Origin of the sequence: Pseudorhodobacter wandonensis, from assembly GCF_001202035.1 — a bacterium.
GTDB classification, from domain to species: domain Bacteria; phylum Pseudomonadota; class Alphaproteobacteria; order Rhodobacterales; family Rhodobacteraceae; genus Pseudorhodobacter; species Pseudorhodobacter wandonensis.
In genome coordinates, this window is record NZ_LGHT01000036.1 from 1 (window position 1) to 56968 (window position 56968).

The 56968-nt window shown below is 57.1% G+C and carries 54 protein-coding genes and 1 pseudogene (1 of these 55 cut by a window edge); 33 read left to right on the plus strand and 22 right to left on the minus strand.

Going from position 1 to position 56968, the window contains the following annotated elements:
• The 4 genes and pseudogenes from AKU79_RS10930 to AKU79_RS10940 all read left to right on the plus strand — a co-directional run.
• A partial coding sequence (locus tag AKU79_RS10930) for an ATP-binding protein (protein WP_050523169.1) occupies positions 1–477 on the plus strand: 477 nt, incomplete at its 5' end.
• 97 nt (positions 478–574) lie between these two features.
• Positions 575–895, plus strand: a pseudogene (locus AKU79_RS20015) (sulfatase-like hydrolase/transferase); the annotation flags it as partial.
• A 206-nt stretch (positions 896–1101) separates the two neighbouring features.
• Complete coding sequence (locus tag AKU79_RS19500) at positions 1102–2013, plus strand: sulfatase family protein (protein WP_231580153.1); 912 nt, start codon at positions 1102–1104, stop codon at positions 2011–2013.
• Between the two features lie 173 nt (positions 2014–2186).
• Positions 2187–3992, plus strand: a complete 1806-nt coding sequence (locus AKU79_RS10940; RefSeq protein ID WP_050523640.1) for a SulP family inorganic anion transporter — start codon at positions 2187–2189, stop codon at positions 3990–3992.
• Positions 3993–4595: 603 nt separating this feature from the next.
• On the opposite strand, the gene AKU79_RS10945 is transcribed toward AKU79_RS10940, so the two are convergent.
• Positions 4596–5945, minus strand: coding sequence for an SEL1-like repeat protein (locus AKU79_RS10945; protein WP_082224010.1), 1350 nt, complete (start codon positions 5943–5945; stop codon positions 4596–4598).
• A gap of 383 nt (positions 5946–6328) precedes the next feature.
• Between AKU79_RS10945 and AKU79_RS10950 the strand changes: the two genes are divergently transcribed.
• Positions 6329–7018 (plus strand): UTRA domain-containing protein, encoded by a 690-nt coding sequence (locus AKU79_RS10950; protein ID WP_050523642.1) that lies wholly within the window; start codon positions 6329–6331, stop codon positions 7016–7018.
• 33 nt (positions 7019–7051) lie between these two features.
• Here the strand turns inward: AKU79_RS10950 and hutU are convergent, their stop codons facing one another.
• The 3 genes from hutU to hutI are packed head-to-tail and all read right to left on the minus strand — an operon-like array spanning position 7052 to position 11482.
• Complete coding sequence (gene hutU / locus AKU79_RS10955) at positions 7052–8719, minus strand: urocanate hydratase (RefSeq protein WP_050523643.1); 1668 nt, start codon at positions 8717–8719, stop codon at positions 7052–7054.
• A gap of 16 nt (positions 8720–8735) precedes the next feature.
• Positions 8736–10274, minus strand: a complete 1539-nt coding sequence (gene hutH, locus AKU79_RS10960; RefSeq protein ID WP_050523644.1) for a histidine ammonia-lyase — start codon at positions 10272–10274, stop codon at positions 8736–8738.
• Complete coding sequence (gene hutI / locus AKU79_RS10965; protein WP_050523885.1) at positions 10271–11482, minus strand: imidazolonepropionase; 1212 nt, start codon at positions 11480–11482, stop codon at positions 10271–10273. The genes hutH and hutI overlap by 4 nt, the downstream gene beginning before the upstream one ends.
• Before the next feature lie 83 nt (positions 11483–11565).
• On the opposite strand from hutI, the gene AKU79_RS10970 reads away from it, so the two are divergent.
• Complete coding sequence (locus AKU79_RS10970; RefSeq protein WP_197087296.1) at positions 11566–12924, plus strand: formimidoylglutamate deiminase; 1359 nt, start codon at positions 11566–11568, stop codon at positions 12922–12924.
• 150 nt (positions 12925–13074) lie between these two features.
• Here AKU79_RS10970 and AKU79_RS10975 read toward each other — a convergent pair whose 3' ends face one another.
• The 6 genes from AKU79_RS10975 to AKU79_RS11000 form a co-directional block, all read right to left on the minus strand.
• The gene (locus tag AKU79_RS10975) at positions 13075–14007 is read right to left on the minus strand and encodes a LysR substrate-binding domain-containing protein (RefSeq protein ID WP_050523646.1); all 933 of its coding nucleotides are present in this window, start codon (positions 14005–14007) and stop codon (positions 13075–13077) included.
• A 38-nt stretch (positions 14008–14045) separates the two neighbouring features.
• Positions 14046–14720 (minus strand): DUF1028 domain-containing protein, encoded by a 675-nt coding sequence (locus AKU79_RS10980; protein WP_050523647.1) that lies wholly within the window; start codon positions 14718–14720, stop codon positions 14046–14048.
• Entirely contained in the window at positions 14717–15133 is a 417-nt protein-coding gene (locus AKU79_RS10985) for a RidA family protein (RefSeq protein WP_050523648.1), read from the minus strand. The genes AKU79_RS10980 and AKU79_RS10985 overlap by 4 nt, the downstream gene beginning before the upstream one ends.
• An 11-nt stretch (positions 15134–15144) precedes the next feature.
• On the minus strand, positions 15145–16272 hold the full coding sequence (locus AKU79_RS10990) for an aromatic ring-hydroxylating oxygenase subunit alpha (RefSeq protein ID WP_050523886.1): 1128 nt from the start codon (positions 16270–16272) through the stop codon (positions 15145–15147).
• Between the two features lie 304 nt (positions 16273–16576).
• Positions 16577–17236, minus strand: a complete 660-nt coding sequence (locus tag AKU79_RS10995) for a GntR family transcriptional regulator (RefSeq protein ID WP_050523649.1) — start codon at positions 17234–17236, stop codon at positions 16577–16579.
• Positions 17237–17257: 21 nt separating this feature from the next.
• Positions 17258–17644, minus strand: coding sequence for a YciI family protein (locus tag AKU79_RS11000; RefSeq protein ID WP_050523650.1), 387 nt, complete (start codon positions 17642–17644; stop codon positions 17258–17260).
• A 92-nt stretch (positions 17645–17736) separates the two neighbouring features.
• On the opposite strand from AKU79_RS11000, the gene AKU79_RS11005 reads away from it, so the two are divergent.
• The 13 genes from AKU79_RS11005 to AKU79_RS11060 all read left to right on the plus strand — a co-directional run bounded on the left by AKU79_RS11005 (position 17737) and on the right by AKU79_RS11060 (position 29504).
• On the plus strand, positions 17737–18618 hold the full coding sequence (locus tag AKU79_RS11005) for a fumarylacetoacetate hydrolase family protein (RefSeq protein WP_050523887.1): 882 nt from the start codon (positions 17737–17739) through the stop codon (positions 18616–18618).
• Positions 18618–19283: a malonic semialdehyde reductase gene (locus AKU79_RS11010; protein ID WP_082224011.1), complete on the plus strand. Its 666-nt coding sequence runs from the start codon at positions 18618–18620 to the stop codon at positions 19281–19283. Before AKU79_RS11005 ends, AKU79_RS11010 begins: the two co-directional genes overlap by 1 nt.
• Before the next feature lie 9 nt (positions 19284–19292).
• The gene (locus AKU79_RS11015) at positions 19293–19754 is read left to right on the plus strand and encodes an OsmC family protein (RefSeq protein WP_050523651.1); all 462 of its coding nucleotides are present in this window, start codon (positions 19293–19295) and stop codon (positions 19752–19754) included.
• Between the two features lie 45 nt (positions 19755–19799).
• Complete coding sequence (locus AKU79_RS11020; RefSeq protein WP_050523889.1) at positions 19800–20873, plus strand: C4-dicarboxylate TRAP transporter substrate-binding protein; 1074 nt, start codon at positions 19800–19802, stop codon at positions 20871–20873.
• Between the two features lie 29 nt (positions 20874–20902).
• Positions 20903–21454: a TRAP transporter small permease subunit gene (locus tag AKU79_RS11025; RefSeq protein WP_050523652.1), complete on the plus strand. Its 552-nt coding sequence runs from the start codon at positions 20903–20905 to the stop codon at positions 21452–21454.
• Positions 21451–22758: a TRAP transporter large permease gene (locus AKU79_RS11030; protein WP_050523653.1), complete on the plus strand. Its 1308-nt coding sequence runs from the start codon at positions 21451–21453 to the stop codon at positions 22756–22758. The genes AKU79_RS11025 and AKU79_RS11030 overlap by 4 nt, the downstream gene beginning before the upstream one ends.
• 11 nt (positions 22759–22769) lie before the next feature.
• Entirely contained in the window at positions 22770–23636 is an 867-nt protein-coding gene (locus tag AKU79_RS11035) for a dioxygenase family protein (protein ID WP_050523654.1), read from the plus strand.
• A 382-nt stretch (positions 23637–24018) separates the two neighbouring features.
• Complete coding sequence (locus tag AKU79_RS11040; protein WP_050523655.1) at positions 24019–25545, plus strand: acyl-CoA carboxylase subunit beta; 1527 nt, start codon at positions 24019–24021, stop codon at positions 25543–25545.
• Positions 25546–25690: 145 nt separating this feature from the next.
• On the plus strand, positions 25691–26026 hold the full coding sequence (locus tag AKU79_RS11045; protein WP_231580154.1) for a DUF6497 family protein: 336 nt from the start codon (positions 25691–25693) through the stop codon (positions 26024–26026).
• Between the two features lie 214 nt (positions 26027–26240).
• A complete protein-coding gene (locus tag AKU79_RS19505; protein WP_197087298.1) occupies positions 26241–26378 on the plus strand; it encodes a hypothetical protein in 138 nt (45 codons plus the stop codon).
• Between the two features lie 81 nt (positions 26379–26459).
• Entirely contained in the window at positions 26460–26861 is a 402-nt protein-coding gene (locus tag AKU79_RS11050) for a hypothetical protein (RefSeq protein WP_050523656.1), read from the plus strand.
• 271 nt (positions 26862–27132) lie between these two features.
• Positions 27133–27366, plus strand: coding sequence for a hypothetical protein (locus tag AKU79_RS11055; RefSeq protein WP_050523657.1), 234 nt, complete (start codon positions 27133–27135; stop codon positions 27364–27366).
• Positions 27367–27500: 134 nt separating this feature from the next.
• Positions 27501–29504: an acetyl-CoA carboxylase biotin carboxylase subunit gene (locus AKU79_RS11060; RefSeq protein WP_050523658.1), complete on the plus strand. Its 2004-nt coding sequence runs from the start codon at positions 27501–27503 to the stop codon at positions 29502–29504.
• 51 nt (positions 29505–29555) lie between these two features.
• On the opposite strand, the gene AKU79_RS11065 is transcribed toward AKU79_RS11060, so the two are convergent.
• Positions 29556–29993 (minus strand): DUF4174 domain-containing protein, encoded by a 438-nt coding sequence (locus tag AKU79_RS11065; protein WP_050523659.1) that lies wholly within the window; start codon positions 29991–29993, stop codon positions 29556–29558.
• Positions 29994–30088: 95 nt separating this feature from the next.
• Between AKU79_RS11065 and scpA the strand changes: the two genes are divergently transcribed.
• Complete coding sequence (scpA, locus tag AKU79_RS11070) at positions 30089–32218, plus strand: methylmalonyl-CoA mutase (protein ID WP_050523660.1); 2130 nt, start codon at positions 30089–30091, stop codon at positions 32216–32218.
• Between the two features lie 108 nt (positions 32219–32326).
• Here scpA and AKU79_RS11075 read toward each other — a convergent pair whose 3' ends face one another.
• The 9 genes from AKU79_RS11075 to AKU79_RS11115 all read right to left on the minus strand — a co-directional run bounded on the left by AKU79_RS11075 (position 32327) and on the right by AKU79_RS11115 (position 41306).
• Positions 32327–32713, minus strand: coding sequence for a hypothetical protein (locus tag AKU79_RS11075; RefSeq protein WP_050523661.1), 387 nt, complete (start codon positions 32711–32713; stop codon positions 32327–32329).
• A gap of 19 nt (positions 32714–32732) precedes the next feature.
• On the minus strand, positions 32733–33833 hold the full coding sequence (locus AKU79_RS11080) for an endonuclease/exonuclease/phosphatase family protein (protein WP_050523662.1): 1101 nt from the start codon (positions 33831–33833) through the stop codon (positions 32733–32735).
• The gene (locus AKU79_RS11085; RefSeq protein ID WP_050523663.1) at positions 33814–34512 is read right to left on the minus strand and encodes a molecular chaperone DjiA; all 699 of its coding nucleotides are present in this window, start codon (positions 34510–34512) and stop codon (positions 33814–33816) included. Before AKU79_RS11085 ends, AKU79_RS11080 begins: the two co-directional genes overlap by 20 nt.
• 44 nt (positions 34513–34556) lie before the next feature.
• On the minus strand, positions 34557–35048 hold the full coding sequence (locus AKU79_RS11090) for a GNAT family N-acetyltransferase (RefSeq protein ID WP_050523664.1): 492 nt from the start codon (positions 35046–35048) through the stop codon (positions 34557–34559).
• On the minus strand, positions 35045–35659 hold the full coding sequence (locus tag AKU79_RS11095; protein WP_050523665.1) for a VOC family protein: 615 nt from the start codon (positions 35657–35659) through the stop codon (positions 35045–35047). The genes AKU79_RS11090 and AKU79_RS11095 overlap by 4 nt, the downstream gene beginning before the upstream one ends.
• On the minus strand, positions 35646–37220 hold the full coding sequence (locus AKU79_RS11100; RefSeq protein WP_231580155.1) for a Ppx/GppA family phosphatase: 1575 nt from the start codon (positions 37218–37220) through the stop codon (positions 35646–35648). The genes AKU79_RS11095 and AKU79_RS11100 overlap by 14 nt, the downstream gene beginning before the upstream one ends.
• 87 nt (positions 37221–37307) lie before the next feature.
• Positions 37308–39494, minus strand: coding sequence for an RNA degradosome polyphosphate kinase (locus AKU79_RS11105; RefSeq protein ID WP_050523666.1), 2187 nt, complete (start codon positions 39492–39494; stop codon positions 37308–37310).
• 55 nt (positions 39495–39549) lie between these two features.
• Positions 39550–40221 carry a P-loop NTPase family protein gene (locus tag AKU79_RS11110; protein WP_050523667.1) on the minus strand — a complete coding sequence of 224 codons (672 nt, stop codon included), beginning with the start codon at positions 40219–40221 and terminating at the stop codon, positions 39550–39552.
• Entirely contained in the window at positions 40218–41306 is a 1089-nt protein-coding gene (locus AKU79_RS11115; protein ID WP_050523668.1) for an AI-2E family transporter, read from the minus strand. The genes AKU79_RS11110 and AKU79_RS11115 overlap by 4 nt, the downstream gene beginning before the upstream one ends.
• Before the next feature lie 189 nt (positions 41307–41495).
• Here AKU79_RS11115 and proS point away from each other — a divergent pair, with 189 nt between their 5' ends.
• The 5 genes from proS (at position 41496) to AKU79_RS11140 (ending at position 46382) form a co-directional block, all read left to right on the plus strand.
• Positions 41496–42833, plus strand: a complete 1338-nt coding sequence (gene proS / locus AKU79_RS11120; protein ID WP_050523892.1) for a proline--tRNA ligase — start codon at positions 41496–41498, stop codon at positions 42831–42833.
• Between the two features lie 147 nt (positions 42834–42980).
• On the plus strand, positions 42981–43595 hold the full coding sequence (locus AKU79_RS11125) for a DUF2937 family protein (protein ID WP_082224012.1): 615 nt from the start codon (positions 42981–42983) through the stop codon (positions 43593–43595).
• Between the two features lie 132 nt (positions 43596–43727).
• Entirely contained in the window at positions 43728–44975 is a 1248-nt protein-coding gene (locus tag AKU79_RS11130) for a lipoprotein-releasing ABC transporter permease subunit (RefSeq protein WP_050523893.1), read from the plus strand.
• The gene (locus tag AKU79_RS11135; protein ID WP_050523669.1) at positions 44968–45648 is read left to right on the plus strand and encodes an ABC transporter ATP-binding protein; all 681 of its coding nucleotides are present in this window, start codon (positions 44968–44970) and stop codon (positions 45646–45648) included. The genes AKU79_RS11130 and AKU79_RS11135 overlap by 8 nt, the downstream gene beginning before the upstream one ends.
• An 83-nt stretch (positions 45649–45731) precedes the next feature.
• Positions 45732–46382, plus strand: coding sequence for a DUF3047 domain-containing protein (locus AKU79_RS11140; RefSeq protein WP_050523670.1), 651 nt, complete (start codon positions 45732–45734; stop codon positions 46380–46382).
• Positions 46383–46535: 153 nt separating this feature from the next.
• Here the strand turns inward: AKU79_RS11140 and AKU79_RS19880 are convergent, their stop codons facing one another.
• Positions 46536–46667 carry a hypothetical protein gene (locus tag AKU79_RS19880; RefSeq protein WP_269430774.1) on the minus strand — a complete coding sequence of 44 codons (132 nt, stop codon included), beginning with the start codon at positions 46665–46667 and terminating at the stop codon, positions 46536–46538.
• Between the two features lie 393 nt (positions 46668–47060).
• Between AKU79_RS19880 and AKU79_RS11145 the strand changes: the two genes are divergently transcribed.
• The 5 genes from AKU79_RS11145 (at position 47061) to AKU79_RS11165 (ending at position 52731) form a co-directional block, all read left to right on the plus strand.
• Positions 47061–48434, plus strand: coding sequence for a phosphohexomutase domain-containing protein (locus AKU79_RS11145; RefSeq protein ID WP_050523894.1), 1374 nt, complete (start codon positions 47061–47063; stop codon positions 48432–48434).
• Between the two features lie 123 nt (positions 48435–48557).
• Complete coding sequence (locus AKU79_RS11150) at positions 48558–50594, plus strand: NADH:flavin oxidoreductase (protein ID WP_050523671.1); 2037 nt, start codon at positions 48558–48560, stop codon at positions 50592–50594.
• 64 nt (positions 50595–50658) lie between these two features.
• On the plus strand, positions 50659–51549 hold the full coding sequence (gene hemF / locus AKU79_RS11155; protein WP_050523672.1) for an oxygen-dependent coproporphyrinogen oxidase: 891 nt from the start codon (positions 50659–50661) through the stop codon (positions 51547–51549).
• Positions 51540–52055: an isopentenyl-diphosphate Delta-isomerase gene (gene idi, locus AKU79_RS11160; RefSeq protein WP_050523673.1), complete on the plus strand. Its 516-nt coding sequence runs from the start codon at positions 51540–51542 to the stop codon at positions 52053–52055. Before hemF ends, idi begins: the two co-directional genes overlap by 10 nt.
• 67 nt (positions 52056–52122) lie before the next feature.
• A complete protein-coding gene (locus AKU79_RS11165; protein WP_050523674.1) occupies positions 52123–52731 on the plus strand; it encodes a glutathione S-transferase family protein in 609 nt (202 codons plus the stop codon).
• 69 nt (positions 52732–52800) lie between these two features.
• Here AKU79_RS11165 and AKU79_RS11170 read toward each other — a convergent pair whose 3' ends face one another.
• Positions 52801–54183 (minus strand): NAD(P)/FAD-dependent oxidoreductase, encoded by a 1383-nt coding sequence (locus AKU79_RS11170; RefSeq protein ID WP_050523675.1) that lies wholly within the window; start codon positions 54181–54183, stop codon positions 52801–52803.
• Between the two features lie 184 nt (positions 54184–54367).
• Here AKU79_RS11170 and AKU79_RS11175 point away from each other — a divergent pair, with 184 nt between their 5' ends.
• From AKU79_RS11175 to AKU79_RS11190, 3 genes are all read left to right on the plus strand, one after another.
• A complete protein-coding gene (locus AKU79_RS11175) occupies positions 54368–55021 on the plus strand; it encodes a protein-L-isoaspartate O-methyltransferase family protein (protein ID WP_050523676.1) in 654 nt (217 codons plus the stop codon).
• Positions 55022–55085: 64 nt separating this feature from the next.
• Entirely contained in the window at positions 55086–56447 is a 1362-nt protein-coding gene (locus AKU79_RS11180) for a TolC family outer membrane protein (protein WP_082224013.1), read from the plus strand.
• Between the two features lie 272 nt (positions 56448–56719).
• Positions 56720–56968 carry the 5' portion of a hypothetical protein gene (locus AKU79_RS11190; protein WP_156209671.1) on the plus strand. 624 nt of this gene lie beyond the right edge of the window, so 249 of the gene's 873 nt are visible here — the first part of the coding sequence; it begins with the start codon at positions 56720–56722; the stop codon falls past the right edge of the window.

The following is a 56968-nucleotide window of genomic DNA, read 5'->3' on the forward strand; positions in this document are numbered from 1 at the left end:
GTGCTGATCGGAGGTCCGGGAACAGGGAAATCGCATGTTGCAACCGCCCTTGGCATTCAGGCCATCGAGCATCACCGTAAGCGCGTCCGCTTCTTCTCGACGGTTGAACTGGTCAACGCACTGGAGCAGGAAAAGGCCCAAGGCAAGGCCGGGAAGATCGCTGAGGCGCTGGTCAAAACCGACTTGGTGATCCTGGATGAGCTGGGATATCTGCCGTTCAGCGCCTCCGGCGGCGCGTTGCTCTTCCATCTTCTGAGCAAGCTGTATGAACGCACCAGCGTCATCATCACCACCAACCTGAGCTTCAGTGAATGGGCCAGCGTCTTTGGCGATGCCAAAATGACCACAGCACTGCTCGATCGTCTCACACATCGCTGCCACATCCTCGAGACCGGCAATGACAGCTACCGCTTCAAGGCCAGCTCCGAAACAGCGAAGAAAAAGCGAAAGGAGGCAACAGCATTGACGCCATCATAACCAGCAGATCATAACGGCTGGGTGGGTCAGATCTCGATGAAAATGCCGGGTCAGTTCTCAATGACAATCAACAACGTGCCGTTAAAGGAAAAATATAATGACCAATCAACCCAATATCGTCTTCATCCTGACCGATCAGCAGCGATACGACACAATAGCGGCACTTGGTTTTCCGCATGTTGATACGCCAAATCTGGACCGTCTGGTAAATGAGGGAACCAGTTTTGACCGGATGTACGTCACATCTCCGTCTTGCAGCCCCTCGCGCGCCTCGCTGTTCACGGGAACATATCCCCACACCAACGGAGTGTTCCGCAATGACGAGCGGTGGAACTACAGCTGGGTCAGCGATCTGAACCGCGCGGGGTATCGTTGCGTCAATGTTGGCAAAATGCATACTTGGCCCGTTGAAGGCGCGTTCGGCTTTCACGAACGCCATGTGACAGAAAACAAAGATCGCGCGCATCCCAACCTGCCGTTTTATCTGGATAATGGGATAAGGCGATCTGGACACGCGGCTTTGAAAAGCCCAGCCGCCAGACCTACCGGCATCGCGCGGATTATGCAGATTGCCTCGGGGCTTTCGCATGGGAACTGCCCGAAGATTTGCATCCCGATGTGTTCGTGCCGCAAACGGCCTGCATGTGGTTGGACCGCTATTCCGGCAAAGAGCCGTTCTTTTTGCAGATCGGGATTCCGGGGCCGCACCCGCCTTATGACCCGACGCAACGCTTTTTGGACAAATATGAGGGCCGCGAAATGCCTGCGCCGATCCTTGACTACGATCTGGACAGCCAGCCCGCGCCCTTCAGGGCCTTGCGTCGCAACCACCTTGAAGATGATCATGATGCTGTCGTGCATCTCAAAGACCCGACCGCCGAGCAGTTGCAGCGCCAGCGGCAGCATTACTTTGCCAATGTCACCATGATCGACGAACAGGTCGGGCGGGTGATCGAGGCGCTGAAGCGGCGCGGGGTGCTTGATAACACTATCATTATCTTTTCTTCCGATCACGGCGATTGCCTGAACGATCACGGCCATTCGCAAAAATGGAACATGTACGAACAAAGCGTCCATGTTCCCGCCATCGTCTGGGGGGCGGGTATTCCTGTCGGTCGGCGCGTCACCGACCATGTTTCGCTGATGGACTTGGGGCCGACAATTCTGGAGTTCTGTGGCGTGGAGCCGCCCGAATGGATGGAGGCGCAATCGCTGCGGCCCTACTTTGGCGACAGCAAGCCCCCACGCCGCAACTGCGTTTTTGCTGAACATGCCCGCGATGCCATTCTGACAGAAACGGCCTTTGTTTCCATGGTCATGCTGGATGATTGGAAGATGGTTCATTTTGTCGACACCGACGAGGGCCAGCTTTTCGACTTGGCGAGCGATCCGGGGGAACGGCGGAACCGATGGGATGATGCGGATTGCGCGGCCAAAAAGGCCGAGCTGATGGGGCTCTTGTTGAACTGGCGCATCCGCAGCGACCTGCGCACGCAAAAGTTCCGCAGCGTCCTTGCAAGCGCAACGCCGGTTTAAGCCCGTTTTGCCCTGCCGAAAACGGGGCAGGGCAAAGCATCAAACCTAAGGCGGTACATTTTTCGTGATTGGTTGGCGGGGTCTTCCGACCTCGCGGCCATCAGCGTTTTGCGCAGTCTTGCGCCCGTTTCAGATGGGTGCGCCATGAAGCAATTTCTGTCGGAAGTCAGACAATGCCAAACAAATTCCACTTGATTGAGAGCTTTACCCCACGGCGGCCATGGTTCGCACTGGTCAACCGCCAGACCCTGCGCGACGATACAATCGCCGGGTTAACCAATGCGGCTATTGTCTTGCCGCAGGGTGTAGCTTTTGCCGTGATCGCCGGATTGCCGCCAGAATATGGTCTGTATACTGCAATGATCACACCGGTTATCGCAGCCCTATGGGGCATGTCGATGATCATGGTATCGGGGCCGACGACAGCTATTTCGGCGGTGATGTTCGCGGCACTTTCCGAGCTGGCACCACCCGGCACGCCACTCTACATTCAGTTCGCGCTGACCCTGACAATCATCGCCGGATTGTTTCAGTTGCTGGCCGGAATATTCCGGCTGGGCGGCATGATTTCGTTCATCTCGCATTCGGTGATGGTCGGGTTTACAGCGGCGGCCGCCTTGTTGATTGGTGCGTCGCAACTGGGCGGGGCGATCGGCGTCAAGGTGGAAAGTGGTGGCGGCGTGATCGAGCGCGTTGCCCGTGTGTCCGAGCATATTGGCGACTTCCAGCCGCTCGCGCTGGTTCTTGCCCTGTCTTCACTTGCCACCATCGTGATTGCGCAAAGGCTAAGCCGCAAAATCCCTGCCTATCTATTGGCGCTGCTTGTCGGGGTTGGAATGGGGGCGCTTACCGGTGCCAGCAGCGCCGGCATCGAGATGTTCGACAAGCTGCCCTCATTGTTGCCAAGTTTTTCACCGCCCACGGTGGCACTTGCGGACTTGCCCGCGCTGCTGCCGGGCGCAGTTTCGGTCGGCTTTGTCGGCCTGCTAGAGGCGATCAGCATCGGGCGAGCCTTTGCCATGCGTCGCCGCGAGCGATACAACGCCAATCAGGAAATCATCGGCCAAGGCCTGTCGAATGTGGCCGCCGGTTTCTTTCAGGCCTATGGCGGCTCCGGTTCCTTTACCCGATCGGCGATGAACGCGGAAGCCGGTGCCAGGACGCCCTTATCCGCGATATTCGCGGCGGGCTGGCTGATTTTGCTGCTGTTCATCGTTGCCCCCTTTGTCGACCATATTCCGAAACCTGCAATGGCTGGGATCATTGTCTATGTTGCGTGGCGGTTGATAAATTTCGCTGAAATCCGCCACATCGTCCGCAGTAGCCAAAGCGAAACCCTGATCCTGACATTGACTTTTCTTGCGGGCATTACCACCGAGCTGGAGAATGCAATCTTTGTCGGTGTCATCGCTTCGCTGGCCGTGTTTTTGTACCGCAGCTCTCATCCGCATATCGCCGTGCTGGCCCCGATTTCCCGCCACGGGCGGCGGTTGCTGCGCGGTGTCTTGTTTCACGATCTGGAACCTTGCCCGCAAGTGAATATCCTGCGGTTGGACGGGCCGCTTTTCTTTGGCTCGGTCGATCATGTCGAAAGCGAGTTTCGCCGGTTTGAAGCGCAGTTTCCCGAGCAGAGGTTCAAAATTCTGGTTCTGAAAGGGCTGGGTAAGATTGATCTTGCGGGTGTTGACCTTCTCGTTGACGAAATTACCAAAGCCCGAAAGGCGGGCGGCGATTATCACCTCGTCGTGCCGTTCAAGGAAACGGTCGATGCGCTAGAGCGGATGAAGCTGTTTGAAACCTTGCCAAAATCCAACCTTCACCCCAACAAGAGCGAAGCTATACAAGCCGTAACGCGCCAGCTTGAAGATGGCATTTGCCGGACCTGCACAATCCGCGCCTTTGTCGAATGCGCCGCCAAGCCCGCCCCGGCAGGCATTGCAGCCCAAAAAGATGCACCTATCCGTGAGGGAGAGTGGTGAGGTTGGGCGCTACCTTTACAGCCGATCAAGTCTTAAACCGAACCGTGCTGCCGCTCGGACCAAGTGGCACGACCTTTCCGCAGCCTGAGAAATTGAAGTAGCTGGAGAGCTAGGGTCAGGACCCATCGATTTTGGCTTTGCAGCGTAATTCACGGTTCGAAAACTGGGCGCGCCGCCATGACCTATTGAAATTATTGGGTAATTTCAGCGGTTTTCTATTTTTCCACATAAAATGCCTTAAATGGCAAGCAGTTAATATGTTGATTTTAATTCATTTTGTTGCCTGGAATGGCTTTCGGTGTTCTTTTCCGAGGTGGCGGCGCAGGGGGGCAGTTCTCTTGGTCAAAGCCTTGCGATGCTACTGAGCGCATTCTGGCGTGACTGCTCCTACAGGTTTTTGCTATGGGGGCATCTAATGTCTTGGGCCGATGCGCCAAGACCGTACCACCCCTTTGGTTTGCACCCGGAAAAGCCGGGTTCAAGGGGAGGGCCGCGCTGATGTATGGCTGCAAAGCCTTGGGTCGCATAGCTTTCGCAGGCTGTTCTTATTAGCCAATAGAAAATGCGCAGAACGCCACCTCGAATTGTGCAGCTTTGACTGCTCTAATCGCAATCTTTGTAGTTGGACGCCATGCAGACGCGGGCGCGGCGTTGGGCCTCTACGATTGAGTCAGCTGTCATCATTTTGGCTGCGATGTCGCGATTTCCCGTGCCATTCTCATCGCCATTGGCGGCTGCAATATTGAACCACATATGTGCGGTTTGGTTATCCTGAAGGACACCTTGGCCCAATGCATACATGATCCCAAGATTGCCCTGTGCAATCGCATCGCCCTGATCAGCCGCCAATCGATACCATTTTACCGCCTCGGCATAATCTTGTTCAACGCTGTTGCCGTTGCTGTACATGAGCCCGAGGTTGAATTGGGCACGCGCATTGCCCTGATCAGCAGCCAAGCGATACCATTTCACCGCCTCGGCATAATCTTGCGGAACGCCTTTGCCGTTCTTGTACATGAGCCCGAGGTTCAACTGGGCACCCGCATCGCCCTGATCAGCAGCCAAGCGATACCATTTTACCGCCTCGACATAATCTTGCGGTACGCCGTTGCCGTTGCTGTACATGAGCCCAAGGTTGAATTGAGCCCCTGCATCGCCCTGATCCGCCGCCAACAGATACCGTTTTACCGCTTCGGCATAGTCTTGCGGTACGCCGTTGCCGCTCTTGTACATAAGCCCGAGGTTCAACTGGGCCCCTGCATCACCCTGATCAGCGGCCATCCGATACCATTTTGCCGCCTCGGCGTTATCTTGCACGACGCCGTTGCCATTGCTGTACATAAGCCCGAGGTTGAATTGAGCACCCGCATCGCCCTGATCAGCGGCCAAACGATACCATTTAACCGCCTCGGCATAATCTTGTTCTACGCCGTTGCCGTTTCTGTACAAAAGCCCGAGGTTGAATTGGGCACCTGCATCGCCCTGATCGGCAGCCAAGCGATACCATTTTGCCGCCTCGGCATAATCTTGTTCTACGCCGTTACCGTTGCTGTACAAAAGCCCGAGGTTCAACTGAGCCCCCGCATTGCCCTGATCAGCAGCCAAGCGATACCATTTTGCTGCCTCGGTAAAATCTTGCGCTACGTCGTTGCCGTTGCTGTACATGAGCCCGAGGTTGAATTGAGCCCCCGCATCGCCCTGATCAGCGGCCAAGCGATACCATTTTGCCGCCTCGGCGTAATCTTGCGGTACGCCGTTGCCGTTGCTGTACATGAGCCCAAGGTTGAATTGGGCACGCGCATAGCCCTGATCAGCAAGAGGCGTCCATTCACGAAGCGCCGTGGCATAGTCGCCCGACTTTGCAGCGGCCAATCCCTTATCAAAGTCCTGCGCCGCAGCTATTGCTGGGATGAGCAAAAACACAAAAACTGCACTGCGAATTGATCTAATCATCAAAGGCTCCGTTTTTATTTGACCGCAGCAAGGTCGCCGCCTTGCCTTGCTTTGACAGGTTGCAACAAAAGCAATTCAGCATCAACTAGTTGTCAACAAGCGGTGCCAACTCAGCGAAAAGTTGAGTACGCGCCAGCTTTGGCCGGTTTCACCAGAGCCATCAGACAGTGCCTGTTTCGCGCTGTCGCCCTTTGTCTTAGTTGATTGCGTTATGTCTAGATTTATAAGAGAAAGAGGTGAGCTTTAGATCTGGTTCTACAGAGTTTGGCTTGGCAAATGCATAGGTTTGCTGGCCGGATGTTAATTGGAAGCTGTGCTTGGTTTATGGGTGTAAATACCCTATTCGCCCATGAAATCGACGTAAAGTAAAAGCAGTATACGTTATGAAAGCCACCTATAAAGAAGTCAAATCCGACATTCTTGCCAAGATTGTCAAAGGCGATTGGGGGCCGGGACATTTGGTTCCGAATGAGGTGGACCTTGCACTAGCTTACGGCTGTGCGCGGGCTACGGTGAACCGTGCGATGCGTGAATTGGCGGATGATGGGATTATCGAGCGTCGGCGCAAGGCGGGAACGCGCGTTCGCATGACACCGGTGCGTCAGGCGCGGTTTGATATTCCCATTGTGCGCGACGAGGTTGAAGAAAAGGGGGCCGATTACCGGTATTCGCTGGTCAGCCGAGAGGTTGATCTTGCGCCCGACTGGTTGCGTGCCCGCCTGCAACTGCCCGCTGGCGGTAAGGCGCTGCATTTGATCTGCATGCATTATGCGGATGGTGTGCCTTATGAGCATGAAGATCGCTGGATCAATTTATCGGCGCTGCCCACGGCCGAGGCTGCGGATTTTGGGATGCAAGGGCCGACGGAATGGTTGCTTGCAACGATCCCCTTTTCCAAGGTGGAAATCAATTTATCGGCAGGCTTGGCCGATCAGAAGCTTGCCGATTACCTTGCCTGTTCTGTGGGCGATCCGGTGTTTCTGGCCGAACGCTCGACGTGGTGGGAAGGGGATGCGGTGACCCATGTGCGCCTGTCGTACCGTCCAGGCTACCGCCTGACGACGCGCTATTGAACAGGGGGGCTGCGGCGCCCCCCTTTGGTTTTGTTACAAGATACCCGGCAGGTTCAGGCCGTTTTCGCGGGCGCAATCCAATGCGTCCTCATATCCTGCATCGGCGTGGCGCATCACACCTGTGGCCGGGTCATTCCACAGCACCCGCGCGATACGGCGGTCGGCATCCTTTGAGCCGTCACAACAGATCACCATGCCAGAATGCTGCGAAAAGCCCATGCCAACGCCGCCGCCGTGGTGCAATGATACCCAAGTTGCACCCGACGCGGTGTTGAGCAAAGCATTCAGCAGCGGCCAATCGGACACAGCATCAGAGCCGTCTTTCATCGCCTCGGTCTCGCGGTTGGGCGAGGCAACCGAGCCGGAATCGAGGTGGTCGCGGCCAATCACAATCGGCGCCTTTAGCTCGCCATTGCGGACCATTTCATTGAAGGCAAGGCCCAGTTTGTGGCGCACACCCAAGCCTACCCAGCAAATCCGTGCGGGCAGGCCTTGGAACGCAATCCGTTCGCGAGCCATATCCAGCCAGTTGTGCAGATGCTTATCCTCGGACAGGATTTCTTTTACCTTGGCATCAGTTTTATAGATGTCCTCGGGGTCGCCTGACAGCGCGGCCCAGCGGAACGGGCCGATGCCGCGGCAGAACAGCGGGCGGATATAGGCTGGAACAAAGCCGGGGAAATCAAATGCGTCCTTTAGCCCTTCGTCAAGCGCGACCTGACGAATGTTGTTGCCGTAATCAAAGGTCGGAACGCCCATTTTCTGGAAATCAAGCATTGCTTGCACATGCACTTTCATCGATGCACGTGCGGCTTTCTCAACCGCTTTGGGGTCACTTTCGCGCTTTTCTTTCCACTGTGCCATGGTCCAGCCTTGCGGCAAATAGCCATTGATCGGATCATGGGCCGAGGTCTGGTCGGTTACCATGTCAGGGCGGATACCGCGGGCTGCAATCTCGGCAAAGATGTCGGCCGCATTGCCCAAAAGGCCTACGGATTTCGCCTCGCCCGCCGCTGTCCAGCGCGCAATCATTTCCAGCGCTTCGTCCAATGTGTCGGCGCGTTCATCGACATAGCGGGTGCGCAAGCGGAAATCGATGCTGTCCGGGTTACACTCTACCGCCAAACAGCATGCGCCCGCCATCACCGCCGCAAGCGGTTGCGCGCCGCCCATACCGCCAAGACCGCCGGTCAAAACCCATTTTCCGGTCAAATCACCGCCGTAATGTTGGCGGCCCGCCTCGACAAAGGTTTCATATGTACCCTGCACGATGCCTTGTGACCCGATGTAGATCCACGAGCCGGCCGTCATCTGGCCATACATCGCAAGGCCTTTTTTATCGAGCTCGTTAAAGTGATCCCAAGTTGCCCAATGCGGCACGAGGTTAGAGTTGGCGATTAGCACGCGCGGCGCGTCTTTGTGGGTTTGGAACACGCCGACCGGCTTGCCCGATTGCACAAGCAGGGTTTGATCTTCCTCAAGATCACGCAGGGCGCTTACGATCAGATCAAAATCTTTCCATGTCCGCGCGGCGCGCCCGATGCCGCCATAAACCACCAGCTCATGCGGGTTTTCGGCGACATCGGGGTGCAGGTTGTTCATCAGCATCCGCAGCGGCGCCTCGGTCAGCCAGCTTTTGGCCGAAAGCGTGGTGCCGGTTGCGGGAAAGATGTCACGGGTGTTTTTGCGCGGATCGCTCATGATATGCCTTTCGGGGTTAGACTGAGAGGGGGGGCATCGGCGTGCCGGCGGCGATGACAATATCACCTGCTGCAATCATCACAGCCGCCGCTTCCAGATCGGGCGCGAGATAGCGATCTTGGCCCATGGTCGCCACCTCTTGGCGTACACGCGTTACCACGCGTTGCAAGGCGGCGCTTGTGCGCAATGGCGCGCGGAAATCGATGCCCTGCGCGGCACAAAGCAATTCGACACCCAAAATCCGGTTCAGGTTGTCGATCATTTGCCCCAGACGGCGCGCGCCATGGGCGGCCATGCTGACGTGATCTTCCTGATTGGCGGATGTCGGCGTGCTGTCGGTGACGCAAGGGTTGGCGAGGTGTTTGTTCTCGCTCATCAAAGCGGCGGTGGTGACTTCGGCAATCATATAGCCGCTGTTCAGGCCCGGATTGGGCGTCAGGAACGGCGGCAGGTTGAAGCTGAGCACCGGATCGACAATCAGGGCCACGCGGCGCTGTGCGATGGCGCCGATTTCGGCAATCGCCAGCGCGATCATATCGGCAGCAAAGCCGACGGGTTCGGCGTGGAAATTGCCGCCCGAGACAATCATGTCGGCCTCAATCAGCACCAGCGGGTTGTCGGTTGCGGCATTCGCCTCAATCTCTAACGTCCGTGCGGCCATGCGCAAAACATCCATCGCGGCACCCGTCACCTGCGGCTGGCAACGGATGCAATAGGGGTCTTGGACCCGCGCATCATCGATCATGTGGCTGTCGCGGATTTCAGACCCGTCCAGCAACGCCCGCATGGTGGCTCCGGCCTCTATCTGGCCTGCATGGCCGCGTAATGCGTGGATTTCGGGCTGCAAAGGTGCGGTTGACCCCATGATCGCATCGGTTGAAAGCGCCGACGTGACCAGTGCCGCATGCGCCGCGCGCCAGGCGCCGAACAATCCGGCAAGGGCGAAAGCGGTGGAAAACTGCGTGCCGTTGATCAGCGCGAGGCCCTCTTTCGGGCCTAGTTCGATCGCTGTCAGGCCCGCGGCCGATAGCGCCTTGGCGCCCGGCATTGCCTTGCCGCCAAATTCTGCTTCGCCATGGCCCATCATTACGGCGGCCATATGTGCCAGCGGGGCAAGGTCGCCCGAGGCACCGACAGAGCCTTGCGCGGGGATCATGGGGGTGACGCCTTTGGCGAGCATTTCCTCGATCAGCGTCACAATCTCTAGCCGCACGCCGGATGCGCCGCGCCCGAGGCTGAGCAATTTCAACGCCATGAGCAAACGTGCGTGACGGCGCGGGATAGCGGGGCCAACGCCGCAGCAATGGGACAAGATTAGATTGCGTTGCAAAGTTGCGGTGTCTTTGCTTGCGATCTTGACCGAGGCGAGTTTGCCAAAGCCGGTGTTGACGCCGTAAACGGCCTCGGTTCCTGCCACGGCCTTGGCGATGCGTGCATGGGCAAGCGCTATCGCAGGGTGGCAGGCTGGATCAAGCCGCACCGCGTCTTGGTTCCAGTAGATGCTTTGCAGATCGGCCAAAGTCACTGCGCCAGGCGTAAGGGTAACTGTGGTCACGCGGAGCCTCCGAAAATGCGGGAATGAAGGGGGTTGAAGCCGATGCGATAGGCAAGCTCGGCGGGGTGCTGGACGTCCCAGACCGCTAGATCCGCGCGCAGACCAGCTGTGATCGTGCCGCGATCGGTCAAACCAAGGGCGCGGGCGGTGTTTTGGGTGGCACCGCGTAGGGCTTCCTCGGGTGTCATGCGGAATAGGGTGCAACCCATGTTCAGCGTCAATAGCAGGGAATTAAGCGGCGACGTGCCCGGGTTGATATCGGTGGCCAGCGCCATCGGCACGCCGTGCTTGCGCAAAAGCGCGATGGGTGGCGCTTGGGTTTCGCGCAGAGTGTAGAAGGCACCGGGCAGGATGACGGCGATGGTGCCGGCCGCTGCCATGGCCGCTACGCCGTCTTCATCCAGATATTCGATATGATCGGCCGATAGGGCACCGTATTGCGCGGCCAGCTTTGCCCCGCCAAGATTCGAGAGTTGCTCGGCATGGAGTTTCACCGGCAAGCCCAATTCGCGTGCCACATCGAAGACACGGGCGATTTGGTTCGGTTGAAATGCGATGCCCTCGCAAAACCCGTCTACCGCATCGACCAGACCCTTTGCATGGGCCGCACGCAGGGCGGGGATGCACACCTGATCGATATAGAGGTCACTGCGGCCCGAATAGTCTGGAGGTGTTGCATGGGCGCCAAGGAACGTGGTTCGCACCGTAATCGCGCGCTGTGACGCAATCGCACGGGCGACGCGCAGCATCCGCAATTCGGTTTCCACATCGAGGCCGTAGCCGGATTTGATTTCTATGCAGGTCACGCCTTCGGCTATCAGCGCATCTACGCGGGGCAGGGCGGCGGTCAGTAAGTCAGCCTCGCTCGCGGCGCGGGTGGCCGTGACCGTAGAGATAATGCCGCCGCCTGCGCGGGCAATTTCTTCATAGCTGGCCCCGTTCAACCGCATTTCAAATTCCACCGCGCGGTCGCCGCCATGGACAATGTGGCCGTGACAATCGATCAAGCCGGGGGTGACAAGACGGCCACCAAGGTGCCGGCGCGGCGCGTCACCGTATTTATGGGGAAGATCGCGGGCAGGGCCGACCCAATCGATAACCCCGCCAACCACGGCAATCGCGGCATCTTTGATAAGCCCGTAAGGCGCATCCGATTCGCCCATCGTCGCCGCGTTCAAATCAACGAAGACATCGCTTTTCTTGGTCATTTCGGTCACCAATGGTCAATTTTTCACTTTTCTAGTATGCGGTAGTGTGCTTTATGTCTATACATAAAATAAGGGCCGTCAAAATGATTTTTGCCAAACAAGCCAAACTTTCCACTGGATGGGCGCCCAATGTGCGCGTAACGCATGCGAATGGCCGGATCACGGCGATTGCGGTGGGCCAATCACCCGACTCCGCCGACACATGTGTCGACACCTTGCTGCCAGCGTTGGGGAACCTGCACAGCCATAGCTTTCAGCGCGCGATGGCGGGGATGACCGAATATCGCAAGGCGGGTAAAGACAGCTTTTGGACCTGGCGCGATCTGATGTATCGGTTCACCGCGAACCTGACGCCCGAACATATAGAGGCGATTGCGGCCTTTGTGTTTCTGGAGATGCAAGAGGCGGGCTATGCCAGTGTCGGAGAGTTCCACTATTTGCACCATCAGGCGGGCGGTGCGCCTTATGAAGATCTGGGCGAATTGTCGGGCCGTATTGCGGCCGCTGCGGCCAGCACGGGGATAGGGCTGACCCATCTGCCGGTGCTTTATAGCTATGGCGGGGCGGGGCGGGTGCCGCTTGAGGCGGGCCAAGCGCGGTTTGGCAATTCGGTGGACCGGTTTAATGCCTTGGTGGCGCGGGCGCGCGAAGCGGTTGCACAGCTGCCTGCCGATTGTCACGTTGGACTCGCGCCGCATTCCTTGCGGGCCACGTCGCCCGAGGATCTGGCAGCGGTGCTGGCTGCACATGGTACGGGGCCGGTTCATATACATATCGCCGAACAGCCCAAAGAGGTTGCCGATATTCACGCATGGTTGGGCGCGCGGCCGGTGGAATGGTTGCTGGCCAATGCAGGTGTGACGCCGGATTGGTGCCTGATCCATGCCACCCATATGACGGCAGAAGAAACCATCACTATGGCCAAATCTGGCGTGGTGGCGGGGCTTTGCCCGGTGACCGAGGCGAATTTGGGCGATGGGCCCTTTAACGGGCCAAGCTATCTGGCGGCGGGTGGTGCGTTCGGGGTGGGGTCGGATTCAAACGTGTTAATCTCGCTGACCGAGGAGCTGCGCATTTTGGAATACTCGCAACGTCTGCGCGATGTTGCGCGCAATGTGATGGTGGTTGGCGAAGGATCGGTAGGCGAAACCCTGTATATGGGGGCGGCAAAAGGCGGCGCACAGGCCTTGGGACGTGGTGCTGGCGAAATTGCCGTGGGTGCCTTGGCAGATGTGGTTGCGATTGATAGCAACGCGCCGTCGCTTTGCGCGTTGCATCAAGATCAGATTTTGGACGGGTTGGTGTTTGCGTCAAAAGATACTGTCGTGACTGATGTTTGGTCGGCCGGTCGCCATATGGTACAGTCGGGCCGGCACATCAAACGCGATGAGATCACCCGCGGCTATAAAGCTGCGTTGCAAAGTTTGATGGCGGCGATGTGAGCCGCATACTCTAGCCGGAGTTCTAAAACGGCATCGCCTTTGGAAAGCTGTCAGGTGGTGTTCCACACCTGAAAAACGGATACCGTTATTGCCGTGGGGCGCAGGCCGGCCTAACCATGAGCACGCGCATCACTAAGTGATTTCGGCAGGCTAACGCGGCACATGTGTGCCAGGCAGCCCTTTGTTTTGCAGGTGGTCTGCGACATGCGCAAAGAATGCCTGCACAATGCCGGAACGATGCGTTGTTTGCTTTGTCGCCAAGCCCAGAATGACAGGCCGAACCGCCCCTGTCAGTGGCACAATCGCCAGTTTCTCGCCATCCGGTGCTATATCCGAGCGTGTGCGCATGTTCACCAGCCCAAAGCCAAAGCCATTGGCAACAAGACTGCGCGCCATAAAGATATCAGAGGTGCGTTCGGCAATATTCGGGCGAAAGCCGGCGTTGTGAAACATAGACAGGAAATAGTCGCGGCTAAGCGGTAGGTCGAGCAGGACCATCGGCTCGTCTTGCAAATCTGCCAAGGTCAAAGAGGCCTGTTTTGCTTTTGGGTGGTCCTTGGCCAGCATGACATATGGCGGCAAGGAGATCAGGTTTTCAAATGCGACATCTTTCGGGATTTCAATGTCATAAGTGATTGCTACGTCAATTTCGGCTTGCCCGAGCATCCGCAGCAGATCGACCTGACTGCCTTCTTTCAACGTCACCAGAACTTCGGGGTGGCGCTGCTCAAAGCTGCGGCGAAGTTGTGCGCTGATGATGGGCGCAACGGTCGAAAGCGCGCCAATCGCAATTGGTCCGCGGGCCGTTTCGACAATATCGCTGGCAAGGTCATTCAAACCGTTGGCGCTGAACAGAATGTGCTTGGCCTCATTGAACACTCTGCGTCCGCCGGGGGTAAGCGTCAGCCCTTGCGCATGGTGGCGCACGAACAGCTGCATCCCCAAATCGGTTTCAAGCTGGCTGATCGCAGAAGAGATCGATGGCGATGACACGTTGACGCGCTGGGCGGCCAAAGCAATGGTTCCGGCTTCGCCCACGGCGACCAGATATTCCAACTGTCTGAATGAAAAGCGTAAAGGCATGTCGAAATATGACGTGGCGCGCGGTTCGGGGCAAGCCCCTACGCGTCGCCGGGCACGCCATAAGAGGGCGCCTCGCGCGGGTCGAGCGCGCGTTGCACATAGGCCGCAAGCTGGGGTTTGTAGATGCCCCAAGCCACGGCCACTGCCTCTATCGGGCAATCATCGGTCCAATCGCAGCGCAGGTCGGCCACAGGCCATTGTACTTTGTCGCAGAGCTGCATGCCTGCCGAATGGATCGGCCCTGCCTCGCCGCCTGCGGCAAGGCCCGCCCGCATTGCCGCAATCAGGCGGTCACCCAAATGGCCCTTGGCCTGCATAAACCCGTCGACAATGGCCTGTGGCACGTCAGGGTTTGCCAGCAGATTGCCTGCAGAAATGACATTTTCGCCTGCCGCCTGTGTCCAGATGCCCAAGGATTTGGGGCCGGAATGAATGGCCGTCCGCCCGCGCGCATCAATTGCCAGAACCTGCCGGTATTCGATGAAACGCCCTTGGGCACGAACCCCTGCGATGGCCTCGGGTGCTGACATGCCGCCCTGCATCAGATCGAGCGCGAACGGCCCCAAGGTCGGGTCGGTGATGTTCTGGCTGGACACTGCGCCCACGCCCGCGCGGGTATAGGAACACCGCGCGGCGACGGCGGGCGACGACGAGGCAATGGCAGTGCCGAACATGCCCGTATCAGCGCAGCGGGCGACAAGAGAAAACGTCATGCCGGGATTACCGCTGTGCCATCAATTTCAACCAGCCATTCCGGCCGCGCCAAGGCTTGCACGACCAAACCGGTGGAAACCGGATGCACGCCTTTGATGTATTCGCCCATCGTGCGGTAAACCGCCTCGCGGTGGCGCACGTCAGTGATATAGACCACAACCTTTACCAGATGCGCCATCTCGCCACCGGCTTCTTCGATCAGCTGCTTGATGTTTTGCATAACCTTATGGGTTTGTTCAGCCGGATCATGGCTTGCGATATTCTTGAAATCATCAAGGTTTTGCGGGCACTGACCGCGCAGATAAACCGTTTTGCCGCCTTGGGTCACAACGGCTTGGCACAGATCATTGTCAAGGTTTTGCTCGGGGTAGGTGTCTTTGGTGTTGAATTTGCGAAGGCGGGTATGGGGCATGATTGGTCCTGCTATTGGCCTGCGGCCTGAATGCGCGCATTGATGTATTGCGCAAAATCATAGTTCGGGCGTTCCAGGTGCGAAAGATGCCCCGGTGCTGCGGATTGTGACTTGAGCCCTTGATATACCTTTTCCGTGCAGCCCTTGTCTTCGACATTCACATCATCGAGCAAAGTTTTCAGCTGTTTGAAATTGTCCTGCGCGTCGGGGTCGTTTGCATAGTCGTTTGACATACCGCCGCCAAACCCGATTTTAACTTGGCCAACCCCATGTGGATGCAGGGTCAGATACCAAAAATAGCCTGGGGTCAGCGTGATGAGCAAACTTGGATAGATTGCCAACAGAAAGGTGGTGCGCCGCCGCTCGCCCTTTAAGCGCGTGTTGCTGGCGTGGGCCATTGCAATTCTTAACGAGTCGTCTTTCAGGATGGTGTGATAGTTGAATGCAGCCTCACCCGGCGGGCAGACCATCTCATGCAGCTTGGACAGGCCGCCGATTGTACCGGCATGACAGACCGGCAGGTGATAGCTTTCCATGAAATTCTCGGCCAGAACCTTCCAATTTGTATTCCAGATATGGGTTTCAAAAAAGGTTTCGGAATAGTTGGCCATGTCGTAGTCGCCCACAAGGTCTGCGACCTTTGCCAATTGCACTGCCACAGGCGGCACATCGGGGTTCAGGGTCACGAAAACCCAACCTAGCCACTCTTCGCACCGAATTTGCGGCAGGCTGTAGTCGGTTTTGCAAAATCCCTCATTCTGATCCATCGCAGGGGCGCCGCGCAGCGAGCCATCCAGATTGTAGGTCCAGGCGTGATAGGGGCAGACAATGCTGCGGGTGTTGCCACGACCTTCCAGCAGTGTAGACATCCGGTGCCGGCAGACATTCGACATTGCCTTTAGCGCACCTTGTTTGTCCCGCAAAACGATGATCGGCTGACCGGCCAAATCAAGCGTCACATAATCACCGGCGTTTGCCAGCGCATCGGCCCGCCCGGCACAGAACCATTCACGGGCAAAAATCGCCGAGGTCTCACGTTCAAGGAACGCCTCGGAGGTATAGACAGACGGCGGCATCGCGCGGGCGCGCTCAAAAGGCACTAAGGTGTTTTGACGAAGATCTTCGGCAGCATCTTTCATGTTGGTTCCTTTTGATGAGGCGGGGAACAAGGCAGATTGGCTATAATTTGGCATCGTCCTGCGTTGTTTGGTCAAGGATCAATCCAGAGGTTCAGACCGCGCGCGCGGTTTTGGCCGCGCGGTTTTGTCCAGTAAATCCAGACCCCCTCAGTTTCACAAAAAACCGGCTGGATAAAGCATGCACAATCATACACTCGCTTTGGCAAAATCTAATCAATCGAGGTCATGGCCAGACACATCCTGTGTCGCATGGAGGTCCGAAATCCAATGCCCCGTCAAACGAGGTAAGGCGGCGCCCGCGCGGTCAGAGATTGGTCAGTTTTCCCACCAGATATTCGCCGGTACGTCGATAGTGGTTTAGCAAGGCTGCAGAGGCCGCATCTGCATCGCGGCGAATGACCGCGTTCAAGATAGACTCGTGCTCGGCTGGAATGTCGCGCTTTTTATAGTCAGGCCCGTCAGCTGCCAGATAGCGATAGCGAATGTTCAGATCATACAGCTGGCTGCAAAACCGCGCCAACATCGGCGAGGATGCGTTGTCCAAAAGGGTCATATGGAACAGCTTGTGTGCCGCTTCGAACCTTGTGGGGTCCTGGGCTGCCGCGCGAGTCATTCTGTGGTGCGACAGCACGAGGCGATCTTCCCAATCCGATGTGGCGGCGGTGATCGACTGACGCAGGGCCATATCATCCAGCGTACAGCGCAATGAGAGAATTTCGTCAAAATTGGCGATGCTGGCGGGGGCGGCCCGAAAGCCGCGCTGATCTATCCGTTCCACCAACATGTCCGAGGTCAGCAGGCTTAGTGCCTCGCGTACGGGTGAGGCGCCGGTGGCCAGCAATGCGCGCAGATCTTCGATCTTCAGCTTTTTGCCTGCGGGCAGCGCACCGGTCAAAATCATGTTGCGCAAGGTAATATATGCCATATGCGTGGCGGAACCATCTTTGCCGTCTATCACATTCATGATGCTTTCACTTCACTTGGTTTAGGTCAGAGACAGTTTTTTCGTTGATAACCCGACCTGCAACGAAAAAGAACCCTCATTGATCATCCAGCGCCGCATCGAATAGGTGCGTGCGCCACAAAGATGCATCGGGTCTGCTTTGGCCAATGCATGTGCTGCCTCCAGGCTTTCGGCGCGGTAGATGATCAGACCCATTCCCTGCATATGCTCACCGGTTTCATCCGACATCGGCCCCGCAAAGGCCAGCGATCCGTTGCCTTCCAGTTCGGCCTGATAGGCCAGATGGGCGGGCAGGGCGGATTTTACATCTGCTGGGGTTTTTGCAGGAATACTTGTTGCAACATAAAGCTCTAGCGCCAGTGCGCCTCGCGATTTCGCTTCGTTCTTATAGTCATTCCACGCGACCATGGCCTTGCCTCCCGAAAATAATAATATCGATATTTATTGACTTTGTGAAATATAGTAGGCAGAATTTTAGTGTACTGACAAGGATGTTGAGCATGAAATTTCTGGTGGGCAAAGATTTGGACGGCACCGCTGTCTATGTCGTGAATGGTGAAAATGCTGTGAATGTAACGGCATTGAATGCAGCGGTCGGAACCGACCTGATGGGGGTTATTGCGAACCCTGCGTTGATCGAATCGCTGGCAACAAAGATCGCTGCGGCCCAAAGCGTGCCGGTTGCTTCGCTGACGCCCGCGTTGCCTGTGGCCAAGCCTGAAACGATCATTTGCCTTGGGTTGAACTATACCGATCACATCAAAGAGGGGGGGTATGATATCCCCGATTACCCCGCATTGTTCATGCGCGGCAAGAATTCGGTCATGGCGGCCGGCGCGCCATTGGTGCGGCCAAGCTGTTCGGAAAAGCTGGATTACGAAGCAGAGCTGATGGTTATCATCGGCAAGGGGGGGCGCCATATTGCCGAGGCTGATGCTTTGGGGCATGTCTTTGGGTATACGGTGTTCAACGATGGTTCTGTGCGGGACTATCAGCGCAAGACCCACCAATGGACCCCCGGCAAGAACTTTGACAATACCGGCGCGATTGGCCCGTTTGTGGTGACTGCCGACGACCTGCCCGCAGGTGCGGCGGGGCTGAAAATTGAAAGCCGCGTGGGCAGCGAGATTTTGCAATCGTCGAACACCGCCAATATGATCTGGTCTGTCGCGCGGGCCATTGCGATTATTTCAGAATATACCACGCTGGAACCGGGCGATATGATCGCGATGGGCACCCCGCCAGGTGTTGGCCATGCGAAAAAGCCCAACCCGCGCTGGCTCATTCCCGGTGAAGTTGTTGATATTGAAATCGAGCGCATCGGCATTTGTTCAAGCCCGATCGTTGACGAAGTTGATTTCGACGCGAAGGTTGTAGCCTGATGAATGCGCCAACTGGAAAGGCCCTAGAGGCCGTACGTGCGGAAGCACAAGAAAACCATCGCGAATTGCGGTCGCGGATAGATCGCTTGTCCGATGATGCGATTGACCTGATCTTGCGCGAGGCGCGGTCACATTATGCCTGGACAGACCGGCCCATCCCGGACGCGCTGTTGCAAGAGCTGTATGACATAACCATCAGCGGACCGACCAGCATGAACACTTTGCCTGCGCGCTTTGTGTTTGTGAAATCAGCCGAGGGTAAGGCGCGTCTGGCAAAGTCGTTAAAGCCACAGAACGTGCCAAAGATGATGGGCGCCCCGATCACCGTTATTGTCGCCTATGATCGGGAGTTCTGGAAGGAACTGCCGTTCCTGTTCCCGCATGATGACCGCAGGCATCTGTTCGAGGGCAAACCCGAGCATAGTGCCGAGACTGCCTTTCGCAATGGCACGCTGCAGGGTGCCTATTTGATGATGGCGGCGCGGGCACTGGGGCTGGATGTGGGCGCGATGTCGGGCTTTTCAAATCAGATCGTCGACGACGAGTTTTTCAAAGGCACCAGCCTGAAATCCAATTTCCTGTGCAACATCGGTTATGCGGATGAAACGGCGCTGTTCCAGAAACTGCCGCGTTTCAGTTTCGAGCAAGCCTGCACAGTTGTTTAGGGGGCGAATATGGCGATCAAGATGAAAACCGTGGTGACCTACCGCACCAAAGCGGCCTGCCCAACCCATGCGCGCACCGAAATTCCACTGCGAGATTTGACGGTGGTGGTTGATGAACCGCTGGAACGTGGCGGGACCAATCTGGGGGCCACACCGACAGAAATGGCGCTGGCGGCCTTGATTGCCTGCACCAATGTCATTGGCCACAAGAACGCCAAGCGTTTGGGGGTTGATTTGGGGGAAATCACCATCGACGCGGACTGCAAGTTTGATCGGCGCGGCGTGTTGATGGAGGAAGAGATCGACGTGCCTTTCCCCGAGATCACGTTGACCGTCGCCTGCACTGGCCCTGCAACAGCAGCGCAGCTTGTGGATGTCGGGGCTGAGACTGCCAAGTATTGCGCCATCGCAAAGCTGTTTACGGCTGCAGGCACGGCCCTGACGGTGAATTGGGTAAAGGTCGAAAGCTAAACCTTAATAACAGGCCATATGGCCACTATCTGGGAGGATATAGAAATGATGAATTGGACCAAACGCAGCCTGATCGGCGCAGTCTTGGTGGCGATGACAGCGATGCCTGTTGCCGCGCAAGAGAAAATCCGTGCGGTTGTTATCGATGGCTATCCTGATCGCTCGCTCTGGGTGCGGGAATTCAGCAATTTCTTTATTCCCGAGGTTGATCGCCGTCTTGCCGAAAGCGGCAAATACGTCATGGACTGGCAAGAAAACTATGGCGGCTCGATTGTAAAACCCAAAGGTGTGCTCGAGGGTATTCAGCTGGGGCTGGGTGATATTGGTATTGTCACCACGATTTTCCATTCGTCAAAGCTGCCGAGCCAAGGCCTTGCTGCGGTCACGCCGTTCGTATCGTCAGATGCCCGCGCAGTTGCCAAGGCGATTGATGAAATCGCACGTGAATTTCCAACGATGCAGAATGAATTTGCCGCGCAGAACCAAGTGTATCTGGCGACAGGCGTCGTGCTGGATAGCTATCAGGTCTTTTCTGCCAAGGAAGTCTCTAAGGTTTCGGATCTTGAAGGGCTAAAGGTTGCCGGTGCGGGGATGAACCTACGCTATCTGGAAGGGATCAAGGATGCTGCCGGTGTGGTTGGTGGTTTGACCGATTTCTATAACATGCTGCAAACCGGTTTGGTCGATGCCGCACTGCTGTGGCCCGAAGCGGCCGCAACTTTCAAAATCTCGGAAGTGGCACCCTATATGCTTAAGGCCGATTTGGGCGCTGTGAACTCAAAAACCGTCACCGTTAACGCCGATTACTGGAATGCTTTGCCGGATGAGGTGAAAGACGTTCTGAAGGCTGTGGCCATTGATTACCGTGACCATCTTGCCGGTCTTGCCATGGATATTGCCGCGAAATCCGAGGCGGATTACGTTGCTGCGGGTGGCAAGATTGTCGTGCTGTCGGACGAAGACCGCGCTGCCTGGGCCAATGCCATGCCAAACATAGCGCAAGAGCTGGCGACAACGCTGAACGCAGCGGGCGAGCCGGGGACAGCGATGCTGGATGCCTATCTTGCCAAGTTGGCAGCCGATGGTTTCACCGGCGCGCGTGACTGGTCCAAGCCGTAAACCTGCGCTGACCCGAGAGAGGAAGACTTATGCTAAAGCACATGCTGGTTGGCCTGTCTCGGGTCGCCAATTCCATTGCGATTGCTGCCAATGCCGCGGGCACCTTAATGGTGCTGGTTCTGGTGGCTATCCTGAATGTCGATGTGATCGCGCGCGGCGTTTTTCATGCACCGATAAAGGGCACTTATGAAATAGTGCAATTCTCGGTCGTGATGATTGTGTTCTTGCAGCTGGCTGATGTGGTACGCGTCGATCGGCTGACGCGATCGGACGGGTTTTTGAATGTGCTGCATGCAAGGCATCCCCGTTTAACGGCCAATACCCGGCGCATCATCAACGCGGTATCGGCGATCTTTATGGGTCTGATAGCCTACATCATGTTTCCCGAATTCTTGCACATGTGGAACACCCAAGACTATTTCGGCGTGCCGGGCCTGTTCACTCTGCCTTGGTGGCCGGTCAAGCTGGTCATTGCCTTGGGGACGGCTCTGTCTTGTCTGTTGTTCGTAATCAAAGTCATCACTGCGCAAGACCGGCCTCAACTGATCCGCGCCCCAGAACATGACGAGCCAAAGCTATGAGCCCTATTGAAATTGGCCTGATCTCGGTCATCGCGATTATCTTTTTGATTTATTCTGGCGTCTACATTCCGGTTGCGCTGGGCGTGGTATCGTTCGTTTCGATCTGGATTTTGCGCGACAACTTCACGCTGGCGCTGAACCTGCTGAAAATCGCGGTGGGTGACAGCGCGATGGAATATTCCTTTGCGACAATCCCGCTGTTCACCTTTATGGGGCTTGTCGTCTCCAAGGCGGGGTTGGGCAAAGATATCTATGAAGTGATGACGATGCGTTTTCGCCGCGTAAAAGGCGGGATCGGCATGGCCACGGTGGGTGCGAACGCGGTGTTTGCTGCGGTTACAGGGTCGTCCATCGCTTCGGCATCGGTGTTTACCAAAGTGTCGGTGCCGCAGATGATCGCGCAGGATTACAACCCGCGTTTTGCCGTGGGTGTGGTTGCGGGCAGCTCGGTTCTGGGGATGATCATTCCACCCTCGGCGATGCTGATCGTCTATTCTTTTGTGACCGAGCAATCCGTCGGCGATATGTTTCTTGCAGGCGTTATTCCCGGCATCATGTTGGCCGTCGCCTATGTTGCTGCGATCTGGTTCATGGCGCGCTATTTCCCGAATTTCGTCGGTGGCCGTGTTGTCGAAGACAGCGAATGGATGTCGGGGCGTGAGATCGCGTCGAAAACCCTGCCAACACTTGGCCTGATTACAGTCGTTCTGGGTGGCATCTATACCGGCTGGCTATCGGCGGTAGAGGCGGGGGCCACAGGGGCGCTGGTTGCGCTGCTGATCGCTTTGGTGCGCCGGTCAATGTCGGTGAAAGCATTTTGGGATGCGTTGCTGGAAACCGGCCATATCACGGCCTCGATCCTGTTCCTGATTACCGCCGCTTCAATCTATAGCCGGATGCTTGGCATGGCCGGCTTGCCAAACCAGCTTCAGGATTTGCTGGCGGGCAATGCGGCGTCGTTCTGGGTGGTAATGTTCCTCTATGTGCTGCTGATGCTGTTTCTCGGTACACTGCTGGATACTGCCTCGATCATCTTGATTGTTGTTCCGTTGTTCCTGCCAATGGTCGAGGCGATGAACCTGTCGCTGATCTGGTTCGGTATCATCACGGTCGTTGGCGCCGAAATCGGGTTGCTGACCCCGCCGCTTGGCATTTCCTGTTTTGTCATCAAATCCACGCTGAACGATGACCGCATCTCGTTGAAAGACGTGTTCATGGGCGCGTTGCCCTTTGCCTTTGTCATGCTGATTGTGCTGGTCATTCTGATCGCCTTCCCAAGCCTTAGCCTTGCCCTTTTGAACTAGGAGTTTAGCCCATGCGCAACGTCACCGTCGACAATATCACCGAGGTCTTCGCCGCCTATTTCGGCAAGGATACCGACCCCCGCACCCGCGAGGTTCTTGTGGCCTTGGCGCGCCATATTCACGATTTCGCACGCGAGGTGAACCTGACCCATTATGAATGGCGCAAAGGTTTGGCGATGCTGGAACATGCAGGCCGGATTACCACGCCGGAACGCAATGAATTTGTGCTGTTTTCCGATGTTTTAGGCCTGTCGTCGCTGGTGGATATGATGCATTCCAATCCTGCTGCCACGTCTTCGTCGGTGCTGGGGCCATTCCATGTGTCTAACCCGCCGCCATTGGAAATGGGCGGCGATATGCGCCGCGATTACGGCGGTACGGTACTGCTGGTCGAGGGCCAGGTGCGCGGCACCGATGGCGAGGCGATTCCACATGCCAAAATCGACATTTGGCAAACTGCGCCGAATGGTATGTATTCCAGCCAAGACCCCGATCAGGATATCCATTCCTTCCACGGGCTGATGACCGCTGACGAGACCGGTCATTTCCGTTTTACCACGGTGCGGCCGGTTGAATATACGGTGCCCAGTGATGGCCCCGTGGGCGAGTTGCTGGATGCAGCAGGCCGCCACCCATGGCGCCCGTCACACCTGCATTACATCGTCACAGCCCCCGGTTATCGCACGCTCGTGACCGAGATTTTCCCTGACGATGACCCCTATCTTGACCAAGACACTGTGTTTGGCGTGCGCGATGATCTGGTGATGACCTATCACAAAAAGCCAAGCAGTGATTTCCCCGAAGGCATGGCGTTGTCGGGCAAGGTGAGTGAACCTTATCTGCACGTGAGATTTGATGTGATCTTGTCTTTGGCATAACACGGCTGCACCTGCCGGACGATGCGTTGCGTTGCGTTGCGTTGCGTTGAAGATCAGGCCTGACCTGAACCCGATCAAGTACCAAAGCGACCAACGCTTCGCTTTGGGCGAACGGGTGCGTACTCACGCAAAGTGCGTGTGTGTTTCAGGCTAATTATTCAGACCTGCGCGACAGCAAATATTGATCCCAGGCAGGACCAGAACTGACGCAAAGCAGTGCCGCCCCATTGTTGGGCGCATCAGACATTCGGGCATATAAAAGAGTTTGCAATTTTGCATTTTCCTAACATGTGTTGCTAATAGATTTGCAAATTTTCTCGTTTTTACTTTGCGCATCCAACGGATTTGGATAGGTTGCGCGGTAAATCTGGAGGAGAGCGGCATGAAAGATATCTTGGCAGAGCTTGAAGATCGGCGCGCAACTGCACGGCAGGGCGGGGGCGCGCGGCGTATTGATGCGCAGCATGCCAAAGGTAAACTGACTGCACGTGAGCGGGTGGAGCTGCTGCTGGATGAAGGCTCTTTTGAAGAGTTTGACATGTTCATGGCCCATCGCTGCACCGATTTCGGCATGGAAAAAGACCGTCCCTCGGGCGATGGGGTGGTTACAGGCTGGGGTACGGTCAATGGCCGCCAAGTCTATGTATTCAGCCAAGACTTTACGGTTTTTGGCGGTTCTCTTTCCGAAACGCACGCCCAAAAGATTTGCAAGATCATGGATATGGCACTGCAAAATGGTGCGCCGGTGATCGGCATCAATGATTCAGGCGGCGCGCGTATTCAGGAAGGCGTTGCTTCGCTTGCCGGCTATGCCGAAGTGTTCCAGCGCAATATCATGGCAAGTGGCGTCGTGCCGCAGATCAGCCTTATCATGGGGCCGTGTGCGGGTGGGGCCGTCTATTCGCCGGCGATGACCGATTTTATCTTTATGGTCAAAGACAGCTCTTATATGTTCGTGACCGGCCCGGATGTGGTAAAAACCGTTACGAATGAGGTGGTTACCGCCGAAGAACTGGGTGGCGCGGGTACGCACACCAAGAAATCGAGCGTTGCCGACGGGGCCTATGAAAACGATGTCGAGGCGCTGGCCGAAACCCGTCGCCTTATCGACTTTTTGCCGCTGTCCAATCGTGAAAGGGCCCCGACACGCCCGTTTTTTGATGATCCTGCGCGGATTGAAAACAGCCTTGATACGTTGATTCCCGACAACCCGAACCAGCCCTACGACATGAAAGAGCTGATTCTGAAGCTGGCGGATGAGGGCGATTTTTTTGAAATTCAGCGCGATTTTGCCGGCAATGTCATCACTGGCTTCATCCGCATCGAAGGGCGGTCGGTGGGTGTCGTTGCAAACCAGCCAACCGTTTTGGCAGGGTGCCTGGATATCGATAGCAGCCGCAAAGCCGCGCGGTTTGTGCGTTTCTGCGATGCGTTTGAAATTCCGATTCTGACTTTGGTTGATGTGCCCGGCTTTTTGCCCGGTACCAGCCAGGAATATGGCGGCGTGATCAAGCATGGCGCGAAATTGTTGTTCGCCTATGGCGAGGCGACGGTGCCGAAAGTGACTGTGATCACCCGCAAGGCTTATGGCGGCGCTTATGACGTTATGGCCTCCAAGCACCTTCGCGGTGATTTCAACTATGCGTGGCCTACTGCCGAAATCGCGGTGATGGGGGCCAAAGGGGCCACTGAAATCATCTATCGCGGTAAAACGGCGGAAGAGATTGCCGAACGTACCAAGGAATATGAAAGCCGTTTTGCCAACCCGTTCGTTGCTGCGGAAAAGGGTTTTATTGACGAGGTTATCATGCCGCATTCGACGCGGCGCCGTGTTGCACGGGCGTTTGCAAGTTTGCGCAGTAAGAAGCTTTCAAATCCTTGGAAAAAGCACGATAACATCCCGCTGTAATCCTATTTGGCGGAGCTATCATGCCCTTGATCTATCACTTTGCACAGGCGGCGGCGCATAGCCGCAAGCGCCGTGCCTCTTCTTGCGAGGCGTTCTTATGATGCGGGGGGCGTTGGAAACACTTTGGCGAACCTCTGCAGAAGGGGTGACAACATTCGCAGTACCGTCGGGCCAGCCTATCAGCCTGCAGGATGTGTTTTGGGAAGAGGGCGAGTCGCTGTTGCTGCGTGTTCGCTTTACCGCGCCGCAAATCGCGCGCGACGGTGGCACGATCGACTATGAAACTGCAGCGAAAGACATGCTTTATTTGTGCGAAACATTCGTAAAGCCGCAGGTTGAGCAAAGTGCGGATAAACCGGACCAGATCATCATTTCGCTTTCGGATGTTGCAGTGCCATTTGGCGAAGCAGACCCGGATGCGACCCAGTTTTTCGAAGCCTACAGCATTCAGAACGATGCCTGCATATGGGAGGTTTATTAATGAACATACTATATATAGCAGCGATGGGCGATTTGTTGCCGATCCATGATGTAGCCATGCCACAGGCGTACAACTTGAATAAACAACTATGTCCTTCGTCGCAACGAACGGGTATTGTTGACTCTGGCCGAACCCAAGCGGCCGATACCTTGCACTGGGCGCGTACTGTCGGACAATCCGTCACGCCGACCCCACAAAAATACAGGAGACGAGGATGTCGAACAGCACCAAAGCAATTCTTGCACTTTGCACAATCGCTTTCTTTGCAGCTTGCGCTAAGAAAGAGCCAGAAACAGTTTACGTTGAAGAAGCTGTTTCCCAAGAGCCAGTCTACACCGGCAAATACAAGTAATATCCTAGGTCGGGCGCTTGGCGCATTCGGCGCTACGCCCGGCCTTTTCTTTTTTGCACCGGCTTTGATTGGGGGTGCAGCATGATCAAGCATCGTGGTTTCCCCGGCCGTCTTCCCTCAACAGATTATCAATTTGTGATCCGCCGTGCCAATAAGGACGGTGCCACGAAAATTGTTCGCCGTGAGCGTTTTCGCGACCGCGCGAATGTAGATCGTGCGGCTGATGAGGGCTTTATGAAAGCCCTTTGGGAACATTTCGGCGAAGAGCCATTTGAGCGCGGCAATCTTGATGCAGGCCGGTTGTCATGGTTGTTCGGCCGCGAGGTCGTTCCTGCCGAAGACCCGTTTGATCCGGCCAGCTATGACGCATTGCTGAAAATAAATGTAAAAATCGCCGAAGCGGCCTTTCCCAAGGTTTTCGCGCCCGATGCCCCACCTGAAAATGTGGACGACTGGGCCGATTGGGATGATGAGGACGAATAGGCATGTTCTCGCGCAATCCAATCCATTCTCGGCAAGTTTTTGCCTGTCGGCTTCGGTCAGAAACACGCAGTGTTTCGCCCCGCAGGTCGGCAAGGTTTGGATTTGTTATCAGTGGGTTGCGCGGGTTTTCTTTGGTAGCCGGCGGTGAAATCGCGGGCCGCAAGAATAGGCCAGATTTTGCCGCTGCAAATCGCGTGAATTTCCCCTTTCTTTTGTCGTGTGAGACGTTAAACTTGCACGTAATTAAAATCCTAACACGAGGCTTTGCAGTATGCGTAAAACGACCCTTCTTCTTGTGGCAGGTGCCGCGCTGGCCCTTGCTGGCTGCGTTAGCAACCCTAATTCGCCAGCCAATAACGCTGCTGTGCGCACAATCGGTGGCGCCGCTGCCGGTGCGGTTATCGCAGATGCAACCGGTGGCAGCAAAACCCAAGGTGCGCTTATTGGCGCGGTTGCCGGTGTCGGTTCGTGCTACATTCCGGGCACTGCAGGCTGCACCAACTAAAGTTGGCGCCAAGCTAGGGCTGATTGCGTCGCTCAATAGCTATAGTTCCAATTCCACAAGGCCATTCGGGGTAACTCCCCGGGTGGTCTTTTTGTTTTTCCGCGCCTTGCGCGCGCATCCGAGAAAGGGCTGCTATGTTTAAGAAGATCTTGATTGCCAACCGCGGTGAAATTGCGTGCCGTGTTATCAAATCGGCCCGCGCGATGGGCATTAAAACAGTTGCGGTCTATTCCGATGCCGACCGCAACGCGCTGCATGTGCGCATGGCCGATGAGGCGGTGCATATCGGCCCGGCACCTGCCAACCAATCCTATATCGTGATTGATAAAATCATGGAAGCCATTCGCCAGACAGGGGCCGAAGCGGTGCATCCGGGCTATGGGTTTCTGTCTGAAAACATGAACTTTGCTGCTGCGCTGGAAAAGGAGGGCGTTGTATTTATTGGCCCGCCTTCGCCTGCGATTGAGAAAATGGGCGACAAGATCACGTCGAAAAAACTGGCGATGGAGGCAGGGGTTTCTACCGTTCCGGGCTATATGGGCCTGATTGCCGATGCTGAAGAGGCGGTGAAAATTTCCGGCGAAATCGGTTATCCGGTGATGATCAAGGCATCGGCCGGCGGCGGCGGCAAGGGGATGCGGATCGCATGGAACGAATCCGAAGTGAAAGAGGGATTTGAGTCGTCGAGAAACGAGGCGGCAAACAGTTTCGGCGATGACCGTATTTTCATTGAGAAATTCGTAACCCAGCCGCGCCATATCGAAATTCAGGTTCTGGCCGATAAACACGGCAACTGCGTATATTTGCATGAGCGCGAATGCTCTATTCAGCGCCGCAACCAAAAGGTGATTGAGGAAGCACCAAGCCCGTTTTTGGATGAGGCAACCCGCAAAGCGATGGGCGAACAAGCCTGCGCCTTGGCCCAGGCCGTGGGGTATACATCAGCCGGTACGGTGGAATTCATCGTTGATGGCGAGCGGAATTTCTACTTCCTTGAAATGAACACCCGTTTGCAGGTGGAACATCCAGTGACCGAATTGATCACCGGCGTTGATCTGGTCGAGCAGATGATCCGTGTGGCCGATGGGGAAAAGCTGCCGTTCAAGCAATCCGACCTGAAAATCAACGGTTGGGCGATGGAAAGCCGCTTGTACGCCGAAGACCCGTATCGTGGTTTCTTGCCTTCGATCGGCCGTTTGACCCGCTATCGGCCACCAGTTGAGGGTAAAACCGCAGCAGGGGGCATCGTGCGCAATGATACCGGCGTGTTTGAGGGCGGCGAAATCAGCATGTACTACGACCCGATGATTGCCAAGCTGTGCACATGGGGCCCGACCCGCGCCGATGCGATTGAAGAAATGCGACTGGCGCTGGACACGTTCGAGGTTGAGGGCATTGGCCACAACCTGCCGTTTTGCTCGGCCGTGATGGACCACCCGCGCTTTGTGTCTGGCAATATTACGACTGCTTTCATCGCCGAGGAATATCCCGACGGCTTTAGCGGTGTGACACTGGATGCTGCCCTTTCGCGCCGTGTCGTGGCGGCTGCAGCGGCGATGAACCGTGTTGCCGAAATTCGTCGTACGCGGATTACCGGCACGATGGACAACCACGAACGTAAAGTCGGTACCGACTGGAATGTCGCCTTGCAAGGCGAGGCGCATGACGTGACGATTGCCGCTGATCGAGATGGATCGACCGTGCGCTTTGCCGATGGCTCCGCGATGCGGGTGGAAAGCGATTGGACGCCGGGCCAGCCTCTGGCCCGCCTGATGGTTGACGGCACGCCTTTGGTGATGAAAGTCGGCAAAGTACCTTCGGGCTTTCGCCTGCGGCTGCGCGGGGCCGAGTTTACCTGCCATGTCCGCACCCCGCGTCAGGCCGAGCTTTCAGGCTTTATGCTGGAAAAGGTCGCGCCCGATACGTCGAAATTCCTGCTGTGCCCGATGCCGGGCTTGATTGTCAAAATCAACGTGGCTGAAGGGGATGAGGTACAAGAAGGCCAAGCGCTGGCCACGGTTGAGGCGATGAAGATGGAAAACATCCTGCGCGCCGAGAAAAAAGGCGTGATCAAGTTGATCAAGGCCGCTGCAGGGGCAAGCCTGAAAGTGGACGAAATCATCATGGAGTTCGAATAAGGTGCCCGCCCTTTCCCCCAATCTATGCACCGCAGCTGCGGGGGAAGGGGCCTACCGGCCGCTCGGAAAGCGCTCTAGCATTTCTTGCCGCGCCAATGGGAATTTATCGATCGCGCGCGTAATCTCGCGCACATCCCAAGGACGGGGTTTGCGAATTTCAATCCCGCCGTCTTTGTCCATCAGCACTAACGAAAACCCCCGCGGGCGCAGTTTTTGCCGAAAGAACGAGTCGGCCGCAGGGCTGGTATCTACAATCACCACCACGTCACGATCGATCAAAGCCTGCGGTTGTTCGGCTAGATATTCCATTTGCTTGGCAAAGGCGGGGTCATTTGGGCTGTCTGCAAACACCACGATGGGGCGTTTGAGCCACAAAAATTCGGCCATTGTCACGCCGGGGGCGTCAAACAACGGCAGTACCGGCGCCTCCTGTGCTGCGGCGGAAAACGGCAGAAACACTGCCAGAACAAGAAATTGAAGTCTTTTCATACGGTCTCCTCTCCTTTGATATAGGATGTATCGGCCGCAAACCAAAGTAAGATCGTCAAAGGATATGTCCTTTGGCCAAAGTGAGGGAAAAACCCATGAGTGATGCAACGAAAACCTGGGCGGCCTTGGCGCAAAAAGAGCTGAAAGGTCGCGATCCGGAAACGCTGACTTGGGATACGCTGGAAGGTATCAAGGTAAAGCCGCTCTACACTCAGGCCGATGTCGCGGACTTGCCGCATATGGGCGGCGTGCCGGGGGTGGGGCCATTTACACGTGGCGTGCGGGCCACGATGTATGCGGGGCGCCCTTGGACCATCCGTCAATATGCGGGCTTTTCAACGGCCGAGGAATCGAATGCCTTTTACCGCAAGGCACTGGCGGCAGGGCAACAGGGTGTGTCTGTTGCCTTTGATCTGGCCACCCATCGCGGTTACGATAGTGACCATCCGCGCGTCGAAGGTGATGTCGGCAAGGCTGGCGTGGCGATTGACAGCGTGGAAGATATGAAGCTCCTGTTCGATGGCATCCCGCTGGAAAAAATCAGCGTTTCCATGACGATGAACGGCGCGGTTATCCCGATTCTGGCCAATTTCATCGTGACGGGTGAGGAACAAGGCGTTGACCGCGCGCTGCTGTCCGGCACCATTCAGAATGACATTCTTAAGGAATTCATGGTCCGCAACACTTATGTCTACCCGCCAGAACCGTCGATGCGGATCATTGCGGATATTATCGAATATACCAGCGCTGAGATGCCGAAATTCAACTCGATTTCGATCAGCGGTTACCACATGCAGGAAGCCGGGGCGAACTTGGTGCAAGAGCTCGCCTATACGCTGGCCGATGGCCGTGAATATGTGCGCACGGCGATAGCGCGCGGCATGGATGTCGATGCCTTTGCCGGTCGTTTGTCGTTCTTTTTCGCTATCGGTATGAATTTCTTTATGGAGGCCGCCAAACTGCGCGCCGCCCGCCTCCTCTGGCACCGCATCATGACCGAGTTTGGCGCGAAAAAGCCGGGCAGCCTGATGCTGCGTACCCATTGCCAAACCTCGGGCGTCAGTTTGCAGGAACAGGACCCCTATAACAACGTTGTCCGCACCGCCTATGAGGCGATGGCGGCGGCACTGGGCGGCACGCAAAGTTTGCACACCAATGCGCTGGATGAGGCTATCGCCCTGCCGACCGAGTTTTCGGCCCGTATCGCCCGCAATACCCAATTGATTTTGCAAGAAGAAACGGGCGTCACCAATGTCGTCGATCCGCTTGCAGGCAGCTATTATGTAGAAAGCCTTACAGCGCAATTGGCCGACGAGGCATGGAAGCTGATCGAAGAAGTCGAGGAAATGGGTGGGATGACCAAAGCGGTCGCCACCGGTATGCCGAAGCTGCGGATTGAGGAATCCGCCGCCCGCCGCCAAGCGATGATTGACCGAGGCGAAGAGGTGATCGTCGGCGTCAACAAATACAAGCTCGACAAACAAGACCCGATCGACATTCTTGACATTGATAATGTTAAAGTCCGCGAAAGCCAGATTGCACGCCTGAACAAAATGCGGGCTACGCGTGACCAAGCCGCATGTGATGCTGCGCTGGCCGAACTGACCCGCCGCGCGTCCGAAGGTGGCAACTTGTTGGACGCAGCGGTTGACGCTGCCCGCGCCCGCGCCTCGGTAGGAGAAATCAGTATGGCAATGGAAAAAAGCTTTGGTCGGCACCGCGCCGAGGTAAAAACCTTGGCCGGCGTTTACGGCGCCGCCTATGAAGGCGATGCTGGATTTGCCGCAATCCAAAAAGATGTCGAAGATTTCGCCGAGACCGAAGGCCGTCGCCCGCGGATGCTGGTGGTCAAAATGGGTCAGGATGGCCATGATCGCGGTGCCAAAGTCATCGCCACGGCCTTTGCCGATATCGGCTTTGACGTAGATGTCGGCCCCTTGTTCCAAACCCCCGAAGAAGCCGCCCAAGATGCTATCGACAATGACGTCCATATCATCGGCATTTCTTCACAAGCGGCTGGCCATAAAACTTTGGCGCCCAAACTGGTGCAGGCGCTAAATGCGGCGGGGGCTGGCGATATTCTGGTTATTTGTGGTGGTGTTATCCCGCAGCAAGATTACCAGTTCCTCTATGATGCAGGCGTCAAAGCGATCTTCGGTCCCGGCACCAACATCCCCGAAGCCGCCAAAGACATCCTGCGCCTGATCCGAGAGGCCCGCAGCTAAACAAATCCGGAAACCCGCTTTCTGTTCGGCACAAATATCCTCAGGGGGTGAGGTGCTTTGCACCGAGGGGGGCGTGAACGCCCCCCTTACTACCCTCAACCCAGATCGCTAAAGGTCGATTTGCCCTTCCGGCGGCGCGCCTGTGGGCGGGTTTGCATCGGGTGGGGCCAGTTCTGGCGGCGCGGGGGCATCCAATTTGCGGCGAATGATGATGTCGCCATTCTCCAGCCGCTCAGGTGCCTCATAGTTTTTCACGTCGCCGATCAAAGCGGCCAGTTGCCGCGCCATCGGTTCGATCTCTTTCAGCGCCTCGGCCATTTCTCCCATTGCGGGTTCAATCTCTTGTATCAACCCGTCAAAAAGCAAACGCATACCGCGCTCCACGAGGCTTAGGCCTTCCTCCTGGTTTTGCTGACTATCTTGGGCAAATACGGTCAAAGGCTGCGCGGTTGTCAGCGCAACGCAAAGGACGAAAGCTGTGACTTTCTGTTTCATACCCTAGATATGGGGGCAGTCAGGCCGGTTTACCAGCCTTTTCTAACGGAATTTCGTGCAGATCTATCGTCACAGGAAAATGGTCAGATGCCGTCAGCAAGGCCTCGCGTAACTCGGGGATGCGCCAGCAAGCAGGGTCATCCAACGGGTGCCAAATCCGCCAAACCGGTGCTGATGCGGCCAAATTGCTTGAAACAAGGATGAAATCCAGCAAAGCCTGAAAATAGTGTCTTTTGGTTGCGTCATAAAACCGGGCCGAGGTTGGGGCGACCCCAAGCTTTCGCCCTAAAATCATCTCGGCATGGGGTTCAAGCATTTGCATTTCAGGCGGGCCGTCAGTGCCAAGCATGATTTCGATACCGGATTTGCCGAAAAGCTTTTCATATTCGTCAAGGCCCGGACCATCGTTGAAATCGCCCATAACCAGCAACTGATCACCTGCTGCCAAATGTGTCTCGGCCCGTGCGCGCAACCACAGGCATTGCGCAAGCTGCTTGCGGCGGTTCTCAATTGCAATCCGCATCACTTCGGCCGGTTTATGGGCACCATGCGCGGCTTTGGATTTGGCATGTACACCGATCAGGCGCAGTTTCTGGCCTGTTTGCATATCAGTCATAGCTACTTCCAGCGGGGGCTTGGAAAAGCTAATCCGTTCGGGGCGGGCATCTGTATTCAGGTCATGCCAGAACACGCCGTCAAATCGTGGCACTGCTTTGGGCTCGGCATGGGCCGGCGGGGCGCCCATCGGGTCATGGGTGGCCGAAATACGGTCGGGATCATAGAGAAAAGCTATTTCTTGCTCGGTCTCGCTGGTAAACCCGTGCAAGGCGCAGCGGGTCCGCAGGTCAAAATGCCGGGCAAAGTTTTCCAACGCGGTTTTGGTCGATCTGCGAGAACTGGTGTCGGGGGCCTCGATGATCATCACCCCGTCGGCATTCATCGCGGTGAACACGATCCCCAACGCCGTCAACTGCTCTGCACGGCTGATATTGTAGCGGGCCGAGCGTTCATTATCGGCCAGCAGCCGCCCGTCATCATCGAACAAACCATTGAACCATTCGACATTAAATGTCGCGAGCCGCAAGCGTGCCGGTGTGGGATCAAGCGGCGCGTTTGCCATTAATCTCCTCCCAAGCGGCGTTAATGTCGATCAAGCGGCGGCTGGCAAGCGCGACCGCTTCGGGCGGCACGCCGCGGGCGACCAGCCTGTCTGGGTGGCTGTCGCGTACTGCTTGTTTCCAAGCGGCGCGTATTTCTTCTAGCGAGGCATTCATCGGCACGCCCAGAACCTCATAGGGGTCACGTGGCGCACCTTCGACAAAACGCGCGCGCAAAGAACGGAAACAAGGGTCCCCTAAACCAAAGATTCGGGCGACTTCAGCCAAAAAAGCGTCTTCATTGGGGTGGTACTGGCCATCTGCTATGGCGATGGTGAACAGCCCCTCTAGCAAGTCGATCAAGGTTTGGCGGCCTTCATCCGGAAACATCGCGGCAATTTTGCGGGCATAGGCATCAAACCCCGCCACATCTTGCCGGGCAAGATCAAAGACGCGGGCGGCATTTGCCTCTTCGTCGGGGGCGATTGTGAACAAACGGCGAAAGGCAGCGACTTCATTGCGGGTCACTTGTCCGTCTGCTTTGGCCATTTTCGCGCCAAGCGCAATCACCGCAATGGTAAAGCCGACCGAGCGTTCGGGCGTCGCCATTTTCGTGCCGCGCAGCCGTTCAAAAATAACCGAGAGCCCTTCTCCGGCGGCAAGGGCGGTAAGCGCGTCATTGATGCGGGTCCAGAGTGACATTGGCGTAGCGTACTCCGATAGGGTTTGGCTGTCAGGTTTGTTTTTCAGGTCAAGTGCTTTTGCATCAAGTGCAAATCCATCCAGCGGCCGAATTTATACCCGACACTGCGCAGGGTGGCCACCTCGGCATAGCCCATAGCGGCGTGAAAGGCGCGGCCTTCGGGGTTTTCTGCGCTGACACCAGCAAAGATCGAATGCGCTCCGCCCCGACGGGCGTGATCTTCTATCGCAGTCATCAAACCACGGCCCAGCCCGAGGCCGCGCGCATTCGGCCCAAGAACGATCGTGTGTTCCATCGTATGCGCATACCCTATGCCTGCACGAAACTGGCCGTAGCTGGCAAATCCAACAATCGCCCCCGCATGTTCGGCTATGAAAAAACCATGGCCAGCGGCTGATATGTCGGCGATCATTTGCGCCAAATCGGCATGGGTCTTTTCGATGGCGTTGAACGTGACAGCCGTGTTGCGAATGACAGGGTTCCAAATCGCCAAAAGGGCCGGAATATCGTCGGGCAGCGCGGGGCGAATGGTCATTCAAGCACGCGCGTGCCATGCGGCGTGGCGAATTGCGCCCGCAATGCGGTTTCAGACCCGTGAATTATTTTCACGCGGCAATCGGTAAACTGGCCTGCGAGGGCGGCAGTCAGTGCATCGGCATCGGGCGTGGCAATTTCTAACAACTCCAGCCGCACGCCAACATCTGGCAGGCGCTGCCTTGGATGCGCCGAGCCATGCCACTGAATCAGCGCCGGATGGGCATTGCCACATGGCAGCAGGCCATCCGCAGGCACAGCCATGCGCCAGCGCAGATCGCCGCGCGCCAAATCAACTGGCGCACCCACGCCTTCGGGCAGGGTGGCAAGCGCCGCATCCAGATTGTCGCAAGCTACAATCCAGTTGGTCGGGCGTGGGCGACCGCTGAAATGGTTCAGATCAAACCAGCGCGGGTGCGGTGGCGTTGGCGCGGCAGGGTCAATCGCGATCACCTCAAGATAAATATCCGCCAAGCCCAGCAAACGGTTATGCGTAGACATCAGGGGATGCACACCGCCGGGCGCAAGTGCCACACCAAGCGCCTGTTCCACCACGTCTACACCTTCGGCCAACGATGTGGCTGAAATAGCAAAATGGTCAAAGATCAGCATTTTCTGCACCTTCAATCACTACCGGTGTCGCACGCATTGCAGCCGCCAATGATTTAAAGCGCGCTTGCGTCACTTCGCCGAACAGGTCTTTGCCCAAAGGCGTCAGCGTCAGTTCCAGCACACGTTTACGCGGGATCCAGCGTAAAGCGCCGGCACTTTCAGGCCCGATCGCCGAAAACATCGCACCAAACCGCATGGCTTTGCCCAGCACTTCGGCTTTTTGAATCTGCTCGTCAGTCAGCAAACGGAACAGCGGTTCAAGCCGCGATCCTGTGCGGCTGTTTTTATAGCGGTGCAGCAAGGCAAGGCCCAGAAACACGCGGCCCGGATGATCCAGCCCACCGAGGTTGGCGCGGGTGGCATTGTCAAAGCATACTTCGGCGCGGTAATCGGGATGGGCGCGCCAAGTTGTATCATGCAAAAGGCAGGCCGCTTTGATAAGGCGGGTTTCTTCGTCGCTGGCCTCTTTGAACAGCGGCAGCAGGAACGTGTACAGTTTTTTGCCAAAGCCGGGCAGACGGGCCGACGTAATCTCGGTCGCGCGCGCCGCTTCTATCAAAGGATCACGCGAGCGCAGCTTTTCGTGCATTTGCTCATACAGCAAACCTTCGCGGATGCCATAGGACGAGACGTCGATTTCTTTGGGCTTAAAGATGCGGATCAGCTCGCGTAGAACTTCGCAGGCAAGCGGAACCAGCGCCATGCGTTCGGCACCTGTGCCAGTGCGGGCGCGCAAAATGGCGGGGTCATTGGCCGCGATCCAGTCGATGGTATCCAGCAGGGATTCGGGCGTCATTCGGTATTCGTGCAAAACGGTCAGCGGGTAATTCCGCCGCTCCATATCCAGGCGGGCAATGGCGCGCCAAGAGCCGCCGACAAGGTAAATGCGGTCGTTTTCCGGTTCGATCTTGGTTTTCAGCTTTTTCAACACGCGGTCAATCAGGGCCTTTCGCTTTTCCGCGCCACCTTCGACTTGCTGCAAACGGAACGGCCCCAGCGGGGATGTGGCGCGTTTGCCGACTTTGCCATCGCCAATGCGGGCCAGCTCCATCGAGTTGCCGCCAATGTCACAGACAATGCCTTTGGCCTCGGGCCAGCCCAAAAGCACACCTTGCGCTGAAAGTCGTGCCTCTTCTTCGCCGTCGATCACCCACAGTTTCAAGCCGGTTTTTTCCAAAACCTGCGCTGCAAATTCAGGGCCATCACTTGCGTCGCGGACCGCGGCTGTCGCCACGCATGTAAGCGGAGAAATCCCCAAGCCATCGGCCAAAACGGCAAAACGCTTTAGCGCGATCAGCGCACGTTCTTTGCCTTCGGGGTTCAGTAGGCCGGTCTCGGCCAGTCCCTTGCCCAAACCTGCCATCAGTTTTTCGTTGTAGAAATACGCAGGCGAACGGGCCGCGCCGTCAAAAACCACCATCCGAACCGAGTTTGACCCGACATCAACCACGCCAACCCGACTAAGCGCGCGCGCCGATGGATCATCCAGCAATGACCGGCCAAAAGGCCCAGCATCGTCCATCGCTGTTGTGTCAGATTTGGATTTTTTGGGTTTGGTCATCGGGTGCTCTTTGCGCTGCTGCAGGTTGACCTTGCCGCGTCGCAGCGCAAAGGTCAACTGATGGGATAGGACGCTGGGTGGTCGGCGTTACGCCGTCGTATCATCACGGCTGTGGGCCAGCTTTGGCACATCTTTGGCCCCTGCGCTGCCACGACCGGACAGCGAAGGGTTTTCCATGAAAAACTTGTGGCAACTGAACAATTGCCCGTCTTTGGCCGTTAGGTTGCGCAAGTAGTCGCCTTGTGGCCCCAACACCCAGCTTTGCGCCTCATCCGCCATGTTTGCGGCCATGATCTGGCTGACAATTTGTGCCTTCACGGTCGGGTTGTTTGCCTCGATCAGGGTTTCAACGCGGCGGGTCAAGTTGCGCCCCATCCAATCGGCCGAGGAAAAGAATACCCGCGCCTTTTTTGAGGGAAGGCCATAGCCATTGCCGAAACAGACAATGCGCGAATGTTCCAAAAACCGGCCCACAATCGATTTCACACGGATATTTTCGGACAGGCCTTTGATACCTGGGCGCAAGGCGCAAATGCCGCGCACGACAAGGCTGATTTTAACCCCGGCCTGTGATGCGGCATAAAGTGCGTCGATAATATCAACCTCGACCAGCGAATTGACCTTAACCCAAATCTCGGCTGGGCGGCCTGCGCGGGCATGGTCAGCCTCGGCGGCAATCAGTTCCAGCAGGCGGGGCTTTAGGGTCGAGGGGGCAATGGCAAGGTTTTCAAGCCCCTCGGGCTGGACATAACCCGACAGGTAGTTGAACACTTTGGTCGCATCGCGCCCCAATGGACCGTCGCAAGTAAAGAACGAAAGATCGGTGTATATGCGGGCAGTGATGGGGTGGTAGTTGCCGGTGCCGTAATGGGTGTAGGTGACAAGCTGGTCGCCTTCGCGCCGGACAACGGTGCTGATTTTTGCATGGGTCTTTAACGTCATAAAACCGTAAACCACATGGGCGCCCGCACGCTCTAGCCGCCGCGACTGGCGGATATTGGCGGCTTCGTCAAAACGGGCCTTCAATTCGACCAGCGCGGTGACAGATTTGCCGGCTTCGGCGGCTTCGCATAATGCGCTGACGATCGGGCTGTCCTGGCTGGTGCGATAGAGTGTTTGCTTGATTGCCAGAACATTCGGGTCATGTGCCGCCTGTTCCAAAAACCGGATCACCATGTCAAAGGTTTCATAAGGGTGGTGCAGCAGCATATCCTTTTGCCGGATCGCCGCAAACATATCGCCCTCAAAATCCTGTACGCGTTCGGGAATGCGAGGCGTAAATTTTGGCCACTGCAAGTCCTTGCGACTGTCAAGCACCAGTTCTTTCAGGTCGGCAACCCCCAGCAATCCGCGCACCTCGACCATATCTTCATTGGTCACATGCAGCTCTTGCATAATCAGCGCCCGCAATTCCTCGGGTGCACCGGCGCTGATTTTCAGGCGGATCACCTCGCCGCGGCGTCGGCGTTTCAGCGCGGTTTCAAACTCGCGTACAAGGTCTTCGGCCTCATCCTCTACCTCAAGGTCGCTGTCGCGCAGCACGCGGAATGTGCAGTGACCACGGTCGGTATAACCGGGAAACAGCATGCCAAGATGTAGCAAAAGCAAGTCTTCCAGCACCAAGAACCGGTTTTCGCCCTCTTTTGCAGGCAATGGCACAAACCGCGTGACTTGCTGCGGGATGGGAAGCAGGGCCAAAAGCGGGCGTTTGTCGCCGGTGCGCTCAAGCTCTAGCGCGAGGCAGAAACCGGTGTTTGGGATGAAAGGAAAAGGATGTGCCGGATCAATCGCCAAGGGGGACAGGATCGGGAAAACCTTATGCACAAAATACTCGGCAAGATGTTTCAGGTCGCGCGTCGTCAGCTTTGAGCGGGTTACAATGGTAATGCCTTGCGCATCCATTTCCTTTTTCAGCCGGTTGAACACGGCTTGCTGGTTTTGCAGCAATCGGCGGGCATTGTCATTGATCAGGGTCAGTTGCTCGCCGGCACTGCGCCCATCCATCGAGATCGTGCCTTTTCCGCTGCGTTTCAGCGCCCTAAGGCCCGCCACGCGGACTGTATAGAATTCATCCAGATTGGTGGCCGAAATGGACAAAAAGCGCAGCCGCTCCAGCAGCGGTACCGACGGATTCGATGCCTCGTCCAAGACACGCCAGTTAAAGGCGAGCCAACTTAGTTCGCGGTTGAAAAACCGGTGTGGGCCTTTGGTTTCTGCCTCTGGCAGATTTAAGGCTGTCGGGAAAGGCGAGGAAAGAAAATCTGCGTGTGTCATAGGGTTGGCTTATGCAAGAGAATTGTGAATTCCATATGACAGTCTTGCAACGCGGTCAGGGATTGTCCAGCACTGTCGCGGCCAATGCGCGCGAAACACCGGTTCCACGGGCCAGCGCCTCGGCGTCCAGCTTGGCCACCAGCGCGCGGGCCGCAGCAAAGCTGCGCTCCATCCTGGGCAGCAGGTAGGCGATCAGCGTGGGCGAAACTGTTATCTGGCGGTCGGCAAACAGCTTAATCAGCACGGCAGATAAAAGAGGGTCATCTGGCGCCTCAAGTCGCGTGACCGAGGCGGCTTGTACGCGACTTTGTAGATCTGCAAGCGTCAGGCCCCAATCACGCGGGGCAGAGGCCGCCGTCATCAGCAAGGCGGCGCCTTTGGCGGCAAGCAGGTTGTGCAGGTGAAACAGGGCTTCTTGGGCATTAGGGTGGCGCGGCAAGACTTCGCAATCCTCGACGACCACAGCGGGTTTTGCCCCCAGCGCCGCGATATCGGCAGTTGCCAGCTCGCATGCCGGGTGCAACGCCGCCCGTGAGGCATTTGCCCATACATGCGCAAGGTGGGTCTTGCCCGACGCAGGTGGGCCAATCAGCACCATCTTGCCGCCCGGCCAGTCGCGCCATGCATCAAGCGCGGCCAGCGCTTGCGCATTGGTCGAAGAGACAAAAAAATCGCCGCGCCCCAAGGCGGTTCGGTGCGGCAAGTCAAGCACAAGCTGGCGCGTCACGGATTGTCTTTCTGGCTTTCTAGGTCGGTGCGGCTACCAATGCCGCGGTACAACAGGCTTTGGTGGTACTGCACAATGCCCCAGCGGGTAAGAACGCCCAAAGCAGCGGTGACAGGCACTGCCACCAGCATGCCCACAAATCCGAAAGCCGAGCCAAATGCCGACAGTGCAAATAGCAGCCAAACAGGGTGTAGTCCCACGGAATTGCCGACAAGTCGCGGCGTAATGACGTTGCCTTCCAGAAACTGGCCGATTGCAAAAATGCCTGCAATAATGCCGATTGAAACCCAATCGCCCCAGAACTGAAAGAGTGCAAGCCCGATGGCCAAAGCACCGCCAACCAGCGCACCGACATAGGGAATAAAGGTAATCGTCCCGGCAATCGCGCCTACCAACAGGCCAAAATCAAGTCCGGCCAGCATGAGCGCAGCCGAATAGAATGCGCCAAGAACAATGCAGACGCTGATTTGGCCACGCACAAACGCTGCCAAAACATGATTAATCCGGCTGGCCAAATCGCGGATAACCGGCGCGTGGTCGCGCGGCAAAAGCGCGTCGATCTTGGCGACCATGTTGTCCCAGTCGAGCAGCAGGTAAAAGGCCACGACGGGCACAACAATCAAAAACATCAGCGCATTCAGCACCGACAAGGCGCTGGAGAACACGGTTTTTGCGACTTCGGTGCCCCAATCTTTCAAATTGTCGCCGATCGATAGGATGGTGCGGCGGATAACACTGTTTTCATCCAACAGGCCGGGAAACTGCTCGGTCAAAAAGGCCTGAAGCTTGTGGAAAATCGTCGGCAAAGCCTCAACCAAGGCGGCCGTCTGAGATGCCAGGGACGGAATAACCGCCAGAACCAGCAATACCGCAACAAGAAGGGCTGAGAGTGAAATCACTGTCGTCGCCGCCGCGCGGTTCAGGCCCATTCGCTCTAACCTATCGGCGACAGGATCCAGAAAATAGGCGATCGCGCCGCCCACCAGAAAAGGCGCCAGAACCTGACCCAAAAACCATAGTGCCAGCAAAAACAGGCTTGCCGCAATGCCCCAGTAGGTAAGTTGTTGTTTTGCGGGCAATGCCATATGGCCTCCTTGGGTTTGCTTATCACACATTGCCCATCGGACCCGGCATTTCAAGGCCTCCGGCTTGGCACCACCCGCGAATTGTCGTTGAAAAATCTGATTTTTCGTCGAAAAAACGCGATGCACTTGCTTGCGTGCTTGGTTTTGCCTAAACCTCGCCCAACCCATCATTGCCTAAAAGGTGCCCCCATGCGGCTGACGCGCTATTTCCTGCCTGTTCTAAAAGAAAACCCTGCCGAGGCGCAGATTGTCAGCCACCGCTATATGCTGCGTGCCGGCATGATCAAGCAGCAAGCCGCGGGCATCTATTCCTGGTTGCCGCTGGGGTATAAGGTTCTAAAGCGTATCGAGCAGATCGTGCATGAAGAACAGGTTCGTGCAGGCCATATCCCCTTGCTGATGCCAACCTTGCAGCCTGCCGACCTTTGGCGCGAATCTGGTCGTTATGATGATTACGGTCAGGAAATGCTGCGCATCAAGGACCGTCAGGGCCGCGACATGCTCTATGGTCCGACCAATGAGGAAATGATCACCGATATTTTCCGCAGCCATGTGAACAGCTACAAAGACCTGCCTTTGACGCTGTACCATATCCAATGGAAATTCCGCGATGAGATGCGCCCGCGTTTTGGCGTTATGCGCGGCCGTGAATTCCTGATGAAAGACGGCTATAACTTTGACCTGACGGTCGAAGACGCGCTGCATGCCTATAACCGCCATTTGGTCAGCTATCTGCGCACCTACGAGCGTATGGGCCTGCAAGCCATTCCGATGCGTGCTGATTCCGGCCCGATTGGTGGCGAAGACACGCATGAATTCCTCGTTCTGGCCGAAACCGGCGAATCCGAGGTGTTCTATGACAGCGCCGTGACCGACATCAGCCTTGGCGCACGCGACATCGATTATGATGACAAGGTACAGTGCAAAGCCGTGATGGAGGAATTCACCTCGCTTTACGCCCGCACCGACGAAACCCATGATGAGGCTGCCTTTAACGCCATCCCCGAGGAACGCCGCAAATCCGCGCGCGGGATCGAGGTCGGCCAGATCTTTTTCTTTGGCACCAAGTATTCCGAGGCAATGGGGGCGACTGTTGTCACGCCTGACGGCAGCAAAGTGCCGGTCCAGATGGGCAGCCACGGTATTGGCGTGTCGCGTCTGCTGGGCGCGATTATCGAGGCAAGCCATGATGACAAAGGTATCATCTGGCCCGAAGGTGTGACGCCGTTCCATTGCGGCATCGTGAACCTGAAGCAGGGCGACGACGAAACCGATGCCGCCTGCGAAAGCATTTATAAAGCGCTGCAAAAGGCAGGTCTTGACCCGCTATATGATGACCGCAACGACCGCGCTGGCGCGAAATTCGCCACGATGGATCTGATCGGCTTGCCATGGCGCATCACGGTCGGTCCGCGCGGGTTGAAAAATGGCGTGGTCGAACTGACCAGCCGCCGCACTGGCGAAAGCGAAGAAATGACTGCCGACGCCGCAGTGGCCCGCATTATTGCCATCTACAACGGTCTCTGAAAACATCACGGTGCGCCCCGGCCAAAGGGGCGCGCCGATTTCGTCTTTGACACAGGGCCCGATTTGGACGATTTTAGGGGCCAAAGCCGGGGGCAGGGCGGTTCTGGTAATCGCCACTGAATAACTTGGCAGGCAGAGGCGAAATAGATGATAGGCAAGGCACTGACGCTTGTGGGCGGATTGGCGGGGGCGACAGCTTTGTCGCAATACCCCGAGTTTTCGCAGCAGTATATCCAGCGGTTGGGTGGTCAAGTGGATGCACTGTCGGCGATCGTTGCTGACTTTGACCGCAGCGCCACCGATAACGGGCTGACCCGTGGCGCAGCATTGGACCAATTGCAGGGCACCGCGTTTTTGGCCGCGCGAAAGGTTGATATGCAAAGCGCCTTTGCCCGTTTTGACCAACTTTCTGCAGATCTGACATTCCTGCGCCTTGCCACTCCAATTGAACGCATCACCATGCCGCAGCGTTTGGCCGACCCGGCCACGCTAAATGCAACATGGGCCGATTTCCGCCCGGCAGTGCCGCTGACTGTGGCGGGTGCCGTGGCCACTGCGTTAGGGTTTGTGGCGGGTTGGGGCGCAGTCCGGTTTATCCTGTCGCTCATACTCTGGCCGTTTCGCCGGCGCGCTGCGCCCCGCAAAGCGTCCGAGCTGCGCAAAGAGCCTGTGGTGCGCAGCCAACCCGCCCCGCAAAAGCCACCCGCACCGCGTGCGCCCAATGCACCCCGCAAACAGCCTGTGCTGCACCGTTCCGCCTAATAACGTAGCCGTGCCTTGACCTGCCCGCGCATTTCCCGCAGGTTCCGCGCGCATGCCTGACGCCGATAACCCGCATGTTTACCCCAAGGAGCTTGCCCCGTGAACACCCCCCCTTTCGCGCCATTTGAATGGATGATCGCGTGGCGATATTTGCGGGCCAAAAGGGCCGAAGGCGGCGTTTCCGTGATGACTTGGATCAGCCTGATCGGCATTACGCTGGCGGTGTTTGCGCTGATTGCCACGCTGTCGGTACGCGCAGGGTTTCGCGCCGAATTTGTCGATACGATCCTTGGGGCGAATGCGCATGTAACCGTCTATGCCGCGCAGCATCAGGCTGCCGATGGCCGCACGATCAGCGGGTTTGAGGATTTTGACGCCGTGGCAAAAAAGGTGGCTGAGGTGCCAACTGTCACACGTGCCGCGCCGATGGTTCGGGGGCAGGTGATGGCAACGGCAGGCACCCGCAGCTCTGGCGTTGAGGTCTACGGGATGCGCGGCGATGATGTGCGCGCCATTCCGCGTGTGGGTGACGGCGCCGACGCATATGGCGATTTGTCGCGCTATGACGAAGGTATCGCGATCGGCTCGGGCGTAGCGCGTGAATTGGGCGTGACCGTTGGCGACCGTATCCGGCTGATTTCGCCCAATGGTGTGAAAACCGCCTTTGGCACCAGTCCGCGGGTTTCGGCCTTTGAGGTGGTCTATGTGTTCACCGCCGGCCGCTATGATATTGACCGCACGCGGGTCTACATGCCGCTGGCCGCTGCACAGGACTATTTCAACCGCGAAGGGCTGGCGGATGAGATCGAGGTGATGGTCACCAAACCCGAGGCAGTTGATGACATCGCGCTGGATTTAATGACTGCTGCGGGCCAATACGCGAATGTCTGGACATGGCGTGACAGCTCGGGCAGCTTTTTGCGGGCGCTGGATATCGAAGACAATGTGATGTTCATCATCCTGTCCATTCTGGTGTTGATTGCGGCGATGAATATCGTTTCGGGCCTGATCATGCTGGTCAAAAACAAGGGCCGCGATATCGGCATTTTGCGCACGATGGGGTTGACGGAAGGGTCAATCTTGCGCGTGTTTTTCATCTGCGGCGCATTTACAGGCATTATAGGCACCTTTGCCGGTGTGGCGCTGGGATGTCTGTTTGCGATCTATATCGACCCGATATTCAGCTTTGTGAATTATGTCGCGGGCGGCGGGGTTTGGGACCCGTCTATTCGCGGCATCTATGCGCTGCCCGCCAAACTGCAATGGCATGACGTGCTGTCGGCAGTGTCGCTGTCGCTGGGCCTGTCGTTCGTGGTCACTATCTTTCCCGCGCGCCGTGCCGCCCGGATGAACCCTGTCGAGGCCCTGCGCTATGAGTGATGTGATGCTGTCGCTGGATGCGATCACCAAAGCCTATAACAAAGGCAAGCCCGCCGAAGTGCAAGTGCTGCGCGGGGCATCGCTGACCGTGGCGCGGGGTGAGGTGGTTGCCCTTGTTGCCCCTTCGGGTGCTGGCAAATCGACGCTGCTGCATATTGCGGGGCTGCTGGATACCGCCGATAGCGGCCAGATGCGACTGGATGGCACCGATCTGGCGGGCCTGCCAGACCGCGCGCGCACCATCGCGCGGCGGCGTGATGTGGGCTTTATCTATCAATTTCACCACCTGTTGCCGGAATTTACCGCGCTGGAAAACATCACCTTGCCGCAGCTTGCCAATGGCGTCTCAAAACCCGATGCCGAGACCCGTGCGCGTAAATTGCTGGATCAGGTCGGGGTTGGTCACCGTGCCGGTCACCGCCCCGCAGCACTTTCGGGTGGCGAGCAACAGCGCGTGGCCTTTTGCCGTGCGCTTGCCAATGGCCCGCGCCTGCTGTTGGCGGATGAGCCGACGGGCAACCTTGATCCTGCAACCTCGGATCAGGTGTTTGGCGCCTTGATGGATCTGGTGCGCGAAACCGGTCTTTCGGCGCTGATTGCGACCCATAACATGGAGCTGGCAGCCCGGATGGACCGGATTGTGCGGCTAGAGGCGGGGCACGTGGTGCTGTAACTTCACATTTGCCTCAAGCAGTTGTGTGCCCTGTTACAGCCGAAAGCTGCTAGTCAAAGAAAACCCCATTGACCAGAGGCCACATGACACGTTCCCTATTTCTTGCTGCCCTGATCGCCGCCTTGCCAGCGACATCCGTTTTTGCCGAAAGTGTCGCGTTTGACAGCACATGGTCGACGCAACGGTTTTCACTGTTTTCATCAAACCGATACGGGTTTCAAGGCAACACATTGTCTATCGCATCTGATGCGTCGGTATCGCTGGCCTATGCGCGGGTAAAGCAGCCGCTTTGGGGCGCGACATCGGCCAAATGGTCTTGGGCGGTCAGCCAATCGGTGCCTGCAACGGATTTGACCAAAAAAGGGGGCGATGACCGCAATGCCTCGCTTTACTTTGTGTTCTTGCCCGAGGCCGAAGCCAAGGCACTTGGGGACAAAGCCAATATCCGCAAACTGCTGACAGCCGAGTCTGCGCGGGTGCTGGTATATGTTTGGGGCGATAACCAAGGGCGTGGCAAAGTGCTGTCCAGCCCATATCTTGGCAACCGGGGTAAAACCATCTTGCTGCGGGCCGCGGGCACGGGCAAGTTTTCGGAAAAGGTTGACCTTGCCGCCGATTATCGCCGCGTGTTTGGCGGGCCCGCCGGGGCATTGGTTGGGCTGGCGGTCTCTGCCGACTCGGATGATACAAATTCGGCCATCCGCGCCTCTATTTCCGGCCTGACGCTGAACTGAACCGGATTGGCCTGTCGGTATAGTTGCGCCTTTAACCTGCTGACTTCTGCGATTATGCCTGCCAGCGGTATAAAGCTCGCGTCACGCTGCACCTATGCAAAGCGGGGGCCGGGCCCCCGCCTAGAGACTTGGCCAAATCTGGCACAGGTCAGTTTATTTGATTTTTTTGCCCGCGATTGTTGTGCCGTCCTTGCCAGCATTGGAATTGGCAGTGGCCAGCACCTTGGGCACTTCTTTTTTTGGCTTTTTGGCTTCTTTATTGCCTTTGTTTTTTTCTTTGGACATGTCGTATTCCCTTAGTCAGGTTTCCGCTTTGGCCCATGCCAGGCGGATCGCTGCGCTGGGTGTCCTTCGACCGGCTAACAGCCGTGCGAGTGATCCCATTGGGCATCAGGGGCGGACCAAATTGCGGTGCCGGAGCCTGTAACCAATAGATAAGCCCGCGGCTGCAGGTGCACAAGTAGGGACGGGCGGGCTTGTGCAAGACATCGTGCCACATGCCTGATTGGTGCGCAATTTGTAACGAAAGCGGCGATTTACCCCTACTGGGAACCGCTGCGAAACACTGGCCGACATTAGTGGCCGATGCCGCAAATTTGGTCTTGGTGTTTTGGCTTTGCTATGGTCTTTGCAATGCAAGGGCCGGTGATTGTTGCCCGATTGATGCATGGGGGAACGATGACCGCGCTGACCTGCTTTAAAGCATATGACGTTCGCGGCCGCCTTGGTGTCGAGCTGGATGAAGACGTCGCGCGACGGATTGCCCGCGCCTTTGCCGAGGTTCTGGGCACTGGACATGTGGTTGTTGGTCATGATCCGCGCGCCTCGTCACTGGCTTTGTTCGATGCCGTTAAACGCGGGTTGGTCGAAGCAGGCGTCGAGGTGCTGGACCTGGGGCTTTGCGGTACAGAAGAGATGTATCACGCAACCGCCTATTTCGAGGCCGACGGCGGAATAGAGGTCACCGCCTCCCATAACCCGATGGATTACAACGGCTTGAAGATGGTCAAGGCAGGTGCGGCGCCTCTGGATCCGGCGACCGATATTGTCAAGATAAAGGCTTTGGCAGAAAGCGGCCAATTCAAGCCTGAGAAACCAGGCGGCAATATACGGCCTGCCAAAGCTGCGCGGGGGGCCTATGTGCGCGCGGCGCTATCGTTTATTGATGTGCCTGCGTTGCGTCCGATGAAGATTCTTGTGAATGCCGGAAATGGTGCCGCAGGCCCGACCTTTGACGCGATCGCCGCGGCTTTGGCCAAACGCCGCGCGCCCTTGTCATTCATCTGTATGAACCATGAACCTGATGGCAGCTTTCCCAATGGCATCCCCAACCCCTTGCTGCCCGAAAACCGTCCAGTGACAGCAAATGCCGTTCTGGCGGCAGGGGCCGATTTGGGTGTGGCATGGGACGGTGATTTTGACCGCTGTTTCCTGTTCGATCATTTGGGACGATTTGTGCCGGGCGAATTTGTCGTAGGCCTATTGGCCGAGGTGTTTCTGGCCAAGGAAAAAGGCGCCAAGATTGTGCATGACCCGCGCGTCATGTGGAATACCAAGGAAATCGTAACCCGCTTGGGCGGTACCGCAGTAATGGCTCGCACCGGCCACGCCTATCTAAAGCAGGCATTGCGCGATACAGGCGCGGTATACGGTGGCGAAATGTCGGCCCATCACTACTTTCGCGATTTTGCTTGCTGTGACAGTGGCATGATCCCGTGGCTGCTGATCATCGAGCTCATGTCGCGGCGTGGCGCATCATTGGCTGACCTGATTTCCGAAAGGATGACCGCCTTTCCATCCTCGGGCGAGATCAACTTTCGCGTGGACGATTCCGGAGCTGCCCTGACACGCGTGCTGGCGGCATATGAAAAGCAGGCCGTGGCGCGTGACGATACAGATGGATTGTCATTGGATATGGGCGACTGGCGCCTGAATCTGCGCGCGTCCAACACCGAGCCTTTGTTGCGCCTGAACGTCGAGGCGCAGCGCGACCCCAGCTTGGTTGCCGTTGCAGTGGAACGGTTGCGCATGTTGATCGAAGCGACCGCCTGAATTTTGGCAAGAAATCCGGTTGCGTTCGATGGCCGTGGCTTGGCCAGACCTTCAATAGTCGCTTTTGCCAATTGGCATTCCCGCGCGGGCCGCTAACCTGAGCGGAAAAACACGAGGTGTCACATGTCCGGCGATCCGCTTTTGCAGCCCTATCAATTAAAGCATCTGACCCTGCGCAACAGGATCATGATCACCAGCCATGAGCCCGCCTATCCCGATGATGGGATGCCCAAGGATCGCTACCGCGCCTATCACGTCGAACGTGCCCGCGCAGGCGTTGCCCTGACCATGACCGCCGGTTCCGGCTCGGTTTCGCGCGACAGCCCGCCGGTGTTCAACAACATCCTTGTGTGGAAGGATGAAGTGGTCGGCTGGATGAAGCAGATGGCCGATGAGTGCCACGATCACGGTGCGGCGGTGATGATCCAGCTTACGCATTTGGGGCGGCGCACAAGGTGGGACAAAGGCGATTGGCTGCCATCTGTTTCCACCAGCCATACCCGCGAGCCTGCGCATCGTGCCTATCCCAAAAAGCTGGAAGATTGGGATATCTCGCGCATTATCAATGACTACGCCGATGGCGCTGAACGCATGTATGCGGCCGGTTTGGATGGGGTCGAATTGGAATGCTACGGCCATTTGATGGACCAGTTCATGTCGCCCTTTACCAACGAATTGGATGGTCCCTATGGCGGCAGTTTGGAAAACCGAGCACGGTTTGCGCTGGAGGTGGCGGCCGCGATACGTGCGCGTGTGGGTGAAAAATTCCTGATCGGAATGCGCTATACGGCGGATGAGGCGGCCAAGGGCGGCATTGACGCCGAAGAAGGCGTAGCGATTGGTAAACTGTTTCGTGACAGTGGAAATGTGGACTTTCTGAATGTCATCCGCGGGCAAATCCATACCGATCCTGCGATGACCGATGTAATTCCGATTCAAGGCATGAAATCTGCCCCGCACCTCGATTTTGCCGGCCGTATCCGTGCCGAGGTGGGGATGCCCACCTTCCACGCCAGCCGCATCCCCGATGTCGCCACCGCCCGCCATGCCATTGCCAGTGGCAAGCTGGATATGGTCGGCATGACCCGCGCCCATATGACCGACCCGCATCTGGTGCGTAAAATCATCGAGGGGCGTGAGGATGACATCCGCCCCTGTGTCGGCGCGAATTATTGCCTTGACCGGATTTATCAGGGCGGCCACGCCTATTGCATCCACAACCCCTCGACAGGGCGAGAGCTGGAACAACCACATGAGATTGCACCCGCAGATGTTGCGCGCAAGGTGCTGATCATCGGCGCAGGGCCGGCAGGGCTTGAGGCTGCGCGCGTGGCGGCCGTGCGCGGGCATCGCGTGGTGGTGCATGAGGCCGCGCCACAGGCGGGTGGCCAAATCCGGCTGACCGCACAAACCCCGCGCCGGCGTGAAATGATCGGGATCATCGATTGGCGTCTGGCACAATGTGAAAAGCTGGGAGTTGTCATAAAATACAATAGCTTGGCTGACGAAGCTGAGGTGTTGGACGAGGCGCCGGACGTCGTGATAATCGCCACAGGCGGTTTGCCAGAAACGGCTATTCTGGAAAGCGGAAATGATCTGGTCACCTCGGCTTGGGATATTTTGTCGGGCGATGTACGCCCCGGCGCCAATGTGCTGGTCTATGACGAGGCGGGCGATCCGGTCGCACTGCAAGCCGCCGACAAGGTGATTGCGGCAGGCGGAAAAGTTGAAATCATGACCCGTGACCGCAGCTTTTCGCCCGAGGTCATGGCGATGAACCTTGTACCTTACATGCGCACGCTGCAACGGGCCGATGCGGTGTTTACCGTTACATGGCGTGTGCTGTCGGTTCGGCGTGACGGCAACGAACTGCTGGCAACACTTGGCTCGGATTATGGCGATATGACACGTGAACGGCGGGTCGATCAGGTTATCATCAACAATGGTACCGTGCCGCTGGACGATCTGTATTTCACGTTGAAACCCTTGTCGAAAAATCTGGGGCAAGTCGATTATGAGGCACTGATTGCGCGCCAGCCGCAAATGCCAACACCCAACCCAAAGGGCGCGTTTTCGCTCTACCGGATTGGCGATGCTGTCGCCTCTCGCAACACCCATGCCGCGATTTATGATGCGCTGCGGCTGATGCGCACGCTGTAAGCTGCGGTCTTGGCGACCCCGCGCCCAAGTGCTAAAGCCAGCGCAAACCGGATTGGAGACGACAATGACCCAAGCTTTGGACCAAGAGCGCGCAACGGCAGCGGCGTGGTTTCGCACGTTGCGCGATGAAATCGTTGCAAGTTTCGAAGCATTGGAGGACCGCCAGACCAAAGGCCCGACCGCCAGCCTGCCAGCAGGCCGGTTTGAGGTGACGCCAACCAAACGCAGCGCCGAAGATGGGTCAGACGCCGGTGGCGGCTTGATGTCCGTCATGCGCGGCGGGCGGGTGTTTGAAAAGGTGGGGGTGAATGTTTCCACCGTTTACGGCGATCTTGGCCCCGCCGCACAAAAGGCGATGGCAGCGCGTGGCGTGCCCGGCATGGAAAGCGACCCGCGTTTCTGGGCCTCGGGCATCAGCCTTGTGGCCCATATGCAAAACCCGCATGCGCCCGCCGTTCACATGAACACGCGGATGTTCTGGACCCCGCATGCCTGGTGGTTTGGCGGCGGGTCAGATTTGAACCCCTGCATCGAATACGCCGATGACACAGCCCATTTTCACGCCACACAACAGGCGCATCTGGCGCCGCATGGCGATGACCTCTACCCCAAGCTAAAGGCTTGGGCGGATGAGTATTTCTACATTCCCCACCGCAACCGTGCACGTGGCGTGGGCGGCATTTTTATGGACGACCGTAATTCAGGCGATTGGGCAGCAGATTTTGCGCTGACCCAAGATATTGGCCGCGCGTTTCTGCCCGCCTATGTGCCGCTGGTCGATGCACGGCGTGATACAGTTTGGACCGATGCAGACAAGGAAGCCCAGCTTGTCCACCGCGGGCTATATGCCGAATATAACCTTGTGTATGATCGTGGCACCAAATTTGGCCTTGCCACGGGGCATGACGCAAATGCTGTGTTGATGAGCCTGCCACCGATGGCCAAATGGATCTGATACCTGCTTGGATAGAGGGCGTTTTGCAGCCGGTTGAAAAGCTGGCTGTGCATCAGCGTGGATTGCAGCACAAAGCGGTGTCGGTTTTCGTGTTGGCGGGCGACCGGCTGCTGATCCAGCAACGTGCCGCGGGCAAATACCATACGCCGAACCTTTGGGCCAATACCTGCTGCACCCACCCGCATTGGGATGAGGCACACGCAGCCTGTGCGCATCGCAGGCTGGTGGATGAGCTGGGCATTGCAGGCCTGGATCTGCGCGCCGTGGGCGAAGTGCGATATCGCGCCGATGTGGGTGTTGGTCTGACCGAGGATGAAGTTGTAGCGGTGTTCGTGGCCGAGGCAGGCGCAGATCTGGCGATGACCTTGAACCCGGATGAGGTGCAAGCCGTGCGATGGGTGGCCATTGATGCGCTGCTGCGCGAGATAGAGCAGGCACCAGAGGTCTTTACCCCTTGGCTGCGGATCTATCTGACCAAGCACCGCACCCAGATTTTGGGTGCATGACAGCGTTTTGTGCTTGGCTTTGGCGCGGCCGTGACTAGGCTTTGTCGAAACAACATAGGGCGCGAAAATGAAGCTGTATTTGGCCAAAGGCACGATCTCGATCGCGGTGGCGATTGCGTTGGAAGAGGCGGGCTTGTCCTATACGCCTGTGGTGCTTGACTTCGCCGCAGGGGCGCAAACGCAGCCCGCGTATCTGGCGATAAACCCAAAAGGGCGTGTGCCAAGTTTGATCCTCGATCAGGCGAGGCTGACGGAAACCGGTGCGATCTTGGAATATATCGGCAGTTTGGCGCCCGCACTTGTCCCTCAGGACGCAATCCAAGCGGCCAAAATGCGCGAGGCAATGTACTATATCGCGTCTACCTTACATGTGAATCATGCGCATAAACTGCGTGGCCAACGCTGGGCGAATGAGGATGCCAGCTTTGCCGATATGCGGGCCAAGGTGCCCGAAACGATGCGGGCGGCCTGCGCCTATTTGGAGGTTGAGGTGATCCAAGGGCCCTTTGTTTTGGGGGCGCAGTTGACCTTGGCCGATGCCTACTTGTTCGTCGCCACGACCTGGTTGGCGGGGGATGGCGTGGATGTGACGGCCTTTCCCACGCTATATGCCTTTATGGCCGCGATGGAGGCGCGGGCCTCAGTGCGTAAAGTGCGGGCTGCGGGCTGGTTGTAACGGTTCTGCCAAGGCCGGGTTTGGGGGCTGGCGACAGGTTTTAGGTATTTGAGCCAAGATGATGATGGATCAGCTGTTCTTGATCCATGCGCCAAGTGTGGCAAGGCGCGAGGGGTTAGCGCCTTTGGCCTCGGCACGGTCGGCAGCGTTCAAGAGTTTGTACATTCCGCGCAGGCCGAACCAGCGCAGCGGCTCGGGTTCCCATTTGCGCAAAGGGCGGTTGACCCAAGGCAGGCAGGTCAGCGCGGTGGTTCTGTCCAAGGCAAGATCGGCCAAGGTGCGCCCGGCGAGGTTTGAGGTCGAGACGCCAACCCCGACATAACCGCCCGCAGATCCAATGCGGGTGGATGTATCAAAATCCACCCTTGCGCACCAATCGCGCGGCACGCCAAGGGTGCCGCACCAAGCATGGTCGATCGGTGCATTGGCGGCGGCGGGGAAATGGGTTCTCAGAACGGCAATCAGGCGGCGGATGGTTTCGTCATCGGGGGTGCCATCCGTATCCAGCCGGTTGTTGAACCGGTAGGGAATGCCGCGCCCGCCCACGGCGATACGCCCGTCATCTGTGCGCTGGCAATAGCAATAGGCATTTGCGAAATCTCCAAATATTTCATAGCCTTTCCAGCCGATCTTATCCCAAGTCTGTGCGCTCAGGGGGGCGGTGATGATCTGGGCCGAGTTTAGCGGCAATAGATCGCGGTGATGGCCTGCAAGCTGGCTGGTAAACGCCTCGGTCGCGCGCAGGATCGTGCGGGCGCGCACAGTCCCGTACGGCGTTTCAACGTGGCCCGGATGCAGTGCGGTGGCGGGTGTGTTTTCAAAGATCTGCACGCCCAGGGTTTCAACCAGCCGCGCCAGCCCTTGTACCAGTTTGGCGGGCTGGATGCGGGCGACATTGGGCACGACCATCGCACCTTGGGCCGCAGGAATTTTGATGCGGGTTGCAAGCGCTTTGGCGTCAATCATATGGACATCCTCACCCCAAAAGCTGCGGGTTTGGAGTTCTGCCTGCAGGCGCGACAGTTGGGCTGCATTGGTCGCGACCAGCAGTTCATCCGTGCGGCGGATATCGGCGTCGATACTGGCAGACTGAGCGACGGATATGATTTCATCCACTGTGCCCGCCATTGCGCGCACCATCGCCCGCAGACTTTCTGCATCCGAGGTCGCAAGATAGCGGTCATGCGACCAGGCAAAGCCACCTGTCATCCAGCCGCCATTGCGCCCCGAGGCACCAAAGCCCACCTGCCGCGCCTCCAGCACCGCGATGTTCAGGGCAGGGGCAGCGCGGGCCAGATAATAAGCCGTCCAAAGGCCGGTGAAACCTGCGCCGATGATGCAAATATCAAGCTCTTGGGGGGCGACCAGCTGCCCCCGTACAGGCTGCGGGCCGATCTGGCGATGCCAGAATGAGGTTTCACCCGTTCTTTCGGGCCAGAGTTCAGGAGTCATGTGTGTCATAAAAGCGCAGAATGACGTGGAGCGCTTTTGGAGGCAAGCTTTGTAATGGCCCGGTAAGACAATGCATGCTAACATACGGCACGTTATGGACTAAAAGTCGGGGCACAATATGTTGCCCAAGGCACAGATCTGTGGCATCACTTTCGCAATTATAACCAAACCGAAGAGTTCAGACATGTCCAATTTCGCCGCCCGCCGGACCATGATGGTCGACACGCAGGTTCGCCCTTCGGATGTGACCAAGTTTCCGATCATTGAATCGATGCTTGCCGTCCCGCGTGAAGCCTATGTGCCGAACGACCAGCTTGAGGCCGCTTATGTTGGTGGCAACCTTGAAATCGCGCCGGGCCGTGTGATGCTTGAACCGCGCAGCTTTGGCAAGTTGCTGGACGCGGTTGATGTGCAACCGAATGAGGCCGTGCTTGATCTGGGCTGTGGTTATGGCTACTCGACCGCCGTGATTGCCCGCCTTGCCGAGGTTGTTGTTGCCGTTGAGGAAGACGAAGCACTTGCCGCTGATGCGCAACGCCGCCTGTCAGAGCATGGCGTCGACAATGCCGCAGTGGTTTCCGGGCCTTTGGTCGCCGGTGCTGCAAAGCATGGGCCATATGATGTGATCATCGTGCAAGGCGCCGTAGAAGATGTGCCCGCGGCTTTGATCGATCAGCTGAAAGATGGTGGCCGGATTGCTGCGATCTTTATGGAAGGCAGCCTTGGTGTTGCCCGTATCGGCCATAAATCTGCGCAGGGTTTGACTTGGCGCTACGCTTTTAACGCCTCGGCCCCTGTGTTGCAGGGCTTCGCAAAATCCAAAGCCTTTGCATTCTGAGGATCAAGAAAATAGTCGCGAAAAGCGAGCAGGAATAATAGCAGAAACGAGCAGGAATTAGAAAATGGTTTCAATTAGAAAAGTTGTACGCGCGGGGGTGATTGGGGCCCTGTTCGCACTGCCACAATGGGCATCTGCCGAAAGCCTTGGCGATGCCTTGACGGCCGCTTACCGCAATTCAAACCTTTTAGAGCAAAACCGCGCCGTTCTGCGATCTGCGGACGAAGATGTCGCACAGGCCGTAGCGCTTTTGCGGCCGGTCTTGTCGTTTCAGGCCTCGGGCGGTTATTCGCATACGCCTTCATTCGAAGGGCTAACAGCAAGCGTCTCGCTGGTTGCGGAAATGTCGCTTTATGATTTCGGGCGCAATGCGGCATCGATTGCTGTGCAAAAAGAAACCGTTTTGGCTACCCGCGCCTCGTTGGTGAATTACGAGCAAGAGGTTTTGCTTGATGCCGTTTCGGCCTATGTCATGTTGCAACAAACGCAAGATGCTGTGGCCCTGCGTCAGGCAAACGTGCGCCTGATCGGCCAGGAATTGCAGGCCGCGAAAGACCGGTTTGACGTGGGCGAGATTACCCGCACCGATGTGGCCATCGCTGATGCACAGCTTGCCGCGTCTCAGTCGGAACTTGCCAGCGCGCAAGGCGACTATGCCGTCGCACGCGAGACGTACAAGCTGAAAATCGGGCATTATCCCAATAGCTTACAGCGGCTTCCCAAAATGCCATTTACGGCGAGGGGCTTGGCCGAGGCGCAGGCCGTGGCCCGCAAAACCCATCCGACCATTCACCAGCTGCAGCATCAGGTTGCGGCAGCCGAGCTGGGTATCGCATTGGCCAAAGCCAATATGGGCCCGACGTTGACAGGCAAAGTTTCGGCAAGCGATGTGCGCCAGAAATCAAGCGACAGCTTTAGCACAACTTTGACGCTGAGCCAGACAATCTACAACGGCGGTAGGTCGTCGTCTTTCTATCGTCAATCCTTGGCATCCCGCGATTCCGCGCGCGCCAGCTTGAACCAGACCGTGGCAGTTGTGCTGCAATCTGTGGGGGCTGCTTGGTCCAATATCGAAGTGGCCAAGGCGGGTATTTCGGCAAGTGACCGGCAAATCCGTTCGGCGCAAACGGCCTATGACGGTGTAAAGGAAGAGGCAAAGCTTGGCTCTCGGACCACGTTGGATGTGTTGAATGCCGAGCAAGAGCTGCTTTCGGCCCGCACGGCGCGCCTGTCTGCACAGGCAAGCTATTATATCGGGGTTTACACTTTGCTGTCCCGGATGGGGCTCTTGACGGTCGACCATTTGAAACTTGGTATCGCGACATATGACCCAGAGGCCTATTATAATGCGGTGAAATCAGCGCCAGCAACGTCGTCGCAGGGCAAACGTTTGGACCGCGTTCTGAAATCGATTGGCAAATACTAAGCCTGGATTAACGACAGTTTTTCAAAGCCGCGTCCTTTTCGCAAAGGGGCGCGGCTTTGTTGTTTGGGGGAATAGCCGAAAATTGTTTCCCTCACCGCGACAATCTTTGATTTGAATTGAAATCGCAGGCAGAATTTGGTCCAATTCCTTGTCATCACCAGCCCAAAGGGCTAAACTTTGGGAAAAGACCGCCAACCCGCAAATGGCGGCAAAGGTTACGAATAATCTGCATTTGGCCGTTGCGCCAAGTGTTGTGTGATAGGACGGGTAGTATGTCAGAACCAATGAGCACGATTGATATTGAGGATGTTCTGTCTTCGATTCGTAAGCTTGTCTCGGACGATCTGCGCCCCGCCGCGCCGCAGGAAGAACCGGTAAGCGCACCCGCGCCCAAAGACGCTGCCGGTGACGGCAAAGGCAAGCTTTTGCTTACGTCGGCCTTGCGTGTGGTCTCGGCAAATGCCGACGCACCCCAAGCTGACGACACTGCGCAAAAGGGGCAAAAGGCGCCTGTTGAAGGC

What these genes read in the sequence shown, in the direction of transcription:
- AKU79_RS10940 (WP_050523640.1), top strand. Translation starts at nt 2,187, where the DNA reads ATGCCAAACAAATTCCACTTGATTGAGAGCTTTACCCCACGGCGGCCA.
- AKU79_RS10945 (WP_082224010.1), bottom strand. Translation starts at nt 5,945, where the DNA reads ATGATTAGATCAATTCGCAGTGCAGTTTTTGTGTTTTTGCTCATCCCA.
- AKU79_RS10950 (WP_050523642.1), top strand. Translation starts at nt 6,329, where the DNA reads ATGAAAGCCACCTATAAAGAAGTCAAATCCGACATTCTTGCCAAGATT.
- hutU (WP_050523643.1), bottom strand. Translation starts at nt 8,719, where the DNA reads ATGAGCGATCCGCGCAAAAACACCCGTGACATCTTTCCCGCAACCGGC.
- hutI (WP_050523885.1), bottom strand. Translation starts at nt 11,482, where the DNA reads ATGACCAAGAAAAGCGATGTCTTCGTTGATTTGAACGCGGCGACGATG.
- AKU79_RS10970 (WP_197087296.1), top strand. Translation starts at nt 11,566, where the DNA reads ATGATTTTTGCCAAACAAGCCAAACTTTCCACTGGATGGGCGCCCAAT.
- AKU79_RS10975 (WP_050523646.1), bottom strand. Translation starts at nt 14,007, where the DNA reads ATGCCTTTACGCTTTTCATTCAGACAGTTGGAATATCTGGTCGCCGTG.
- AKU79_RS10980 (WP_050523647.1), bottom strand. Translation starts at nt 14,720, where the DNA reads ATGACGTTTTCTCTTGTCGCCCGCTGCGCTGATACGGGCATGTTCGGC.
- AKU79_RS10985 (WP_050523648.1), bottom strand. Translation starts at nt 15,133, where the DNA reads ATGCCCCATACCCGCCTTCGCAAATTCAACACCAAAGACACCTACCCC.
- AKU79_RS10990 (WP_050523886.1), bottom strand. Translation starts at nt 16,272, where the DNA reads ATGAAAGATGCTGCCGAAGATCTTCGTCAAAACACCTTAGTGCCTTTT.
- AKU79_RS10995 (WP_050523649.1), bottom strand. Translation starts at nt 17,236, where the DNA reads ATGAATGTGATAGACGGCAAAGATGGTTCCGCCACGCATATGGCATAT.
- AKU79_RS11000 (WP_050523650.1), bottom strand. Translation starts at nt 17,644, where the DNA reads ATGGTCGCGTGGAATGACTATAAGAACGAAGCGAAATCGCGAGGCGCA.
- AKU79_RS11005 (WP_050523887.1), top strand. Translation starts at nt 17,737, where the DNA reads ATGAAATTTCTGGTGGGCAAAGATTTGGACGGCACCGCTGTCTATGTC.
- AKU79_RS11010 (WP_082224011.1), top strand. Translation starts at nt 18,618, where the DNA reads ATGAATGCGCCAACTGGAAAGGCCCTAGAGGCCGTACGTGCGGAAGCA.
- AKU79_RS11015 (WP_050523651.1), top strand. Translation starts at nt 19,293, where the DNA reads ATGGCGATCAAGATGAAAACCGTGGTGACCTACCGCACCAAAGCGGCC.
- AKU79_RS11020 (WP_050523889.1), top strand. Translation starts at nt 19,800, where the DNA reads ATGATGAATTGGACCAAACGCAGCCTGATCGGCGCAGTCTTGGTGGCG.
- AKU79_RS11025 (WP_050523652.1), top strand. Translation starts at nt 20,903, where the DNA reads ATGCTAAAGCACATGCTGGTTGGCCTGTCTCGGGTCGCCAATTCCATT.
- AKU79_RS11030 (WP_050523653.1), top strand. Translation starts at nt 21,451, where the DNA reads ATGAGCCCTATTGAAATTGGCCTGATCTCGGTCATCGCGATTATCTTT.
- AKU79_RS11035 (WP_050523654.1), top strand. Translation starts at nt 22,770, where the DNA reads ATGCGCAACGTCACCGTCGACAATATCACCGAGGTCTTCGCCGCCTAT.
- AKU79_RS11040 (WP_050523655.1), top strand. Translation starts at nt 24,019, where the DNA reads ATGAAAGATATCTTGGCAGAGCTTGAAGATCGGCGCGCAACTGCACGG.
- AKU79_RS19505 (WP_197087298.1), top strand. Translation starts at nt 26,241, where the DNA reads ATGTCGAACAGCACCAAAGCAATTCTTGCACTTTGCACAATCGCTTTC.
- AKU79_RS11050 (WP_050523656.1), top strand. Translation starts at nt 26,460, where the DNA reads ATGATCAAGCATCGTGGTTTCCCCGGCCGTCTTCCCTCAACAGATTAT.
- AKU79_RS11055 (WP_050523657.1), top strand. Translation starts at nt 27,133, where the DNA reads ATGCGTAAAACGACCCTTCTTCTTGTGGCAGGTGCCGCGCTGGCCCTT.
- AKU79_RS11060 (WP_050523658.1), top strand. Translation starts at nt 27,501, where the DNA reads ATGTTTAAGAAGATCTTGATTGCCAACCGCGGTGAAATTGCGTGCCGT.
- AKU79_RS11065 (WP_050523659.1), bottom strand. Translation starts at nt 29,993, where the DNA reads ATGAAAAGACTTCAATTTCTTGTTCTGGCAGTGTTTCTGCCGTTTTCC.
- scpA (WP_050523660.1), top strand. Translation starts at nt 30,089, where the DNA reads ATGAGTGATGCAACGAAAACCTGGGCGGCCTTGGCGCAAAAAGAGCTG.
- AKU79_RS11075 (WP_050523661.1), bottom strand. Translation starts at nt 32,713, where the DNA reads ATGAAACAGAAAGTCACAGCTTTCGTCCTTTGCGTTGCGCTGACAACC.
- AKU79_RS11080 (WP_050523662.1), bottom strand. Translation starts at nt 33,833, where the DNA reads ATGGCAAACGCGCCGCTTGATCCCACACCGGCACGCTTGCGGCTCGCG.
- AKU79_RS11085 (WP_050523663.1), bottom strand. Translation starts at nt 34,512, where the DNA reads ATGTCACTCTGGACCCGCATCAATGACGCGCTTACCGCCCTTGCCGCC.
- AKU79_RS11090 (WP_050523664.1), bottom strand. Translation starts at nt 35,048, where the DNA reads ATGACCATTCGCCCCGCGCTGCCCGACGATATTCCGGCCCTTTTGGCG.
- AKU79_RS11095 (WP_050523665.1), bottom strand. Translation starts at nt 35,659, where the DNA reads ATGCTGATCTTTGACCATTTTGCTATTTCAGCCACATCGTTGGCCGAA.
- AKU79_RS11100 (WP_231580155.1), bottom strand. Translation starts at nt 37,220, where the DNA reads ATGACCAAACCCAAAAAATCCAAATCTGACACAACAGCGATGGACGAT.
- AKU79_RS11105 (WP_050523666.1), bottom strand. Translation starts at nt 39,494, where the DNA reads ATGACACACGCAGATTTTCTTTCCTCGCCTTTCCCGACAGCCTTAAAT.
- AKU79_RS11115 (WP_050523668.1), bottom strand. Translation starts at nt 41,306, where the DNA reads ATGGCATTGCCCGCAAAACAACAACTTACCTACTGGGGCATTGCGGCA.
- proS (WP_050523892.1), top strand. Translation starts at nt 41,496, where the DNA reads ATGCGGCTGACGCGCTATTTCCTGCCTGTTCTAAAAGAAAACCCTGCC.
- AKU79_RS11125 (WP_082224012.1), top strand. Translation starts at nt 42,981, where the DNA reads ATGATAGGCAAGGCACTGACGCTTGTGGGCGGATTGGCGGGGGCGACA.
- AKU79_RS11130 (WP_050523893.1), top strand. Translation starts at nt 43,728, where the DNA reads ATGATCGCGTGGCGATATTTGCGGGCCAAAAGGGCCGAAGGCGGCGTT.
- AKU79_RS11135 (WP_050523669.1), top strand. Translation starts at nt 44,968, where the DNA reads ATGAGTGATGTGATGCTGTCGCTGGATGCGATCACCAAAGCCTATAAC.
- AKU79_RS11140 (WP_050523670.1), top strand. Translation starts at nt 45,732, where the DNA reads ATGACACGTTCCCTATTTCTTGCTGCCCTGATCGCCGCCTTGCCAGCG.
- AKU79_RS19880 (WP_269430774.1), bottom strand. Translation starts at nt 46,667, where the DNA reads ATGTCCAAAGAAAAAAACAAAGGCAATAAAGAAGCCAAAAAGCCAAAA.
- AKU79_RS11145 (WP_050523894.1), top strand. Translation starts at nt 47,061, where the DNA reads ATGACCGCGCTGACCTGCTTTAAAGCATATGACGTTCGCGGCCGCCTT.
- AKU79_RS11150 (WP_050523671.1), top strand. Translation starts at nt 48,558, where the DNA reads ATGTCCGGCGATCCGCTTTTGCAGCCCTATCAATTAAAGCATCTGACC.
- hemF (WP_050523672.1), top strand. Translation starts at nt 50,659, where the DNA reads ATGACCCAAGCTTTGGACCAAGAGCGCGCAACGGCAGCGGCGTGGTTT.
- idi (WP_050523673.1), top strand. Translation starts at nt 51,540, where the DNA reads ATGGATCTGATACCTGCTTGGATAGAGGGCGTTTTGCAGCCGGTTGAA.
- AKU79_RS11165 (WP_050523674.1), top strand. Translation starts at nt 52,123, where the DNA reads ATGAAGCTGTATTTGGCCAAAGGCACGATCTCGATCGCGGTGGCGATT.
- AKU79_RS11170 (WP_050523675.1), bottom strand. Translation starts at nt 54,183, where the DNA reads ATGACTCCTGAACTCTGGCCCGAAAGAACGGGTGAAACCTCATTCTGG.
- AKU79_RS11175 (WP_050523676.1), top strand. Translation starts at nt 54,368, where the DNA reads ATGTCCAATTTCGCCGCCCGCCGGACCATGATGGTCGACACGCAGGTT.
- AKU79_RS11180 (WP_082224013.1), top strand. Translation starts at nt 55,086, where the DNA reads ATGGTTTCAATTAGAAAAGTTGTACGCGCGGGGGTGATTGGGGCCCTG.